The organism is Streptomyces malaysiense (assembly GCF_000980885.2).
In the GTDB taxonomy this organism is placed as follows: Bacteria; Actinomycetota; Actinomycetes; order Streptomycetales; family Streptomycetaceae; genus Streptomyces; species Streptomyces malaysiense.
The window spans coordinates 55,917-112,498 of sequence record NZ_LBDA02000053.1; the positions used below are offsets into that span (position 1 = coordinate 55,917).

Annotated in this window: 52 protein-coding genes (2 of these 52 cut by a window edge); 23 read left to right on the forward strand and 29 right to left on the reverse strand. The window is 73.4% G+C overall.

Features of this window, described 5'->3' with window-relative positions; genetic code table 11:
• From VT52_RS22185 to VT52_RS22195, 3 genes are all read right to left on the reverse strand, one after another.
• A protein-coding gene (locus VT52_RS22185; protein ID WP_046424072.1) for a TetR/AcrR family transcriptional regulator crosses the window boundary here: on the reverse strand, positions 1-460 show its 5' portion. The gene continues 164 nt to the left of window position 1, outside the view; the window shows 460 of its 624 coding nt (coding positions 1-460); its start codon is at positions 458-460; its stop codon lies beyond the left edge, outside the window.
• 92 nt (positions 461-552) lie between these two features.
• On the reverse strand, positions 553-843 hold the full coding sequence (locus VT52_RS22190) for a YiaA/YiaB family inner membrane protein (RefSeq protein WP_046424246.1): 291 nt from the start codon (positions 841-843) through the stop codon (positions 553-555).
• Positions 844-902: 59 nt separating this feature from the next.
• The gene (locus tag VT52_RS22195; protein WP_046424248.1) at positions 903-2,054 is read right to left on the reverse strand and encodes an acyl-CoA dehydrogenase family protein; all 1,152 of its coding nucleotides are present in this window, start codon (positions 2,052-2,054) and stop codon (positions 903-905) included.
• Positions 2,055-2,120: 66 nt separating this feature from the next.
• Between VT52_RS22195 and VT52_RS22200 the strand changes: the two genes are divergently transcribed.
• Both VT52_RS22200 and VT52_RS22205 read left to right on the forward strand, forming a co-directional pair.
• On the forward strand, positions 2,121-2,762 hold the full coding sequence (locus VT52_RS22200; RefSeq protein WP_046424074.1) for a TetR/AcrR family transcriptional regulator: 642 nt from the start codon (positions 2,121-2,123) through the stop codon (positions 2,760-2,762).
• 59 nt (positions 2,763-2,821) lie between these two features.
• Positions 2,822-3,535 carry an ArsR/SmtB family transcription factor gene (locus VT52_RS22205; protein ID WP_046424076.1) on the forward strand — a complete coding sequence of 238 codons (714 nt, stop codon included), beginning with the start codon at positions 2,822-2,824 and terminating at the stop codon, positions 3,533-3,535.
• Positions 3,536-3,657: 122 nt separating this feature from the next.
• On the opposite strand, the gene VT52_RS22210 is transcribed toward VT52_RS22205, so the two are convergent.
• From VT52_RS22210 to VT52_RS22240, 7 genes are all read right to left on the reverse strand, one after another.
• On the reverse strand, positions 3,658-4,740 hold the full coding sequence (locus VT52_RS22210) for a Zn-dependent alcohol dehydrogenase (RefSeq protein ID WP_046424078.1): 1,083 nt from the start codon (positions 4,738-4,740) through the stop codon (positions 3,658-3,660).
• A 15-nt stretch (positions 4,741-4,755) separates the two neighbouring features.
• The gene (locus VT52_RS22215; protein WP_046424079.1) at positions 4,756-6,147 is read right to left on the reverse strand and encodes an aldehyde dehydrogenase family protein; all 1,392 of its coding nucleotides are present in this window, start codon (positions 6,145-6,147) and stop codon (positions 4,756-4,758) included.
• A gap of 87 nt (positions 6,148-6,234) precedes the next feature.
• Entirely contained in the window at positions 6,235-6,882 is a 648-nt protein-coding gene (locus tag VT52_RS22220) for a class F sortase (protein ID WP_046424081.1), read from the reverse strand.
• Entirely contained in the window at positions 6,869-7,528 is a 660-nt protein-coding gene (locus tag VT52_RS22225; RefSeq protein WP_046424083.1) for a hypothetical protein, read from the reverse strand. The genes VT52_RS22220 and VT52_RS22225 overlap by 14 nt, the downstream gene beginning before the upstream one ends.
• Before the next feature lie 137 nt (positions 7,529-7,665).
• On the reverse strand, positions 7,666-9,903 hold the full coding sequence (locus VT52_RS22230) for a molybdopterin oxidoreductase family protein (protein ID WP_046424085.1): 2,238 nt from the start codon (positions 9,901-9,903) through the stop codon (positions 7,666-7,668).
• A gap of 96 nt (positions 9,904-9,999) precedes the next feature.
• A complete protein-coding gene (locus VT52_RS22235; RefSeq protein WP_046424087.1) occupies positions 10,000-10,617 on the reverse strand; it encodes a TetR/AcrR family transcriptional regulator in 618 nt (205 codons plus the stop codon).
• 64 nt (positions 10,618-10,681) lie between these two features.
• Entirely contained in the window at positions 10,682-11,263 is a 582-nt protein-coding gene (locus tag VT52_RS22240; protein ID WP_046424089.1) for a hypothetical protein, read from the reverse strand.
• A gap of 174 nt (positions 11,264-11,437) precedes the next feature.
• Between VT52_RS22240 and hmgA the strand changes: the two genes are divergently transcribed.
• Genes hmgA through VT52_RS22255 form a run of 3 tightly spaced genes read left to right on the forward strand, consistent with a single transcriptional unit; the run spans position 11,438 to position 14,727 of the window.
• Positions 11,438-12,748: a homogentisate 1,2-dioxygenase gene (gene hmgA, locus VT52_RS22245; protein ID WP_046424091.1), complete on the forward strand. Its 1,311-nt coding sequence runs from the start codon at positions 11,438-11,440 to the stop codon at positions 12,746-12,748.
• 45 nt (positions 12,749-12,793) lie between these two features.
• Complete coding sequence (locus tag VT52_RS22250) at positions 12,794-13,543, forward strand: GntR family transcriptional regulator (protein WP_046424093.1); 750 nt, start codon at positions 12,794-12,796, stop codon at positions 13,541-13,543.
• 26 nt (positions 13,544-13,569) lie between these two features.
• Complete coding sequence (locus VT52_RS22255) at positions 13,570-14,727, forward strand: type ISP restriction/modification enzyme (RefSeq protein ID WP_046424095.1); 1,158 nt, start codon at positions 13,570-13,572, stop codon at positions 14,725-14,727.
• A gap of 11 nt (positions 14,728-14,738) precedes the next feature.
• On the opposite strand, the gene VT52_RS22260 is transcribed toward VT52_RS22255, so the two are convergent.
• The gene (locus tag VT52_RS22260; RefSeq protein WP_046424097.1) at positions 14,739-15,443 is read right to left on the reverse strand and encodes a TetR/AcrR family transcriptional regulator; all 705 of its coding nucleotides are present in this window, start codon (positions 15,441-15,443) and stop codon (positions 14,739-14,741) included.
• 61 nt (positions 15,444-15,504) lie between these two features.
• Here VT52_RS22260 and VT52_RS22265 point away from each other — a divergent pair, with 61 nt between their 5' ends.
• The 3 genes from VT52_RS22265 to VT52_RS22275 are packed head-to-tail and all read left to right on the forward strand — an operon-like array spanning position 15,505 to position 18,527.
• Positions 15,505-16,482, forward strand: coding sequence for an ATP-binding cassette domain-containing protein (locus VT52_RS22265; protein ID WP_046424098.1), 978 nt, complete (start codon positions 15,505-15,507; stop codon positions 16,480-16,482).
• The gene (locus tag VT52_RS22270) at positions 16,479-17,258 is read left to right on the forward strand and encodes an ABC transporter permease (protein ID WP_046424100.1); all 780 of its coding nucleotides are present in this window, start codon (positions 16,479-16,481) and stop codon (positions 17,256-17,258) included. The genes VT52_RS22265 and VT52_RS22270 overlap by 4 nt, the downstream gene beginning before the upstream one ends.
• A gap of 48 nt (positions 17,259-17,306) precedes the next feature.
• The gene (locus VT52_RS22275; RefSeq protein WP_046424102.1) at positions 17,307-18,527 is read left to right on the forward strand and encodes a CaiB/BaiF CoA transferase family protein; all 1,221 of its coding nucleotides are present in this window, start codon (positions 17,307-17,309) and stop codon (positions 18,525-18,527) included.
• Positions 18,528-18,642: 115 nt separating this feature from the next.
• On the opposite strand, the gene VT52_RS22280 is transcribed toward VT52_RS22275, so the two are convergent.
• On the reverse strand, positions 18,643-18,912 hold the full coding sequence (locus VT52_RS22280) for a hypothetical protein (protein WP_037658345.1): 270 nt from the start codon (positions 18,910-18,912) through the stop codon (positions 18,643-18,645).
• A gap of 478 nt (positions 18,913-19,390) precedes the next feature.
• On the reverse strand, positions 19,391-20,194 hold the full coding sequence (locus VT52_RS22285) for an SGNH/GDSL hydrolase family protein (RefSeq protein ID WP_046424105.1): 804 nt from the start codon (positions 20,192-20,194) through the stop codon (positions 19,391-19,393).
• A 273-nt stretch (positions 20,195-20,467) separates the two neighbouring features.
• On the opposite strand from VT52_RS22285, the gene VT52_RS22290 reads away from it, so the two are divergent.
• The 5 genes from VT52_RS22290 (at position 20,468) to VT52_RS22310 (ending at position 27,304) form a co-directional block, all read left to right on the forward strand.
• Complete coding sequence (locus tag VT52_RS22290; RefSeq protein ID WP_046424106.1) at positions 20,468-20,851, forward strand: hypothetical protein; 384 nt, start codon at positions 20,468-20,470, stop codon at positions 20,849-20,851.
• Between the two features lie 382 nt (positions 20,852-21,233).
• Entirely contained in the window at positions 21,234-22,055 is an 822-nt protein-coding gene (locus VT52_RS22295) for a glycosyltransferase family 2 protein (protein ID WP_046424108.1), read from the forward strand.
• Complete coding sequence (locus VT52_RS22300) at positions 22,052-23,041, forward strand: glycosyltransferase family 2 protein (protein WP_046424109.1); 990 nt, start codon at positions 22,052-22,054, stop codon at positions 23,039-23,041. Before VT52_RS22295 ends, VT52_RS22300 begins: the two co-directional genes overlap by 4 nt.
• A complete protein-coding gene (locus tag VT52_RS22305; RefSeq protein ID WP_046424110.1) occupies positions 23,038-23,847 on the forward strand; it encodes a polysaccharide deacetylase family protein in 810 nt (269 codons plus the stop codon). Before VT52_RS22300 ends, VT52_RS22305 begins: the two co-directional genes overlap by 4 nt.
• Positions 23,840-27,304, forward strand: a complete 3,465-nt coding sequence (locus tag VT52_RS22310) for a lipopolysaccharide biosynthesis protein (RefSeq protein WP_046424112.1) — start codon at positions 23,840-23,842, stop codon at positions 27,302-27,304. The genes VT52_RS22305 and VT52_RS22310 overlap by 8 nt, the downstream gene beginning before the upstream one ends.
• 12 nt (positions 27,305-27,316) lie before the next feature.
• Here the strand turns inward: VT52_RS22310 and VT52_RS22315 are convergent, their stop codons facing one another.
• Positions 27,317-28,678 (reverse strand): glycoside hydrolase family protein, encoded by a 1,362-nt coding sequence (locus VT52_RS22315; protein WP_046424113.1) that lies wholly within the window; start codon positions 28,676-28,678, stop codon positions 27,317-27,319.
• Between the two features lie 119 nt (positions 28,679-28,797).
• Here VT52_RS22315 and VT52_RS22320 point away from each other — a divergent pair, with 119 nt between their 5' ends.
• A complete protein-coding gene (locus tag VT52_RS22320; RefSeq protein ID WP_046424115.1) occupies positions 28,798-29,892 on the forward strand; it encodes a DUF5925 domain-containing protein in 1,095 nt (364 codons plus the stop codon).
• 15 nt (positions 29,893-29,907) lie between these two features.
• On the forward strand, positions 29,908-30,720 hold the full coding sequence (locus tag VT52_RS22325; protein WP_046424118.1) for a DUF72 domain-containing protein: 813 nt from the start codon (positions 29,908-29,910) through the stop codon (positions 30,718-30,720).
• Between the two features lie 61 nt (positions 30,721-30,781).
• On the opposite strand, the gene VT52_RS22330 is transcribed toward VT52_RS22325, so the two are convergent.
• Positions 30,782-31,153, reverse strand: coding sequence for a GntR family transcriptional regulator (locus tag VT52_RS22330; protein WP_046424120.1), 372 nt, complete (start codon positions 31,151-31,153; stop codon positions 30,782-30,784).
• A 71-nt stretch (positions 31,154-31,224) separates the two neighbouring features.
• Here VT52_RS22330 and VT52_RS22335 point away from each other — a divergent pair, with 71 nt between their 5' ends.
• Complete coding sequence (locus VT52_RS22335) at positions 31,225-32,154, forward strand: GNAT family N-acetyltransferase (protein ID WP_046424122.1); 930 nt, start codon at positions 31,225-31,227, stop codon at positions 32,152-32,154.
• Positions 32,135-32,635: a ribonuclease FAU-1 family protein gene (locus tag VT52_RS22340; protein ID WP_046424125.1), complete on the forward strand. Its 501-nt coding sequence runs from the start codon at positions 32,135-32,137 to the stop codon at positions 32,633-32,635. Before VT52_RS22335 ends, VT52_RS22340 begins: the two co-directional genes overlap by 20 nt.
• Before the next feature lie 31 nt (positions 32,636-32,666).
• Here the strand turns inward: VT52_RS22340 and VT52_RS22345 are convergent, their stop codons facing one another.
• The 3 genes from VT52_RS22345 to VT52_RS22355 form a co-directional block, all read right to left on the reverse strand.
• Positions 32,667-33,287, reverse strand: a complete 621-nt coding sequence (locus tag VT52_RS22345; protein WP_046424126.1) for a class I SAM-dependent methyltransferase — start codon at positions 33,285-33,287, stop codon at positions 32,667-32,669.
• Between the two features lie 155 nt (positions 33,288-33,442).
• Positions 33,443-34,303 (reverse strand): esterase/lipase family protein, encoded by an 861-nt coding sequence (locus VT52_RS22350; RefSeq protein WP_046424128.1) that lies wholly within the window; start codon positions 34,301-34,303, stop codon positions 33,443-33,445.
• Between the two features lie 157 nt (positions 34,304-34,460).
• Complete coding sequence (locus VT52_RS22355; protein WP_046424131.1) at positions 34,461-34,907, reverse strand: MarR family winged helix-turn-helix transcriptional regulator; 447 nt, start codon at positions 34,905-34,907, stop codon at positions 34,461-34,463.
• Positions 34,908-35,053: 146 nt separating this feature from the next.
• Between VT52_RS22355 and VT52_RS22360 the strand changes: the two genes are divergently transcribed.
• Positions 35,054-35,428, forward strand: a complete 375-nt coding sequence (locus VT52_RS22360) for a cupin domain-containing protein (RefSeq protein ID WP_046424133.1) — start codon at positions 35,054-35,056, stop codon at positions 35,426-35,428.
• On the opposite strand, the gene VT52_RS22365 is transcribed toward VT52_RS22360, so the two are convergent.
• The 6 genes from VT52_RS22365 to VT52_RS22390 form a co-directional block, all read right to left on the reverse strand.
• Positions 35,406-36,434: a DNA polymerase Y family protein gene (locus tag VT52_RS22365; protein WP_046424136.1), complete on the reverse strand. Its 1,029-nt coding sequence runs from the start codon at positions 36,432-36,434 to the stop codon at positions 35,406-35,408. The two genes, VT52_RS22360 and VT52_RS22365, sit on opposite strands and share 23 nt — an antisense overlap.
• On the reverse strand, positions 36,431-39,889 hold the full coding sequence (locus VT52_RS22370) for a DNA polymerase III subunit alpha (protein ID WP_046424138.1): 3,459 nt from the start codon (positions 39,887-39,889) through the stop codon (positions 36,431-36,433). The genes VT52_RS22365 and VT52_RS22370 overlap by 4 nt, the downstream gene beginning before the upstream one ends.
• Before the next feature lie 214 nt (positions 39,890-40,103).
• Entirely contained in the window at positions 40,104-41,186 is a 1,083-nt protein-coding gene (locus VT52_RS22375) for a S1 family peptidase (protein WP_079175199.1), read from the reverse strand.
• Between the two features lie 352 nt (positions 41,187-41,538).
• Positions 41,539-42,438, reverse strand: coding sequence for a S1 family peptidase (locus tag VT52_RS22380; protein ID WP_046424140.1), 900 nt, complete (start codon positions 42,436-42,438; stop codon positions 41,539-41,541).
• Positions 42,439-42,864: 426 nt separating this feature from the next.
• On the reverse strand, positions 42,865-43,377 hold the full coding sequence (locus VT52_RS37615; protein WP_143070902.1) for a hypothetical protein: 513 nt from the start codon (positions 43,375-43,377) through the stop codon (positions 42,865-42,867).
• Positions 43,378-44,242: 865 nt separating this feature from the next.
• Complete coding sequence (locus VT52_RS22390; protein ID WP_046424143.1) at positions 44,243-45,421, reverse strand: DUF5685 family protein; 1,179 nt, start codon at positions 45,419-45,421, stop codon at positions 44,243-44,245.
• 271 nt (positions 45,422-45,692) lie between these two features.
• Between VT52_RS22390 and VT52_RS22395 the strand changes: the two genes are divergently transcribed.
• The gene (locus VT52_RS22395; RefSeq protein WP_046424146.1) at positions 45,693-46,130 is read left to right on the forward strand and encodes a cell division protein SepF; all 438 of its coding nucleotides are present in this window, start codon (positions 45,693-45,695) and stop codon (positions 46,128-46,130) included.
• Positions 46,131-46,166: 36 nt separating this feature from the next.
• Here the strand turns inward: VT52_RS22395 and VT52_RS22400 are convergent, their stop codons facing one another.
• Both VT52_RS22400 and VT52_RS22405 read right to left on the reverse strand, forming a co-directional pair.
• Positions 46,167-47,351 carry an acyl-CoA dehydrogenase family protein gene (locus tag VT52_RS22400; protein WP_046424148.1) on the reverse strand — a complete coding sequence of 395 codons (1,185 nt, stop codon included), beginning with the start codon at positions 47,349-47,351 and terminating at the stop codon, positions 46,167-46,169.
• 89 nt (positions 47,352-47,440) lie between these two features.
• On the reverse strand, positions 47,441-49,129 hold the full coding sequence (locus VT52_RS22405) for an MFS transporter (protein WP_046424151.1): 1,689 nt from the start codon (positions 49,127-49,129) through the stop codon (positions 47,441-47,443).
• A gap of 257 nt (positions 49,130-49,386) precedes the next feature.
• Here VT52_RS22405 and VT52_RS22410 point away from each other — a divergent pair, with 257 nt between their 5' ends.
• A complete protein-coding gene (locus tag VT52_RS22410) occupies positions 49,387-50,604 on the forward strand; it encodes a glycosyltransferase family 39 protein (RefSeq protein ID WP_046424153.1) in 1,218 nt (405 codons plus the stop codon).
• A gap of 238 nt (positions 50,605-50,842) precedes the next feature.
• On the forward strand, positions 50,843-51,868 hold the full coding sequence (locus VT52_RS22415; RefSeq protein WP_046424155.1) for a phosphatase PAP2 family protein: 1,026 nt from the start codon (positions 50,843-50,845) through the stop codon (positions 51,866-51,868).
• A 111-nt stretch (positions 51,869-51,979) separates the two neighbouring features.
• On the opposite strand, the gene VT52_RS22420 is transcribed toward VT52_RS22415, so the two are convergent.
• A complete protein-coding gene (locus VT52_RS22420) occupies positions 51,980-52,195 on the reverse strand; it encodes an I78 family peptidase inhibitor (RefSeq protein WP_046424158.1) in 216 nt (71 codons plus the stop codon).
• A 464-nt stretch (positions 52,196-52,659) separates the two neighbouring features.
• Positions 52,660-53,328 carry a LysM peptidoglycan-binding domain-containing protein gene (locus VT52_RS22425; protein WP_046424160.1) on the reverse strand — a complete coding sequence of 223 codons (669 nt, stop codon included), beginning with the start codon at positions 53,326-53,328 and terminating at the stop codon, positions 52,660-52,662.
• A gap of 540 nt (positions 53,329-53,868) precedes the next feature.
• On the opposite strand from VT52_RS22425, the gene VT52_RS22430 reads away from it, so the two are divergent.
• Together VT52_RS22430 and VT52_RS22435 are read left to right on the forward strand one after the other, a co-directional pair.
• On the forward strand, positions 53,869-54,651 hold the full coding sequence (locus VT52_RS22430) for a hypothetical protein (protein ID WP_046424162.1): 783 nt from the start codon (positions 53,869-53,871) through the stop codon (positions 54,649-54,651).
• A 64-nt stretch (positions 54,652-54,715) separates the two neighbouring features.
• On the forward strand, positions 54,716-55,114 hold the full coding sequence (locus VT52_RS22435; RefSeq protein WP_046424164.1) for a hypothetical protein: 399 nt from the start codon (positions 54,716-54,718) through the stop codon (positions 55,112-55,114).
• Positions 55,115-55,174: 60 nt separating this feature from the next.
• On the opposite strand, the gene der is transcribed toward VT52_RS22435, so the two are convergent.
• Positions 55,175-56,582: the 3' portion of a ribosome biogenesis GTPase Der gene (der, locus tag VT52_RS22440; protein ID WP_046424166.1), read on the reverse strand. 74 nt of this gene lie beyond the right edge of the window; 1,408 of the gene's 1,482 nt are visible here — the last part of the coding sequence; the start codon falls outside the window, past its right edge; its stop codon occupies positions 55,175-55,177.

The following is a 56,582-nucleotide window of genomic DNA, read 5'->3' on the forward strand; positions in this document are numbered from 1 at the left end:
CGACGCCGTCCTCGACGATCCCGCGCACCTCGGCGTCGACCTGCCGGCGCAGCCCGAGGATCTCGGCGCGGGCCTCGGGGCCGAGGGCGTCCAGCTCGTACTGCACGACCCGCGCGGTGGTGCGCCGCCCGGCGTGCCAGCGGACGAAGGAGCTGACCGCGTCGGCGAGCCGTTCCTTGGCGCTGCCCTCGCGGCGGGCCGCCGTCCGCAGGATGTCCAGGGCCTTGTCGTGACCGATGCGGCTGATCCGGTGGAGCAGCTCTTCCTTGGTCTTGTAGTGGATGTAGAGCGCGGCGGGGCTCATCCCGGCGCGGCCCGCGATGTCCCGGGTCGTCGTCGCGTGGTAGCCGCGTTCGGCGAAGGCCTCCACGGCGGCCACGAGCAGCCGCCGGGCCGCGTCAGGGGTGACCTCTTCCCACGGCTCGGCCTCGCCGCCGGTGGTCTCCGCCGCCGTACTCATCGCTCTTACGCCCCTCTCGGTGACAGGAGCACCACCATACCGCCGACGGTGAGCGAGCGCTTAGCGCGGCGGCCCGGGGGCCGCCCGGGAGATCAGAGCTTCTCGGTGAAGGGGTCGTGCTCGGCGAGGAGCCTGTCCAGCCGGGCCTGGTCGACCCGGCTGACGATCTGTCCGGCCTCCTGGCGGTCCCGGATCACCTTGGCGAGGGTGAAGGCGGAGGTGACAAGATACAGGACGGCGATCGCGAGGAACGCGCGCACCCACGCGTCGGCGTCCAGCCGGAAGATGCCGATGGACGTGGCCGCCATGGCGATGGCGAAGGACGCGACGGCCTGGCCGTAGAAGGCGGCCGTGCTCTGCTGCTTGACCGGTGTGTCGCTCATGGGGAAGAGCATCGGCGCGAGTGGCCCGCGCCACATCCGCTCAGCTACTCACTCGCTACTCAGAAGGCCGAGACCCCGGTCAGTGAGCGGCCGATGAGCAGCTTCTGGATCTGGCTGGTGCCCTCGTAGAGGGTCATCACCCGGGCGTCGCGCAGGAGTTTGCCGACCGGGTACTCGTCGATGTAGCCGTAGCCGCCGAAGACCTGGAGCGCGTTGTTGGCGGCGCGGACCGCGGCCTCGGACGCGAACAGCTTGGCCTTGGAGGACTCCACGGCGAACGGCTCGCCGCGGTCGATCAGATCGGCGACCCGCCAGGTCAGCAGCCGGGCCGCGTCCACGTCGACGGCGATGTCGCTGATCAGCTCCTGCACCAGCTGGTGGCGGGCGATCGGCTTGCCGAACTGCTCGCGTTCGCCGGCGTACGCGACGGCCGCGTCCAGGGCGGCCTGGGCTATCCCGACGCAGCCCGCCGCCACGGACATCCGCCCCTTGGCGAGCGCGGACATGGCGACGGAGAAGCCCTTGCCCTCCGCGCCCAGCATCGCGGAGGCGGGCACCCGCACGTCCTCCAGGACCAGTTCGGCGGTGGCCTGGCCGCGCAGACCGAGCTTGCCGTGGACGGGGCGACGGCTCAGGCCGGGCGTGTCGGTGGGCACCAGGAAGGCGCTCACGCCCTTGTGGCCGGGGGCGTCGGTGGAACGGGCGAAGAGCAGGACGACGTCCGCCCAGGTGCCGTTGGTGATGAACATCTTGGTGCCGTTGACGACGTACTCGTCGCCCTCGCGCACCGCCCGGGTGGTGAGGTTGCCCGCGTCGGAGCCGGTACCCGGCTCGGTGAGGCCGAAGCAGCCCACGTACTCGCCCGCGGTCAGCCCCGGCAGCCAGCGCCGCCGCTGCTCCTCGCTCCCCCAGGCGGCGACCGTCTTGGCGACCAGGCCGAGGGAGACGGACACGATGCCGCGCACGGACGAGTCCCCGCGGCCCAGCTCCTCGGTGACCAGGCAGTACGACAGATGGTCGCCGCCACAGCCGCCGTACTCCTCCGGGACCGTCAGCCCGAGGAAGCCGATCTCGCCGAGCTTCTTCACGATGCCCCGGTCGACCTCCTCGGCCCGGTCCCAGGCGATCACGTGCGGGGTGATCTCGCGGGTCACGAAGTCCCGCGCGAGCCGCCGTACGGCCGCCTGCTCCTCGCTGAGCCCCAGGTTCACCACGAGATCACCTCACCATTTAAATTAGCACTGCTAGTTTACAGGAGCAGCCCTACTATGTGCGCCATGGCCCGACCGCGCAAGCCCCTGCTCAGCACCGACCGGATCGTCCGGGCGGCCCGCGAACTCGTGGACCGGGAGGGGCTGGCGGCCGTCTCCACCCGCCGGCTCGCCGCGGAGCTGGGGGTGAGCGGGCCCTCGCTGTACAACCACTTCCGCACGAAGGACGAGATCCTGGAGGCGGTCGCGGACTCGGTGAGCGCGCTGGTCGACCTGTCGATGTTCGAGGACGGCCGGGCGTGGCGGACCGCGCTGCACGACTGGGCCGTCTCCTACCGGGCCGCGCTGCGCGCCCACCCCAACATCGTCCCCGTGCTCGCGCGCGGCCCCGGGCGCCGGCCGGCCGCGCTGCGGGTGGCGGACGCGGCGTACGGCGCGATGGTCGACGCGGGGTGGCCGCCGGCGCAGGCCACGTCCATCGGGGCGCTGATGCGGTACTTCATCATGGGCTCCGCGCTCGGCTCCTTCGCCGGCGGCTTCGTGGACGACGCGAGCGCATACGACCCGGCCGACTATCCGCACCTCGGACAGGCCCATCTCCTCGCGGAGCAGCAGGAGAAGATCGACGAGCGGGCGTTCGAGACGGGGCTGAGCGCGCTGCTGGACGGGCTGGCGCAGCAGTACGAGCGGGTACGGCAGGCGGACTAGCCAGGACCGGTCGCGGCACTTCGGTACCGGCCGAAGTGTTCCGGGCGCATGCTGGGGGCGTGACAAGGATCAAGGACCCCCGGGCCGCGGGACTCGCCGCGCTGGCCGGGCTGCTCGCGGACGAGACCCGCGCCGCGTGTCTGCTGGCCCTGCTGGACGGCCGGGCCTGGACGGCGGGCGAACTGGCGCGGCACGCCGGGGTGGCCGCGTCCACGGTGAGCGAGCACCTGGGCAGGCTGGTGGCGGGCGGGCTGCTCGCGCGGGAGCGCCAGGGACGGCACCGGTACGTGCGGCTGGCCGACGCGCGGGTGGCGACGCTGGTGGAGGATCTCGCGGCGCAGGTGCCCCCGGCGGAGCGGGGGACGGTGCGCACCCTGCGCGAGTCCAGCGCCGGATCGGCCATGGCGCGGGGGCGTACGTGTTACGACCATCTCGCCGGGCGGCTCGGGACCGCGCTCACGGACGCGCTGACCTCGCGGGGGCTGCTGCGGCAGGACACGGGGTTCTCGCTGACGGACGCGGGGGTGGAGTGGTTCGCGGCGACGGGGATCCCCCTGGCGCCGGCCGGACGGCGTCCGCTCGCCCGCGGCTGCCTGGACTGGACGGAACGCCGCCCGCACCTGGCCGGTGCGGCGGGGGCGGCGTTGTGCCGGCACGCGCTGGATTCGGGGTGGTGCGAGCGGATCGGGAGCGAGCGGGCGGTCCGGGTGACACGGGAGGGGGAGCGGGCGTTCTCCTCGCTGCTCGGCATCGCCCCGGGTGCCCTGGGCTGAAGGCGGGGCGGGGCCGTCGGTGAACCGCCGCGTCGTGGTGCGCCGCCGGTCGCGCCCACGCGGCAAAGCCGCAACCGGCACGGCCCCGCGCCCCGGAAGGGGCGCTTGGCCCTGCCCTGCCCTCAGAACACCACCAGCGCCCGTCCCCCCTTGCCCGCCTTCATGTTCTCGAAGGCGCCGGGGATGTCCTCCAGGCCGATCCGCTCCGTCACCAACGCGGACAGGTCCAGGCGGCCGGCGCGGACGTGCTCGGCCAGCAGGGGCAGATCGCGGGCGGGGTCGCTGTTGCCGTAGACGCAGCCGGAGAGGGTACGGCCCCAGTGGAAGAGTTCGAGGGCGTTGAAGGTGACCTGCTGGTCCTTGCCGCCGATGCCGACCACCGTCGTACGGCCGCCCCGCCGCGTGGACTCCCAGGCCGCGCGGATGCTGACCGCGCGGCCCACGCACTCGACGGCGACGTCGACGCCCTGTCCGCCGGTCAGGGCGCGGATCTCGCGGGGCGTGGTCGCGGAGGCGAGGAGGAAGTCCGTGGCGCCCGCGGCCCGCGCGAGGTCCTCCTTCCCGGGGGACACGTCGACGGCGACGATCCGGGACGCGCCCGCGATCCGGGCCGACTGGAGGGCGGCGAGCCCGACCCCGCCCGCGCCGAACACGGCGACGCTCTCGCCGGCCCGCACCCGCGCGGAGTGGTGGACCGCGCCGTACCCGGTGAGCACGGCGCAGCCGAGCAGCGCCGCGTCCGCGAGCGGCACGCCCGGCGGCAGCGGCAGCGCGCAGGCGGCGGGCACGACCGTCTCCTCGGCGAACGCGGCGACGTTCAGACCGGGATGCAGCGGGGTGCCGTCGGCGGCGTGGGCGTAGACGGAGGCCGCACCGTCGAGCGCCCTGGCGCACAGCCAGACCTCGCCGAGCGAACAGGCGTGGCACGTGCCGCACGCGGGCGCCCAGTTGAGGACGACGGGCGTCCCGGGCGAGACATGGGTGACGTCCGGGCCGACGGCGACGACCGTCCCCGCGCCCTCGTGGCCGAGCACCGCGGGCACCGGCACGCTCATCGTGCCGTCGGACAGGGACAGATCGGAGTGGCACACCCCGGCCGCCGCGAGCCGGACCCGGACCTGTCCGGGTCCGGGTCCGGGCAGTTCGATGCCGGTTATTTCCAGGGGTGCACCGACGGCGGGCAGGACAGCGGCTCGTACGGCCATGGCGGGCGGACTCCTCTAGAACTGGAAGGACTTGGTCTGGAGGTACTCGTCGAGGCCGTGGCCGCCGAGTTCCCGGCCGACCCCGGACTGCTTGTAGCCACCGAACGGCGCGCGCGGGTTGAAGCGGCCGCCGTTGATGTCGACCTGTCCGGTGTCCATGCGCCGGGCGAAGGCCACCGCCTCGTCCTCGTCGCCGGCCCAGACCGCGCCGGCCAGGCCGTACACCGTGCCGTTGGCGATGCGCAGGGCGTCGTCCTCGTCCTCGTAGGCGAGGACCGAGAGGACCGGGCCGAAGATCTCCTCCTGGGCGATGGTCATCTCGGGTGTGACGTCGGCGAAGACGGTCGGGCTGACGAAGTAGCCCTTCTCGCGGGGCGCCTCGGGCCCGCCCGTGACGAGGCGGGCGCCCTCCGCGACGCCCTTCTCGATGTAGCCGCGCACCCGCGCCCGCTGCGTGGCGTTGACCAGCGGTCCGATGCGGTCGCCGTACTTGGCGGCGGCGGCCGCGGCCAGTTCGACGGCCTCCTCGTACCGGTCGCGGTGGACCAGCATCCGGGTCCAGGCGCTGCAGGTCTGCCCGGAGTTGGACATCACGTTGGCGACGCCGACGTTGACCGCCTTGGCGAGGTCGGCGCTCGGCAGGACGACGTTGGCGGACTTGCCGCCGAGTTCGAGGGCGACCCGCTTCACGGCCCCGCCGGCCAGCGCGCCGATGCGGCGGCCGACGGCGGTGGAGCCGGTGAAGGAGACCAGGTCCACGTCCGGGTGCTCGGCCAGGGCCTGCCCGGCGACCGGTCCGAGGCCGGTGACGAGGTTGAACACGCCCGCCGGGACACCCGCCTCGTGCACCGCCTCGGCGAACAGCTGGGCGGTGAGGGGGGTGTCCTCGGCGGGCTTGAGGACGATCGTGCAGCCGGCGGCGAGCGCCGGGGCGACCTTGGCGACGATCTGGTGCAGCGGGTAGTTCCAGGGGGTGATCGCGCCGACCACGCCGACGGGCTCGTGCAGGACGGTGGAGTTGCCGACCTGCTCCTCGAAGGGGCGGCTCGCGGCGAGTTCGGCATAGGTGCCGGCGACCGCGATGGGCAGGCCCGCGTGCACGGCCTCCGAGAACGCGGGCGGCGAGCCGAGCTCGGCGGTGACCGTCTCGGCGATCTCCTGCCTGCGGGCCGCCAGCGTGTCCCGCAGCGCGGTCAGGCGGGCCGCGCGCTCGGCGGGGGGTGTGGCGGCCCAGCCGGGCAGGGCGGCACGGGCCGCACGCACGGCGGCGTCCACGTCCTGCGCCCCGGCGGCCGGGACCCGGGCGATGACCTGCTCGTCGGCCGGGTTCACGACCTCGATCACATCGTCCGGGCGCGCGGCGGGGCGCCAGCCGCCGTCGATGTACAGACCGTCGTGTGCCTTCATGCTGCTTCCTCCCGGCGGATGCGCGTCGTCCGCCCCACAAACTAGCGGCGATAGTTTTCCGGCGCCAGACGCTCTCGCCGAGCGGACTCACCTGGTCGCGGTGAGATGGGCGAACACCACCACGTTGCTGCTGTACCCGGTGCGCCTGCTGTACAGGCCCCCGCAGGTGAGCACGCGCAGTTCCGGGCGGCGGGAGCGACCGTACACCTCCTTGTCGGGGAAGCCTGACTTGTCGAAGACCTGCACCCGGTCCACGGTGTAGACGGCGGTACGGCCGTCCGCGCGCCGCGCCTCGATCGTCTTGCCGGGCTTGACCATCGGGAGTGCGGCGAACACGGCGGGCCCGGAGGGGGTGTCGCGGTGGCCGACGGCGATCGCGGTGCCCGCCTCGCCGGGGGTGGCGCCGCCCTCGTACCAGCCGGCCGCCTCGGGACGGTCGAACGGCGGCGTCTCCAACTGCCGGTCCCTGCCCAGCCGTACGCCGACGATCCGGGCGTCGATGCCGAGGGAGGGGATGCGCAGGGAGGTGGGCCGGGACCGGGGCAGCGGGCGGGCCGAGCCGGCGGCCCCGGCCGGGTCCACCCCGGCGGCGACGGCCTGCGCGTGGTCCGGCGGGCCGTCGTCCCCGCACCGGTTGACGAGCGTCACCAGGACGGCCGTGAGGACGGCCGTCCTGGCGAGGCGATAGGCGCGGGTCCGGTACCAGGGCCTGCGTCTGCGCCTACGCGGCGCCATGGGGGCGACGGCGGCTGCGCCGGACGTACGCGGCCCCGCCGACCGCGATCAGACCCACCGCCGCGGCGGCGCCCACCGGGGAGTACGCGGCCGCGGTGTCGACGAGACCGCCGCCACCGGCGTGCACCCCGCCCTGCGGGTCGCTGTGGTCGCCGCTCTGGCCCCAGCTGGTGTCGTTGTGCTCCTGCTGGTGGTCCTCGATCTGGCCGGGCGCTCCCTGGGCGCCGTTCTCCCGGCAGTTGACCCGGAAGACCTTCTCCTTGAGGGCCCCGGCCACGGTCCAGGTGACCCGGTACTGGCCGTCGGCGAGCCCCAGCGGGTCGGTGTGCCCGGCGCCCCCGGCCAGCTGGATGGTGCCGGTGACGGTGGCGGAGGTGGGCAGCGGGGGCTGCGGCGTGATGGTGTAGGCGATGACGGGCAGGACGTCGAAGTTGACGGCGTCCAGGTAGAACCGGCAGACCGTGGGGTCGTCCTTCGAGACGCCGAAGGGCGTGCCGACCCGGTGGACTCTGATGTCGCCGTTCTCCCCTTGGGCCATGGCGGTCGGTGCCGCCACCCACGACGCACCCGCCGCGGCGAGAGCGGTCAGGACGACGGTGGCGCCGGCGCGGGTACCGGCGGTGCGTGGGAATGTCCGGGTGGGCATGCGCATTTCCTCCGAGTCAGACGATTTTCATACAAATCGATCTCGTCTGGACTCTGCCCAATGCACACGACGGCAGGGGGCATCGACGCCCGGCGCGCCGTCAGATATCCCCCTGGCGGCGCAATGTGACGATATGACTAGCGCGGCGGCACCGCGCTCACCTCGACGGGGATCCCGTTGAGGACCGCGTTGCCCGACAGCGGATCGAGCAGGCTCCCGTCCAGGAGTTGGTTGACGTTGACGCCCGGGGTGGTGGCGGCGTGGCCGAGCCGGGTGCCGGGGCGGCCGTGACCCCAGCCGTGCGGCAGGCTGACCACGCCGGGGCGTACCGCGTCGGTGACCTCGGCCGGTGCGACCACCTCTCCCCCGGCGCCCTTGACCCGCACCTGTGCGCCGTCCCGGACGCCGAGCCGGTCCGCGTCCTCGGGGTGCAGGTGCAGGGTGCAGCGGTTGCTGCCGCCGGTCAGAGCGGGCACGTTGTGCATCCAGCTGTTGTTGGAGCGCAGATGGCGGCGGCCGACGAGGACGAGACCGGCGGGGCGTTCGTCACGGGCGGCGCGCAGCCGGGGCAGGTCGGCGGCGAGCGGGCCGGGCAGCAACTCCACTTTCCCGCTGCGGGTCTTGAGCGGTCCGGGCAGGCGCGGGCGCAGCGGTCCGAAGTCGATGCCGTGCGGCCGGGCGAGCAGCGCGGCCAGGGTCAGGCCGTCCGGCCGGGCGCCGAAGCCGTCGCCGTAGGGGCCGAGGCGCAGCATCAGGTCGAGCCGGCGCTCGGGGCCGCGGTCGCCGCTGAGCAGCCCGGCCAGTTCGCCCGGATCACGGCCGTACACGGCCGAGTCGGGGTCCCGTACGGCCTTGGCGAGGGTCTGCTCGACGACCAGGGCGTCCACCGACCCGGGGTCCGCGCCGTGCATGCCGGTGGCCGCGAGGGTGAGCCGGGCGAGGATCTCGGTCTCGGCCATCCGGCCGGGCTCCAGCGGGAGCGCGGCCCGGTTGTAGCGGACCTGGTTGCGCACGGCGAAGGCGTTGAACACGAAGTCGTGGTGCGGGCTCTGGGAGGGCGGCGGAGGGGGCAGCACGACGTGCGCGTGGCGCGAGGTCTCGTTGAGGTACGGGTCGACGCTCACCATGAAGTCGAGGGAGGCGAGGGCCTTGTCCAGGCGGTCGCCGTCGGGCGCGGAGAGCACCGGGTTGGCGGCCACGACGATCAGGGCCCGGATCGGCTCGCCCTCCCCGGTCGCGGTGTCGATCTCCTCGGCGAGCGCGGCGAGCGGCAACTCGCCCTTGGCCTCCGGCAGCCGGCGCACCCGCGAGTGCCAGCGGCCCAGCTGGAAACCGTGGCCGGGGCCCGCCCGGCGGGGGGTCCTGGCGGTGGCGGCCAGCGGGAAGAGGGCGCCGCCGGGGCGGTCCAGATTGCCGGTGAGGATGTTCAGCACGTCGACCAGCCAGCTCGCGAGGGTGCCGTGCGGGACGGTGCAGCTGCCGATGCGGGCGTAGACGGCGGCGGTCGGGGCGGCGGCGAGTTCACGGGCGAGGGCCCGGATGACGTCCGCCTCGACGTCGCAGGCGGCGGCGACGGACTCGGGGGTGAAGTCGGCGAGCGCCGCCCGGAGTTCCCCGACGCCCTCGACGTGCGGGGCGAGACCGGCGAGGTCGACCAGGTCCTCCGCGAACAGCGTCCGGGCCATCGCGGCGAGCAGCAGGGCGTCGGCACCGGGCCGGATCGCCACGTGCCGGTCGGCGAGCCGGGCGGTACGGGTGCGGCGCGGGTCCACCACGGTCAGGCGCCCGCCGCGCGCCCTGAGCGCCTTGAGGCGGCCGGGGAAGTCGGGAGCCGTGCACAGACTGCCGTTGGACTCCAGGGGGTTGGCGCCGATGAGCAGCAGATGGTCGGTGCGGTCCAGGTCCGGTACGGCGATGGCGTGGGCGTCGCCGAACAGCAGCCCGGCGGCGACGTGCTTGGGCATCTGGTCCACCGTGGACGCGGTGAACAGGCTCCGGGTGCGCAGGGCGCCGAGCAGCAGCGGCGGGTAGAGGGCACCGGCCATGGTGTGCACATTGGGGTTGCCGAGGACCACGCCGACCGCGTCGGGGCCGTACCGCTCCACCGTGGGGCGCAGCCCGGCGGCGACCCTGTCGAACGCCTCTTCCCAGCCGGCCTCGCGCAGCCGCCCGTCCTCCCGGACGAGGGGCGTGCGCAGCCGGTCGGGGTCGGCGTCGAGGGCACCGAAGGCGGCGCCCTTGGGGCAGATGAAGCCCTTGCTGAAGACGTCCTCGGCGTCGCCGCGGGCGCCGGTGACCCGGCCGCCCTCGATGGTGAGGCTCAGTCCGCACGTGGCCTCGCACAGGGGGCAGACACGCAGGGCGGTGCGGGACACGGGTCCTCCCGGAAGGTAGGCGGCGGCGCGGGAGCGCGGGCTCGACGGGAGCCTACCGACCGGTTGGCATGTCCGGGAGCCCCTGCGGCCGACCGGTCAGTCCAGCAGCCGCCCCAGGTAGGCCCGCAGCAGTTCCCGGGTCTCGTGGATGATCGCCTCGTCGCCCGCCGGATCGAGCCGGAAGGCCAGTTGGACCAAGGTGTCCGCGCTCTCCACGGCGACCAGGAAAGCCCGCCGCAGCTCGCCGTCGGGGGTGCGGCCGATATAGCCGGCGAGCAGGTCGGAAAGCCGGTCGGCGACCCGGCTGTTGGGCTCCGTCTGGCGGGCGCCGACCGGGATCTGGTTGCCGAAGTCGATCAGGGAGAAGCCGGGCGCGGTGCGCTTCATCTCCAGGTACTCGTCCAGGACGGCGTCCATCGCGGCCCGCCAGTCCCCCGCCGCCGCCCGTTCCAGGCGCTCGACGACACGCTCGGTGTACAGCGCCAGATTGCGTTGTGCGAGGGCGTCGGCCATCTGCCGTTTGTTGCCGAAGAAGCGGTAGACCGAGCCGATGGGCACGCCGGCGCGCACCGCGACGGCGCGGGTGCTCAGGCCGTCGTAGCCCATCTCGTCGAGGAGTTCGGCGCAGGCGTCGAGGATCCTGGTCAGCCTTTCGGCACTGCGCCGCTGGACGGGGGCGCGGCGGAGGGGGGTCGCGTGGGGCACGGGCTTCATGATGCCTTTCCGCAGGGGTCCGGTGAACCTGGTCCCAGGGTACGGAGAAGCGCGCGGGAAGCCCTCAGCCGTCCGACAGGCGGGCGGCGCTCGCGGGCGGGGTACCCGGCGGACGGGTGTCCGACACCGTTATGTCGGCGGTGCTCTGGACCGGCTTGCCGTGCACGGCCCACACCGTGCCGTCGTCGGCGTACAGGCGGGCGGTGACCTGGTGGGTGCCGTGCGGGACGAGCCGGCCGGGCAGCCGGTACCGGGGCGCGTACAGCCGGGCGACCCGGCGGCCGTCCACGAAGAGGCAGGCGGGCCCACGCCCGGTCACCGCGGTCGGGCGCGCGCCGCGCGTGGAGACCCGGAAGCGGTGGAACGTCAGCCGCACGTCCCAGCCGTCGGCGGAGGCCGGGGTGACCTCGACGCCGACCTCGGGGGCGTCCTTGCCGCCGACCTCGCGCAGGTGGCGGCCGCTGTCGTCGGTGTCGTCGAGGACCTTGCCGACGGGCGAGGGCGATTCCGCGCCGGCCGCCCCCGCGCTCGCGCCCCCGCCGGGACCCGGACCCCCGTGCGCCGTGCCGCAGCCGGCCACGCCGAGGGGCAGCAGGAGGCACACCGCGAGCGCGGCCAGGCGGCCTCGGGTCTTCGTCCACGACATGCCCGGGAGCGTAGAACACGGGGGCGGGCCCGGGTATCCACCTGAAGTCGGGTTCCGGCCCTACCCCGGAGGGAGGAGGCCCCGCCCTCTTGCGCCGGGCCCCGCTCATTCCTACGGTGTCCCATAGGAATGAACGGACGCAGTCAACAAGCGCAGAGGAGCGTGGGGGCGACCATGAGCGGGGACGCGCGCAAAAGGGCCGAGGATCTGTCCTATCTGTCCGGGTTCGGCAACGAGCACGCCTCGGAGGCGGTACCGGGCGCCCTGCCCGAGGGCCGCAACTCGCCGCAGCGCGCACCGTTCGGGCTGTACGCGGAGCAGCTGAGCGGCGCGGCGTTCACCGAGCCGCGGGCGCACAACCGCCGCTCCTGGCTGTACCGGATCCGCCCGTCGGCCGCGCACCCGCGGTTCACCCGCACCGCGGGCGGCTCGATCCGTACGGCGCCCTTCACCGAGACCGTGCCCGACCCGAACCGGCTGCGCTGGAACCCGCTGCCCGAGCCGGCCCCGGGCACCGACTTCCTCGCGGGCCTGTGGACGCTCGGCGGCAACGGCGACGCGACCCAGCGGGCGGGCATGGCCGTGCACCTGTACCACGCCAACGCCTCGATGGAGCGCGTCTTCTCGGACGCCGACGGCGAGTTGCTGATCGTCCCGGAGCGCGGCGGGCTGCTGCTGCACACCGAGTTCGGGCGGCTGCGCGTGGAGCCCGCGCACGTGGCGCTGGTCCCGCGCGGGGTGCGGTTCCGGGTGGAGCTGCTCGACGAGTCGGCCCGCGGCTATGTGTGCGAGAACTACGGGGCGCCGTTCCGGCTGCCCGACCTCGGCCCGATCGGCGCCAACGGGCTCGCCAACGCACGTGACTTCCGGGCGCCGGTCGCCGCGTACGAGGAGACCGAGGGCCCGGTGGAGGTGGTGAACAAGTTCTGCGGCAACCTCTGGACCGCCACGTACGACCACTCGCCGCTCGACGTGGTCGCCTGGCACGGCAACCATGTGCCGTACGTCTACGACCTGCGCCGTTTCAATGTGATCGGCACGATCTCCTACGACCACCCGGACCCGTCCGTCTTCACGGTCCTGACCTCCCCGTCGGACACCCCGGGCCTGGCCGGCGTCGACTTCGTCGTCTTCGCGCCGCGCTGGCTGGTGGGCGAGGACACCTTCCGGCCGCCGTACTTCCACCGGAACGTGATGAGCGAGTACATGGGTCTGATCGAGGGCGCCTACGACGCGAAGGCGGAGGGCTTCGTGCCGGGCGGCGGCTCGCTGCACAACATGATGTCGGCGCACGGCCCGGACCGGGAGACGTTCGACCGGGCGAGCGAGGCCGAGCTGAAGCCGCAGAAGATCGACGACGGCCTGGCCTTCATGTTCGAGACCCGCTGGCCGCTGACGCTCACCCCGGACGCGGCCGGCGCCGACCACCTCCAGCGGGGGTACGACGACGTATGGCAGGGCCTGACGCGCAACTTCCGTATCTGACAGCTCTGTTGCGCCCGTTGTTCCCGACCCGGTACGGATATCAGCGTGACCTCATTCGCCCCTGACTCGATCGTCCTGAACCGCAAGCTGCCGCTCTGGTACCAGGTGTCGCAGTCGCTGCGCGCCTCGATACTGGGCCGCTCGCCCGCGGACCCGCTGCGCCTGCCCACCGAGGAGCGCCTGGCGGAGCACTACGGCGTGAGCGTGCTGACCATGCGGCAGGCGTTGAAGGAGCTGGAGGACGAGGGCCTGATCAGCCGGCACCGGCGGCGCGGCACGTTCATCGAGCCCGACGCGCGGCGCGGCACCCCGGTGCGGCTGCTGGGCTCGGTGGACGCGATCGTGGCCCAGCAGTCCGGGATGCGCACGGAGTTGCTGGCCCACGGGCCCGCGCCGGTGCCGGGCGGGCTCACCGAGCACTTCCCGGGGCTCACCGAGGTGGCGGCGTACCACCGGCTGCGCTTCGACGAGCAGACCGGCGAGCCGACCAACCACGCCGTCAACCACGTGCGCCCCGAACTGGCCGAGCGGATCGACCTGGACGATCTGGTGCGCTGGCCGATGACGAAGGTGCTGCGGGACGTCGTCAGGGCGGACATCAGCCGGATCACGGACACGGTGGAAGCCCGGCTCGCCGACCCGGAGACCGCCCGCCTTCTCCAGGTCCCGCTGCTCAGCCCGATCCTGCACTACACCGGCGTCACCTACGACACCGAGGGCCGGGTGCTGGACGTGGCGGTGATCCACTACCGGGGCGACCGCTTCTCCTTCACGGTGACCTTGGACGCCACCTGACCCGCGCGGGCCGCCGGGACCGTACGATGCCCAGCGTGCCGTACGACGACGACGCTCCGCTGCTGGCGGACCTCATGCCGTGGTCCGTCGCACCGCCGCGGCCGGGCCGCGCCTGGCCGACGGCCCCCGATCCGGCCTGTCTGAGGGCCCGCTGGGACGCCCTGCTGAAGGCGGAACCCCCGGACCGCGAGGCCCTGTTCGAGCCGAGCAGGGCCCGCACCCTGCACTCGGCCGTGGGCCAGCTGCCGGGCCGGCCCACCGGCACGGAGCGCCTGGCGCGCGCCGCGGGCCCGTGCGCGGAGCCGGTGCGCGTGCTGGCGGCGCCCTTCGACGAGCAGTGGCTGATCCCGGACCACCGGCTGCTCGACGTGGCCCGCCCGGAGCTGTGGCGGGTGGCGGACGAGCGGCAGGTCTTCCTGGTGGAAACCCCCGACGAGCACCACCCGTTGCTGGCCACCGCCCTGCTGCCCACCCTGCGCACCGGGCGCGTCCGGCCCCTCCACCGCCGCCCGGCCGCCGCGGAACCCAACCTGGCGCCCGGCCTCCTGGACCATCTGTCGGCCCGCCTCGGCGTCGAGGTCACCCCCCTCGACCTGGCGGCCTGGTTCCTGGCCACGGGCCGCCCCGACCACACGGTCCCGCTGACCGACGACGCCCGGCTGTGGTCGTCCGGTGTGTCGTCCGGCCACCGGCTGCTCTGGCTGCTGCGCCGCGACGGCGACCGCCCCCGGCTCCCCGGCGGCCGCCGCCCCTATGTGCGCGCCCCGCTGCCGCCCCGCCCGGCCACCCTCCGCTACGACCCCGAGGAGGAGGCCCTCCACCTGGACGAGGGCCGCGTCTCCCCCGTCCCCGCGGGGGCCTGGGACTACGAGCTGGACGGGGTCCGGGTCCTGGAGTCCTGGTTCGCCGCACGCACGGCACCCGGCGCCCCCGGCACCCTGGAGGCGATCCGGCCCGCCGCCTGGCTCCAGTCGTGGACCTCGGAGCTGCTGGAGCTGATCACGGTGCTGGCGCTGCTGGCGGAGGCCCGCTCGCGCACGGCCCGGCTGGAGGTCACCTCGTCGATCACGGCGACGGACCTCGTCCGCTCGGCCGTCCTCCCGCCCCCACGCCCCTCCCGCCTGCCCGCCTCGGTCCTGGACCACCCCGAAGAGGGCCCGGAAGGCCAGTTCGCGCTGCTGTGACGTGGCCGGGTTCACGCGTACGCGTCGAGAACCCTCCCGAGCGCCCGCTCGAAGACGGCCTCCAGATCGATCGGCCCGGGGTCCTCGGCGAACGCCGCCGCCATCCTCGGATACGCCCCGGACGCCACCTGCCGCGCGAGGTAGGCCCCCCGCACCGCGTTCTCCTCGTCCTGCGACCACGGCAGCGCCCGCACCCGCTCGGCGGTGTCCAGCTCGTTGCGCATGTACGTCGTCACCACGCCGTTGAGCATGGCGATGAGTTCGAGCTTCGTGCCGTACGGGGCCTCCAGCGGGTCCAGGCAGGCCAGGCAGTGCTCCAGATAGCGCAGGGTGTGCGGGCTGAACCCGTAGACGGGTGACATCAGGCGCGGCAGCCACGGATGCCGGCGCATCAGCGCGCGCGCCTCGTGCGCCACCCGGGTCAGGTCCGCCCGCCAGTCACCGCTCGGCGGCCACAGGGCGTGCTCCGCGCCGACGGCGTCCACCATCAGCTCGTACAGGTCCTCCTTGCGCGGCACGTAGTTGTACAGGGACATGGTCCCGCACCCCAGCTCCGCCGCGACCTGGCGCATGGACACCGCGTCGAGCCCGCGCGCGTCGGCGATCCGCACGGCGGCGGCCGCGATGTCGTCACGGGTGTACGCCGGTTTCGGCCCCCGTCCGGTGCGCTCGGGGCGCGCCCAGATCACCTCGGGTACGGCCCCTCGGACTGCCATGTCATCACCTCGGTCACCATCCTAGTTACGTACACCGTACGTAGTGCGCTATGGTCGGCGCATGCCAACTACGTACGCTGTACTTAGTGAAGGTCTGGAGAAGCGCTTCGGCGCCGTCCCCGCCCTGCGCGGGCTCGATCTGGCGATCGCCCGGGGCACGGTCTGCGGGCTGCTGGGGCCCAACGGCGCCGGGAAGACGACCGCCGTCCGCCTGTTGACCACGCTGCTGCGGCCGGACGCCGGCTCCGCGCGGATCGCCGGCCGCGATCTGGTCCGGGAGGCCGCCGCGGTACGGACCCTGATCGCGGTCACCGGACAGTACGCCTCGGTCGACGGCGATCTGACCGGCCGGGAGAACCTGCGGCTGTTCGCCCGGCTGCACCGGGTCCGGGGGCCCGCCGCACGCGCCGGCGAACTGCTGGAACGCTTCGGCCTCACGGAGTGCGCCGACCGCCGGGCCGCCACCTACTCGGGCGGCATGCGACGCCGCCTGGACCTCGCCGCGAGCCTCGTGCGCCGCCCGGAGGTGCTCTTCCTGGACGAGCCGACCACCGGCCTCGACCCGGCGGGCCGCGGCTACGTCCGGCAGGCGGTACGGGACCTCACCGCGGACGGTACGACGGTGCTGCTGACCACGCAGTACCTGGAGGAGGCCGATCAACTCGCCGACGACATCGCCCTGATGGACCGGGGCCGGATCGCGCACACCGGCTCGCCCGCCGAACTCAAGGCGCTCATAGGGTGGTACGCCGAGGCCGTGGTCGCCCACCCGGACGCGCTCGGCACGGCGGCCGCCGTGCTCGACCGGCTCACCGGACGGGAGCCGGCGCTGCACCGCGAACGCGCCGCCGCCGGCGTCCTGACCACCGACCCGACGCTGACCCTGCCCCGCCTGGTGCGCGAACTCGACGCGGCGGGCGTCCCGTTGCTGGACGCGAGCCTGCGCCCGCCCACCCTGGACGACGTCTTCCTGCGGCTCACCGGAACCGCGAGCACGCCCCGTACCGAGACCGACCCCACCGAGGAGCAGGCGGCATGAGCACGTTGGCGTACGACACGATCGCCCTGACGGGACGGCAACTGCGCCGGGTCCGCAACAGTCCGGGGCTCGCGCTCCTGACCCAGATGATGCCGGTCAACATGCTCCTGTTCTTCGGCTATGTCTTCGGCAGCGCGCTGGCCCTGCCCGGCCGCGAGTACCGCGCCTTCCTGGTGCCGGGACTGCTGGTCTCGACCGCGGCGGGCGGGCTGATGACCGGGATGTTCCAGGCCGCCGCGGACACCCACCGGGGCGTGACGGACCGGTTCCGGACGCTGCCGGTGAGCCGGGCCGCCGTCCCTCTGGCGCAGGCCGCCGCGGACCTCGTGGTCACCGCCCTCGGCATGGTGCCGCTGCTGCTGGTGGGGCTCGCGGTGGGCTGGCGGATCGAGGGATCGGTGCCCGAAGCCATGGGCGCGGTGGGGCTGTTGCTGCTCTTCCGGTTCGCCTGCACCTGCGCCGGCATCCATCTGGGCCTGCTCACCCGCAGCGAGGACGCGGCCGGGCAGCTCGGCGCCTCCTCCTTCGTGCTGCCACTGCTGTCCGACGCCTACATCCCGACCGGGAATCTGCCCGGCTGGCTGCGCACGATCGCCGAGTGGAACCCGATCAGCGCGGTGACCACCGCCCTGCGGGACCTGTTCGGCAACGCGCCCGTGCCGCGGGGCGCCGCCTGGCCGGTGGCCCATCCGGTCGCCGGGGCGCTCGTCTGGAGCCTCGCCCTGATCGCGGTGTTCCTGCCGCCGGCCGTGCGTCGCCACGGCCGCGGCGTGTGACCCGCGCGGTACTGACAGACCCGCGCGAGGGGGGAGATCATCCACCCCATGGAACACCTCGCGGAACACCCACCGGCACCCCAGCCGCCGCCCCTGGAGGGCATCACCGTCGTGGCCGTCGAACAGGCCGTGGCCGCGCCCTTCGCGACCCGGCAGCTCGCCGATCTGGGGGCCCGCGTCATCAAGGTGGAGCGGGTGGACGGGGGCGACTTCGCGCGGGGCTACGACACCGCGGCGGGCGGTCTCGCCTCGCACTTCGTGTGGTGCAACCGGGGCAAGGAGTCCCTCGCCCTGGACCTGAAGGATCCGCGCGGCCTGGAGGTCGTACGGCGACTGCTCGCGGACGCGGACGTGTTCGTGCAGAACCTGGCGCACGGGGCCGCGGCCCGGCTCGGCCTGGACGCGGCCACCCTGTGCGCGGCGTATCCGCGGCTGATCGCCGTGGACATCTCGGGCTACGGCCCCGGCGGTCCGTACGCGGACAAGCGGGCCTACGACATGCTGGTGCAGTGCGAGGCGGGCCTGGTGTCGGTCACCGGGACGCCCGAACGGCCGGTGAAGGCGGGGATCCCGGCGGCGGACATCGCGGCGGCCATGTACGCCTTCTCGGGGGTGCTCGCGGCGCTGGTGCGGCGGGGCGTCACCGGGCGCGGCGGGCCGGTGGAGGTGTCCCTGCTGGACTCGCTGGCGGAGTGGATGGGGCATCCGCTGCACCACACGATGCACGGCGGCGAGCCCCCGGCGCGCACCGGTCTCGCGCATCCCGTCATCGCGCCCTACGACGCCTACGCGACGGCGGACGGCGGGCAGGTGCTGCTGTCGGTGCAGAACGACCGGGAGTGGCGGCGCCTGGCCGAACAGGTCATGGAGCGGCCCGAGTTGGGGACGGATCCGCTGTTCGCGACGAACGCGGCGCGGGTCGCGCACCGGGCGGAGACGGACGCGTCGGTGGCGCGGGCCCTCGGCGCGCTGGACACCGACGAGGCGCTGGCCCGGCTGGAGCGGGCGGGCCTCGCCTGTGCCCGGCTGCGGGATCTGCGCGAGTTGGCGGAGCATCCGCAGCTCGCGGCGCGGGAGCGGTGGCGTCAGGTGGGTTCGCCGGTGGGGCCGTTGCGGGCGCTGCTCCCGCCCCTCACACTGCCGGGCGGGGGCGAGGCGCGGATGGGCGACGTGCCCGCACTCGGGCAGCACACCGGGGCGCTGCTGCGTGCCGTGGGGATGACGGACGGCGAGATCGCAGCGCTGCGCCGGGACGGTGTGGCGGCCTGAGCGCGGGCCCTGGACGGGGTCCGGGACCGTCGGTTCACCCGGTGAGCGCCGGACGGGCGCTCAAGGGGGATCAGTGGCCGGATCGGGGCCGGATCAGCGGCCGGTCGGGGACCGGCTAGTGACCGCCGAACAGCGAACGACGCAGTCGGCGCAGGGGCGCGAAGAGAGAGACCCGGCGGACCCGCGCGCCCCGGTCGCTGTGCGTGCGCCGGGTGTCCCGCGCCGTCAGCTCCCGCATGAGCGAGGTCGCCTCCACGGTCTTCTGCTGCGGTATGGCGGGACCGCCCAGCACCGCCAGATGCCGGTCGAGGCGCGAGCTGGTCGCGCTGCTCCCGCAGGTGATCGCAGGGACCCTGGCCCTGCTGCGCACTGTTATCTGTTCCATGTCACTCCCCACCCGTACGAGTCCACCCGGCCCCGGGCAGGGTAACCCTATCTCCCCACCGGGGCACTCGTGTATCGCGCCCTCAGGATTCACCTTCCCCGTAAGGGGGTTGACCATCCCAAGCCGGCTACTCTCCGAATCCGACCGGTTTCAGGGCGAGTTGGACAATGGGCTGGCCGACGGCTCAGGCCGGTTCGCCGCCCCGGGCGGCCGTCACGGCGCGTGACGATCGCCGGGCGCCGGCCCCCTCGTGATCAAGGGCGTGTCGCCCCGGTGGAGCCCCAGGGTGACGACGGGCCCCGGCGGCGGCGCGGAAGCGGTCACTCCGCCGCCGCGACCGCGACCGCCCGCACCGGTCGTGGCGCGGGCGGAGGAAGCCGTGCGGAGGCGGCCGGGAACGTGGTCCATCTCACGCGCCCGGCGGTTCACCCTGACGGGCGGGCCCGGTGGTGCGCCGTGAGGTGCTCACCCGTTCGGGTCAGCCGGCCGCGGTGGTGAGGGCCGGCAGGTAACCACCGGACTGGCCGGCGGCGGTGGGGTGGTAGGACTCGGTGATGTCCAGCCAGTTGAGGCTGTGGAGCCAGGAGTCGCTGGAGCAGATCTCGTGGCTGGAGAAGGCGCTGCGGACGTCACCGAAGACGAAGCCGTGGGCGGAGGCGCGGGTCTGGATGGTGCTGTCCAGGGTGTCGGCGGCACCGTTGATGGCCGACCGCTTCGTGTCGGACAGGCCGAGGCAGAGCTGGCCGAGCAGGTAGAAGCGCGGGTAACCGATCACGACCACGCGGGCGTTGGGCGCCTTGGAGTGGATCGCGTTGTACACGGTGTCGAGCTTCCCCGGCAGCGTGTTGGTGGCGTAGGACTTCGCGGTGGCGATGGCCGACAGGCAGGTGCTGTCGGAGTTGAGCACGCACGTCTCCATGACGCTCGCGAACCCGGCGTCGTTGCCGCCGATGCTGATGGACACCAGCGAGGTGGAGGAGTTGAGCGAGCCGAGCTGGCCGGCCATCACGTCGTCCGTCGTGGCGCCCGAGCAGGCGTCGAAGGCGAAGGAGGCCGGCTTGTGCGCGGCGTTCCACAGATAGGCCGCGGAGTTGGTGCTGCGGTCGCAGTCGCCGCTGGAGCTGATGTAGCTGCCGGCACCGACGCCGGAGGCGTAGGAATCGCCCAGCGCCACGTAGCCACCGCTGTTGGACGCCGCCTGCGCCGACGCCGCCTGCGTGAAGCCGAGGCCGAGAGCGAGGAGGAGTGGCGCAACGAATCCGACAAGCCGGGAACGTCTCATGGTGTGTCTCCCAGGTGAGCAGGAAGTCTGCGGCAACTTAAGTAGCAACTACGCGCGTTGACCGGAAGTGTTCATGCCAAGAATTTTTGACTCTCAACAAGACCGTCTTCAAACATTTACTGCGTATGTATTGCGCGTACATGTCAACTATGTTGACCGCCCCTCAGACGCCTGTTCCGGTGCGACCGCTGAGCACCCCCGGCCTTGACGCCCCCCTCGGGCCTGCGTCACATTGAAGCCCGGCATCCGGCACTTCGGGGGGCAAAGTCGCCAATGCGCACCTTACGGATCAACAGGGAACTGTCACCCCTGCTCGCGGGCGCCGCGGCCGCCGTCCCGACGGCCGGCGCGGTGCTCGCCCTCACCGGTTCGAACTCCCCGCTGCGCGGCCCGTGCACGCTGCTCTTCCTGTTGCTCGCGCCCGCCGCCGGGCTCGCCGCGGCCCTGCGCGGACTCGACCCCTTCGCCCGTGCGCTGTGCGCGCTCGCGGGCGCGGTGGCCGTCGACATGCTGGTGGCCCAGGTGATGCTCGCGGCGCACCACTGGTCCGTCCGGGGCGGGGTGGCCGCCGTCGCCGCGCTGAGCCTGCTCCTGCTGCTCCTCGCGCTCCTCCGGGTCCGGAACTCCGGTACGCGCGCACAGGAGCGAGGGAAGTGAACCACTGTGACGCAACGGACCAATCATGGAAAAGGTGAGACACCTTCCGGGTCTTGCGTTTCGGGCTGAACCGTCAATACGGTCATACAGCTCAACCGCAGCGGTTCGCCGGTGCGCGGTCCCTGGGGAGGGCCGGGCGCCATGACGGGTCCGCTGCGGAGCGCGGTAGGGGGGTGCCGTGCTCGGTGGCCGAGAGCGGTGACCGGGCCGGGCCGCGCGACCGGCCACCGTGCTCGCCCGGCGGCCCGGACAGCTTCGCCAAGCTCGTCCACGGGCACGGAGTTCCGCTCGCCGTGCCCCGGAGGAGAACCCTCCTTTCGAACCGGACCCTGAGCCGGGCCACCCAGGCGCGGGCGGCCCACCGGACGAGAGGGAACCAACCATGAGTCCAGCGCTGCGCCCGCCGAGTCCGGGCCGCGAACCGCTGCTCGTCACCGACTACCGGCCCATCTCCTCGTACCTGGCGATCGCTCCACCGGTGAGCGTGGTGATCCCCGCCATGAACGAGGCGAAGAACCTGCCCTACGTCTTCAAGAGCCTTCCCGACTGGATCCACGAGGTCGTCCTCGTGGACGGCAACTCCACCGACGGCACGGCCGAGGTGGCGCGGTCCCTGTGGCCACGCCTCAAGGTCGTCCCGCAGCGCGGCCGGGGCAAGGGGGACGCCCTGATCACCGGGTTCGGGGCATGCACCGGCGACATCATCGTGATGGTCGACGCGGACGGCTCGGCGGACGGCGGCGAGATCGTCAGCTATGTCTCCGCACTGGTCTCCGGCGCCGACTTCGCCAAGGGCTCCCGCTTCGCCAACGGGGGCGGCACCGACGACATGACCTTCGTCCGCAAGCTCGGCAACTGGGCGCTGTGCACCGTCGTCAACCGCAAGTTCGGGGCCCGCTACACGGATCTGTGCTACGGCTACAACGCGTTCTGGCGGCACTGCCTCGACAAGATCGACCTCGACTGCACCGGCTTCGAGGTCGAGACGCTGATGAACATCAGAGTGGTCAAGGCGGGCCTGCGGGTGCAGGAGATACCGAGCCACGAGTACCTGCGCATCCACGGCACCAGCAATCTGCGGGCGGTGCGCGACGGGCTGCGGGTGCTGCGGGTGATCCTGCGCGAGCGCTCCAACCGGCGGGCCCTGCGCCGCCGGGCGCGCCGCTCCCCGCTGCTCAAGGCCCGCCAGGGAGAGGCGTCTTGAGCGATCCCGGCATCTCCGTCGTGATCTGCGCCTACACCGAGGAGCGCTGGGAGGACGTCCGCGCGGCGGTCTCCTCGGTGCGCGCGCAGTCGTACCCGGCTCTGGAGACCCTCCTGGTGGTGGACCACAACCCGGCCCTCGGCGCCCGGCTGGAGCAGGCGTACCGGGCGGACGAGGGCGTACGGGTGCTGCCCAACTCCGGTCCGCGCGGGCTGTCCTCGGGCCGCAACACCGGCATCGCCGCCTCGCACGGCGAGGTGATCGCCTTCCTGGACGACGACGCCGTGGCCGAACGCGACTGGCTGCGCCGGTTCGCCGAGGCGTACGCCGACCCCCGGGTACTGGCGGTCGGCGGGCGCACCGAGCCCGCGTGGGCGTCCGGCCGGCGGCCCGCCTGGTTCCCGGAGGAGTTCGACTGGGTGGTGGGCTGCACCTACCGGGGCCTGCCGCCGGGCCGGGTACGGGTGCGCAACGTCCTGGGCGGCAACGCCTCGTTCCGGCGTACCGCCTTCGAGGCCGCGGGCGGCTTCGCCACCGGCATCGGGCGCGACGGCGGCCCGCGCCCGCTCGGCTGCGAGGAGACGGAGCTGTGCGTCCGCCTCGCCCGCGCCCGCCCCGACGGCGTGCTGCTCATCGACGACCGCGCGGTGATCCACCACCGGGTGCCGCACGCCCGCGAGAACTTCGCCTACTTCCGCACCCGCGCCTACGCCGAGGGACTGTCCAAGGCCCTGGTGGCCCGCAGCGTCGGCGCGGACAAGGGGCTTGAGTCCGAACGCCGTTACACCACAAGGGTGTTGCCCGCCGGTGTCGCCCGGGGGCTGCGCGACGCCCTGCTCGGCCGGCCGGGCGGCGCGGGCCGGGCCGGCGCCATCGTCGCCGGGCTGCTCACGGCCGCCGGCGGGTTCGCGATGGGGAGCCTGCGGGCGCGGCGGGGGGCGTACGCCTTCGCGGTTGAGCGGCGACCTGGCAGGGAGCCGGCATGAGTGACCCACCGGTGCCCGTCCTCATGTACCACTCCGTCGCCATCGCGCCCAACGCGGCCACCCGGACGCTGTCCGTCGCGCCCGAGGCGTTCGCCGAACAGCTGGCGCTCGTCGCCGAGTCGGGCAGCACCCCCGTCACCACCGCCGAGCTGGCGGCCCACTGGCGCGGCGGCCGGCCGCTGCCCGCCCGCCCGGTGCTGATCACCTTCGACGACGGCTACGAGGGCGTGCACCGGCACGCCCTGCCCCTGCTCGCCCGGCACGGCTTCCCGGCCACCCTGTTCGTCTCCACCGGCTGGCTCAGGGGCGCGTACGACACCGGGGGCGGCCTCGACACCATGCTCGACTGGCACCAGGTGCGCCGGCTCGCCGCCTCCGGCGTGGAGATCGGCGGGCACAGCCACACCCATCCGCAGCTGGACCAGCTCGACGAGGCGGCGCTGGCCGGGGAGCTGAGCCGGTGCACGGAGATCCTCGCCGATGAACTCGGGACGCGGCCGGTTTCGTTCGCGTACCCGTACGGCTACTCCAGCCGCCGGGTGCGCCGGGCGGTGCGCGCGGCCGGGTACGCGCAGGCGCTCGCCGTCGGCAACGGGCTCGCCCGCCGTGCCCAGGGCCCCTACGCGCTGCGCCGGGTCACGGTGCGCCGCGGCACGGACGCCGAGGAGTTCACCCGGCTGCTGCGGGGCCAGGACATCGGCCGTACGTTCGCCCGGGACCGGGCCCTCACCCGGGGGTACGCGCTCGTGCGCCGGGCACGGCGGATCGGCGCGTCGCTCCACGGGGCCGGTCGGGCCCGTGACTGACACGACCACCGCGCCCGGCACCCGGGCGGCGAGGACGCCCGGCACCGCCCGCGCACCGGGCGGGGGTCCGCTGCTGCGCAACGCGTACGCGCTGATGCTCAACACCGGGATCTCCGCCGTCCTGGGCCTCGGCTTCTGGCTGGCCGCGGCGCACTACTACTCCGACGCGGCGGTCGGCCGGGGCTCGGCCGCCATCGCGGCGATGAAGCTGCTCGCCGGGCTCACCGCGGTGACCCTGACGGGCGCGCTGGCCCGGTTCATCCCGGTGTCCGGCAAGCGCACCGGCCGTCTCGTCTTCCGTACGTACGCGGCCAGTTCACTGGTCGTGGCGCTGGCCGCCGCGGTGTTCCTGGGCACCCTGGGCGTCTGGGGGCCGTCGTACCGCTTTCTGCACGGCCCGCTCCCCGGCCTCGGCTTCGTGGCGGCCGTGGTCGCCTGGAACCTGCTCACCCTCCAGGACGGTGTGCTGACCGGACTGCGCAGCGCGCCCTGGGTGCCGGTGGGCAACACGGTGTTCTCGGCGGTGAAGCTGGTGCTGCTCGCGGCGTTCGCCGTCGCCGTGCCGGCCACCGGTGTCTTCGTGTCCTGGGCGGCCGCGATCGCCACCTCCGTGGTGCCGCTGGGCTGGCTGGTGTTCCGGCGCCTGGTGCCCCGGCACGTCGAGGCGACCGCCTCCCGGGCGAAACCGCCCGCCGCGCGGGAGATCGGTCGGTTCCTGGCCGGGGACTACACCGGCTCCCTGTTCTCGCTCGCGGTGGTCTACCTGGTGCCGGTGATCATCGCCGCGCAGGTCAGCTCCGAGGAGAACGCGTACTTCTACATCACCACCACCATCGGCGGCACCTGCAATCTGCTCGCCGTCAACATGGGCGCGTCGCTGACCGTCGAGGGTTCGCACGACCCGGAGCGGCTGGCCGCCGACGCCCGCGCGGCGCTGTGGCGCATGTTCCGGATCATGCTGCCGATCAGCGCCGTGCTGTTCCTCGGCGCCCCCTGGATCCTCGGCGTCTTCGGCGCGGGTTACGCGGACGCGGCGACCCCGCTGCTGCGCTGGTTCGCCGTCGGCACCCTGCTCCGGGTCGTCATGGAGACCTACTTCGCCGTCCTGCGCGCCCGGAGCCGCACGGGCACGCTCGCCTGGCTCCAGGGCCTGCTGTGCGTCCTGGTCCTCGGGCTCACCCTGCTGCTCCTGCCGCGGATGGGGCTCACGGGGGCGGGGGTCGCCGAGATCTCCAGCCTGACCGTGATCATCTCGATCGCCGCGCCCCGGTTGTGGCGGACGGTGCGGGCGCAGGGCGGCTCCGCGCCGGGGACCGGGGGTGTGCCGGACGCGGTGGCGCCGGACGGGGATCTGGCGGACCTGGGGATGAGGGAGGTACCGGTGCGGCGCGGGGTGCCGGCCTGGGCGCGGGAGCGGGCCGCCGAGGAGGCCGTGCCCCCGGCGGAACCCGGACCCCCCACCCGCCGCCCGCGTCCGGTGCTCCTCCTCACCGCCCTCCTGATCACCGCCTTCCTCCTCTACTGGCTCCCCGTCCTGCGTCTTAAAGAGGGCGACCTGGACCGGATGGGCGGGCTGGGTCTGGTCTCGGTGCTGCCGCCGCCGACACTCGCCGGGGCGGCGCTGCTGGTCGTGGTGTTCGCCGGGCTGCTGTGGCAACGCCGGGAGCACCGCGGCCTGTTGCTGGTGACGCTGCTCGTCACGGTCGTGTCGCTGCACGCGCTGCCGGCCGTGGTCGAGAGCGAGCCGCGGTTCGCGACGGCCTGGCAGCACCTGGGCTTCCTCGACTACATCGACCGCACCGGGTCCGCCGTCCCCTACCTGGACGCCCGCTGGAGCTGGCCGGGCTTCTTCGCGGTGGCCGCGTTCGCCGGCCGGGCCTGCGGGGTCACCGACTTCACGGAGGTCATCCGCTGGTGGCCGACGGCGATCCAGCTCGCCTACCTGGCGCCGGTGTGGCTGCTGGCCAGGTCGGTGCGGGCGGACTGGCGGGCGAGGTGGACCGGCGTCTGGCTGTTCGTGCTGTGCGGCTGGGTCGGCCAGGACTACTTCTCCCCACAGGGCTTCACCTTCCTGCTGTATCTGCTCTTCGCGGCGATCCTGCTGGTCTGGTTCCGCCCGCCCCGGGCGCTGACGGCGCGGCTGCGGCCGGGCGAGACGGAACCGCCGCCCGTCGGCCGCGGCACGCGGACCGTTCTCCTCCTGCTGTTGCTGGGCCTGTACGCCGCGACCGTGCCCGCGCACCAGCTGACCCCGTTCGTGATGCTGGGCGTGCTCGCGGCCCTCGTCCTGCTGCGCCGCTGCGAACTGCGCGGTCTGCCCCTGCTGTGCGCGGTGGTCGTGGCCGTCTGGCTCGGTTTCATGGCGGAGCCGTACTGGTCGGGGCACTTCGACGACCTCTTCGGCGGCATCGGCGGGATCGGCGGCAACGTCTCCACCTCCGTCTCCGGCCGCATCCAGGGCGGCGACCCGACCCACAAGCTGGTCCTGTACACCCGGGTGCTGCTGGCCGGTGCCGTGCTGGCCCTCGCCTGCTGGGGCTGGTGGCGCCGGCGCCGCGCCGGGTACCGCGAACGGTCCCTGCCGGTGCTCGCCCTCGTCCCGTTCCTGGGCTTCGGCATGCAGTCGTACGGCGGTGAGATGGCGCTGCGCGTCTTCATGTTCGCGGTGCCCGGCGCGGCCCTGCTCGGCGCCCTCGCGCTCTTCCCCCGCCCCGCGGGACCGCGGCGTCCGGTCCTGGCCCCGGGGGCCGCGCTGCTCGCCGGGCTGCTGCTGATGGGCGGCTTCCTGGTGGCCCGGTGGGGCAACGAGCCCTTCGAGCGCACCCGGCCCGGCGAGGTCACGGCGATGAACTGGGTGTACGCCCATGACCGGCCGACCGTACGGCTGTTGTGGCTGAGCAACGACACGGTGAACGACGTGACCCCCTCGCTGCCGTGGGGAGCGAAGGACATGGAGCGGGTGGACTACGTCCCGACGCTCGCACCGGTCGACCCCGCCCGGGTGTCCGGGCTGGTCGGGGCGCTGAAGGACGCGGGGCCGCACTCGTATCTGATGGTCGGCGAGAGCCAGTCGGCGTATCTGCGCCTGGACGCGGGCTACCCGGCGAGCTGGCAGACCCGGCTCACCCGGAGCCTGGACGCCCGGCCGGAGCTGACGAAGGTCCTGGCCGACCCCGACGCCACGGTGTACGCCCTGCGCACGCCGCCCCCGGGCCCCGTCCCCGGACCGCGCCCCGGGCCGGTCGGGCCCCGGGTGACCTGGACCCGCTGGTCGGTGGTCGGCGCGTCGGCCGCCGTGATCCTGATGCTGTCGCTGGCGGCACGAGAGGTGGTGCGGGTGGCGGCGCGGCCGGGGACGCGCCGGCTGCGCCTGCTCCAGGGCGGTTTCTGGTTCTCCATGCCGCTCCTGGTGGTGGTGACGGCGGTACTGGTGCAGCGGTTCCTGACGTTGAAATGAGGGGAGCGGGTGTCAGCGGGCGAGCCACCTCACCTCGTACGGCCCCAGCGTGAGCCGGCCGCCGTCCACCCGCGCGCCGATCGTACGGTCGCGGGTGTTGACGACGAGGACGGTCCGGTCGCTCGCGAGGACGCGCAGGCCGGGCGCGGCGGCCGGGTCGACCGGGACCGTGCGGTAACGGGTGCCCGGCGGGAAGGCGGTGGCGAACCGGGACAGCAGGTCGTACATGGGCAGCGCCCGCCCCCCGTCGGCGCGGTCGGTCGGGGTCCACAGGCAGCCGGGGCAGCCGGGGCCGGTCCGCTTCTCCGGGTTCCAGTAGAAGCCGGTGTCGGCGCCGCCCACGACCAGGGCGATCATGCCGGTTGCCTGGACGGCGACCCGGTGCGGCTCGGACCAGCCGGCATCGCCGTCACCGGGCTCCACGTAGTACTCGGCCCACCACAGCGGGAGGCCGGGGGCCTGCCGTCGAACCCAGGCGCTGACGGCGGTCAGCTTGTCGGTGGCGGTGAACTCGTCGGGGCGCGGGGTGCCGCCGTGCGGGTAGCTGGCGCCGTCGACGACGGTGAAGTCGGCGCCGGCCTTGTGCGCGTTCCAGTAGGAGAAGGCGTCGAGCACCCGCTGGTCCATCGCGCCCCAGTCGCCCCGCAGCCGCGGGGAGGCGTGGGGGTCGGTCCGGGCGACGCTGTCCATCGCCAGGTAGGGGCCGCCGACCAGGACGTCCTCGCCGGTCTTCTTCAGCGCGCGGTACACGAGGTTGTACAGGCGGGTGTACCCCTCGTAGTCCCAGCGGTCGGCGGCCTCGTCCCAGAAACCCTTGAACTCGTTCCAGACCAGGAAGTGGTGCACGTCCGGATAGCGCCGGGCCACCGTCGCGGCGAGGTCGGCGAAGTCCTGGTAGTGGGCGGGAGCGGGCGCGCTCTCCAGCGCGGGCAGGCTCCAGTCGGTGTTGTCCGCGCCGGACCTGCCGCCCTTCATCCAGTCGGGGGCGCAGCACAGGGTGATCACCGGGGTACCGCCGGAGGCGCGGACGAAGCCGATCCGGCGGTCCAGGGCGGCGAAGTCGTAGCGCCCCGGGGACGGTTCGGGGTTGTCCGCGCCCCAGCCCATGATCGCCTGGTCCTGCGCCATCCCGCCGTTCCCTTCGAGGAGCCGCCGCACCCGGGCGGTGGCGGCGGGCGCTCCCTCGTCGGCGCTGAACTGGGTGTGGGTGAAGCCCCAGCCGGCGTAGGGCTTCGCGGCGCCGCGCGGCGCGGCCGGGGTGCCCGGCAAGCCGCCGAGCAGGCTCACCAGCAGGGCGAGCGCCGCGGCGATCCCCCCGAGCAGGACGCCCAGCCGCCGGTGCCGGCCATCCGATTCCCACCCACGACGTGCCATCGGAGGCAACAGTAACGGCGCGCGCCGGGACTTGGGCAGAGCCGGGGCACCCCCGGGACACCCGGAACAAGCGGTGGAAACGCCGTGCGCGGAGGGGATCGGTGACGGATCATGGCGGCATGCCTGCGAACCCGCACGACGCTCTGCCGATCCGGCTCCACGTCGACGATTCCGACTCGCCGTCCGACGTCGTCGACGCGCTGTTCCTCGGCCGTTTCGCGACGGGCGAGCAGCCGTACTCGCACGCGGTGAACATCGACCGCGTGCGCTCCGGCGCGACCCTGCTGCCCGAGGGCGCCCAGGTGCTCCGGGTCGCCCGGGACGACGACCGCAGCGCCACCCTCGCCGAGGGCGACGGCTGGACCCTGCTGGTCTCCCGCTGGAGCCGGGGCGCGGACGTCACCGTGACCGCGACCAGCGCCGAACTGGCCCAGGAGGTCCTCGGCAGGGCCACGGACGGCGCGGCCGACGAACCCGAACCCCAGCCGGAGAACGTGACGATGGGGTTCTGGTACGTGTCCCCGCGCCGCGGCCCGCACCGCACCACCCGGCAGATCTCGGCCGGCACCTGGTCGGAGGTCCGCTCCAACTACACCGCACCGGTGGCCGAGGCGATGGACCGGCTGATGAGCACCACGCCGGAGGACATCGCGGGCCGGCTGCTCCTGCTGCACGGCCCGCCGGGCACCGGCAAGACCTCGGCCCTGCGCACCCTGGCCCGCTCCTGGCGCGACTGGTGCCAGGTGGACTGCGTCCTCGACCCCGAGCGGCTCTTCTCCGACGTCGGCTATCTGATGGACATCGCGATCGGCGAGGAGGACGGCGCGGGCAAGGGCCGCTGGCGGCTGCTGCTCCTGGAGGACTGCGACGAGCTGATCCGCGGCGAGGCCCGGCACACCGCGGGCCAGGCGCTGTCCCGGCTGCTGAATCTCACCGACGGGCTGCTCGGCCAGGGCCGCAACGTCCTGGTGGGCGTCACCACGAACGAGGACCTGGAGCGCCTGCACCCCGCCGTGGTCCGCCCCGGCCGCTGCCTGGCCCGCATCGAGGTGGGCGCGCTCACCCGCGACGAGGCGGTGCGCTGGCTCGGCGCGGAGGAGGGCGTCGGCCGCGAGGGCGCCACCCTGGCCGAGCTGTACGCGCTGCGCCGGGGCACCACGCCGACATCGGTGCCGGGGGCGCGCAACGGCGCGGACGCGGGACTGTACCTGTAGTGCTTTCATGAAGAGGTGACCTTGTCGGTCGGCACCTCCGGGTGGCAGTACAAGGACTGGCGGGACCTCGTCTATCCGGCCGGGGTCCCGGCACGGCTGTGGCTGGAGGAGTACACCCGGCTGTTCGCCACGGTGGAGATCAACAACGCGTTCTACCGGCTGCCGTCGTACGACAATTTCGCCGCCTGGCGGTCCCGGGTGCCGCCGGATTTCGTGGTCGCGGTCAAGGCCAGCCGCTATCTGACCCACATCAGGCGGCTGAAGGAGCCCGCCGAGCCGGTGCACCGCCTGATGACCCATGCCGCGGGCCTCGGCGACCGGCTCGGGCCGGTGCTGCTCCAGCTCCCGCCCACACTGCGCGCCGACCCGTCGCTGCTGGACGCCTGCCTGGCCTGCTTCCCGCGCGGTACCCGGGTCGCGGTGGAGCCGCGCCATGACTCCTGGTGGACGCCGGAGGTGCGCGAGGTCCTCGTCGCCCGCGGCGCGGCCCTGTGCTGGGCCGACGTCCTGTCCCGCCCGGTCACCCCGCTGTGGCGCACCACCGACTGGGGCTACGTCCGCTTCCACCAGGGCCGCGCCCGTCCCTGGCCCCGCTACGGCCGCCGCGCCCTGGAAACCTGGGTGGACCGCGTCGCCACGGCCTTCCCCGACGGCGAGACCGTGCACGCCTACTTCAACAACGACCCGGGCGGCGCGGCGGTGGCGGACGCGGTGGCCTTCGGGAGGGCGGCGAGGAGGGCGGGCCTGGCGGTGACGCGTCTCCCCGAGCCGGCCCGGCAGCGCCGACACGCGGCAGCCGCCGCCGGGGGGCCGGCCCCGGACCGCTGACGCCCCGCCGCGGACGCCGCCGAGCCGTCCCCGGCCCGCGCCCGGCGTCCTCCCGCCCCGTTCACCCGACCCCGTAGACCGCCCGCAGGGCGTCACGCACCGCCGCCAGCGCCTCCTCCTCCCCCAGGCCCAGCCTGCGCACCCGGTCGGCATACGCCTGCGCCGCCGCGGACGCCTCACGCTCCGCGGCCGAGCCGGCGGCGGCCACATAGGTGCCAAGGCGCCCGCGCGTCTCGATCACCCCGTCGCCCTCCAGCGCCCGGTACGCCTTGGCCACCGTGTTCACCGCGAGCCCCAGGGACTCGGCCAGCCCCCGTACGGTCGGCAGCCGGTACCCCACGGGCAGCACCCCGGACCGTGCCTGCGCGGAGATCTGCGCCCGTACCTGCTCGTAGGGGGGCGCACTGTCATCGATGCGGATCTTCAGGCTCACAGCCCGATTCTGACGCACGCGCGCGAAAATGAGAGGCACCCCCGGGACAACTCCCCGTACGGTCCCTCCACATGACATTGACCGTCCGCGACGTGCGCCCCGACGTACCGGCCGACACCGAGGGTTTCGCCCGGGTGCGCCGGCTCGCCCTGCCGTACATCCTGTTCACCTCGGACTCGGTCCGGCACAACACGCTGCACACGCATCCCGACGCCCGCTACCGCCCGCTGGTCGCGGAGGAGGACGGCGAGATCGTCGGCACCGCCCAGGTCCTCATGGCGTACGACAGCAGCGCGCCGGACCAGGGCCTGCTGAACATCTACGTCCGGCCGGACCGGGCGGGCCGCGGCGCGGGCACGCTGCTGCTGCGCACGGCCGAGGAGTACCTCGCCTCGCTGGACGCGACCAAGGTGTTCAGCTGGGTCCTGGACGAGCCGGCCCACCGCGCCTTCGCCGAGCGGCACGGCTATCGGGCCGGCCGGTCCGCGCACTTCCTCCGCCTGGACCTGGCCGGTGGCGGCCTTCCGCCGCTCGCGCCCACCCCGCCGGGCGTCGAGTTGCGCGCGGCCGTCGAGTTCGCGGACGACCCGCGCCCGCTGTTCGAGCTGGACGCGGAGACCCTCCAGGACGAGCCGGGCGACCTGGATCTGGAGCCCCGGGACTACGACGACTGGCTGACGAGCACCTGGAACCACCCGCTGCTGAACCGCGAGCTGACCATGGCCGCGTGTGTCGACGGCCGCCCGGTCGCCTTCACCGTCGCCTACACCGACGGCGACGGCCGGTACTCCACCGCGATGACCGGTACCGCCCGCGCCCACCGCGGCCGCGGCCTGGCCAAGCTCGCCAAGCTGCACTCCCTGCACCGGGCCCGCGCCGCCGGCGTCACGGACGCCTTCACGGGCAACGACACCGGCAACGATCCCATGATCGCGATCAACAAGTGGCTCGGCTACGAGTTCTGTGCGACGGAGGTCCGCCATGCCCGCGAACTCGGCTGAGCCGACGACCGACCTGACCGTCAGTCTGGTCAAGGGCGGCCGTACGAAGATCCGTTACCCGGCCGGGCTGCTCGGGGACGACGGCACCCGGGTCGTGGTCCGGGCGCCCTGGGCGGGCGACGGCACCCGTGACTTCGGGTTCGTGCGCTTCGAGCCGGGCGATGTGTTCACCGAGTACTACTGGCGCGACCGGTGGTACGCGGTGAAGGAGGTCCGCGCCGCGGACGGCCGGGTCAAGGGCTGGTACTGCGACATCACCCGGCCCGCGGTCCGCACCGGCGCGGAACTGGTGGTGGAGGACCTCGACCTGGACCTGTGGCGCTCGGGCGACGGTGGGGACGTACGCCGTCTGGACGAGGACGAGTTCGCCGCGAGCGGGCTGGCCGAGAGGGATCCGGCGGCCGCCGCGGCCGCGGTGGCCGCCCTCGACGAGCTGGAGCGGCTGGCCCGCGCGGGCGGTTTCGGCGAGCTGCTGGCCTGAGTGTCCGGGGCCCGCTCGGCGGTCCCGGCGCTCAGACGCCCGCCACCACCGCGTACCGCTCGTCCGTCACCGCCTTGCCCCACAGCAGCGGGTCACCGGAGAGCCGCTCCACACGTGCCCCAACCGTCAGCGGCCCCAGCAGCGCGGTGAGCCGGTGCGCGGGGACGCCGACGGGGTACGGATCGCCCCAGACGCCCTCGACCAGCACGAACCGGCCGCCGGGGCGCAGCAGGTCCCGCCAGTGCCGCAGTACTCGGGCCTGGTCGGGCAGCGTCCACAGCACATGGCGTACGAGGACCACGTCGAAGCGGCGCTCCGCCACCGGCGGGTCCTCGGCCGGACCGCACAGCACCTCGGCCGTGTGCCCGGCGAGCTTGGCGCGGGCCCGCTCGGTCATGGCGGGTGACAGGTCGACGGCCGTCACCCGGTGTCCCTGCTCGGCGGCGAGCAGGGACAGGCTGCCGGTGCCACAGCCGAGGTCGAGCACATCGGCGGGGTCCCCGGGCAGCCAGGAGCGGAGCCTGGCCGCCCAGGCGGCCCGCACGACGGGATCGCGCAGGCCGTGGTCCGGCTCCTCGTCGAAGCAGGCGGCCTGCGCGTCCCAGTCCGGCGGTCGGACGGTCCTGTCCCTGTGCTCACGTTCATCGGCCATGACCGGAGAGTGGCACACGCCACTGACAGGGCCGGCCGAGGAGGACGGGTGTCCGCCGGATCCGCGAAGAGGCGGAGCGGCGTGCGGCGGGACGTCCTGAGGTGCGCGAGGGCGTCGGCACCCCTGGTGGCCCGAAGGCCGACCGCACCCGGCCGTCAGCTGAAGGCGGAGGCGCAGGTGGTGGCGCGGGCGTGGGCCGGGTCGAGGGCGTTGGCGACCTCGTGGAAGACGATGCGGTCGCTCAGGCCGACCAGCACGTGCTCGGAGAAGTCCAGCGGGCACAGGTCCTGGAGCAGGACGTTGTGCACGTCGGAACCGCTGAGGTACTGGCTGCGCCAGGGGGTGGCGACCTCGTCGTACTTGGTCGCGATGACCGTGTAGTGCACGCCGGGCACGGTGTCGCCGCCCGCGTTGAGCTTGGTGAGGAAGGCGGACCCGGGTATCTGGTCGGCGAGCCCCGGGGTGGTGGCCTTGACCAGGTCCGTGGCGCCGGGGAAGTACGGCAGCAGCTTGGTGAGTCCGCTGATGGTGGCGCCGTGGTTGTCGGGGGCGATGCCGACGAGCGCGCCGACCTTGGCCGCGCCGCCGAGGAACTTCAGGTAGTAGCGGGGCATCATGCCGCCCTGCGAGTGCCCGACCAGGTCGACCTTGGCGACGCCGGTGGCGGAGCGCACCCGGTCCACGAAGGAGGCGAGTTGCGCGGCCGACCGGTCGATGGGGCCGAGGCCGAAGAAGACGGGGACGCCGGGGAGCTGTCCGTAGTCCAGGGAGAAGACGCAGTACCCGCGGGCCTTCAGGTACGGGGCGAGGCCGAGCCAGTTGTCCACCGAGTTGCCGAGGGTGCCGTGGACCAGGACGACGGGGCGGGGGTGGGCGGCGGACGGCTTGCAGGAGTAGTCGTTCCAGCCGCTGTGGGGGGCGGTGTCGGCGTGCGCGGCCGTGGCGGGCAGGGTGACCGCGGCGGCGGACAGCAGCAGCGCGGTGAGCGGTCTGAGCACTCTCTTCCAGGGCAGCATCGGGTGATCTCCTCGCGGCTCAAGGGGGATACGACGGCCTAGCCCTGTGATCCGGATCACGGGATGCTGTTCATCCGTCAAGTTACGAGCGAGTAGCCTCCGAGGGAAGTTACGCGCAAGTAAAACTTCCGGCCCCGGCCGCCCCGCCGACGCGCCGTCACCACGCGGGCCGCACCGGCCCGCAGGGCGCGACCTTCGCCAGACTCTCCCAAAGCGCCATCACCTGCGCCTCGCCCAGCACCTCGCACCACCCGCCGACCACCTCGGCGGCCGCCTCCTCCGCGGCCCGGGTGCAGGCCCACCCTCGCTCGGTCAGCACGATCAGCCGCGCCCGCGCGTCCCCCGGATGCGGCCGCCGCTCGGCGTATCCCCTGCGCACCACCTCGTCCACCAGCTGGCTCGCCGCCTGCTTGGTCACCCCGAGATGTGCGGCGAGTTCGGTGACGGTGGCCCCGTCCGGCGCGAGGCGCGCGAAGGCGAACCCGTGCGCGGGCCGCAGATCGGCGAAGCCGCGCGCCACGACCCCCTCGTGGACGCGCTGCGTGAGCTCACCCGCGGCGGCGAGCAGGGCGGCGGACAGGGCCATGGCTTTGGAGTTCTGCACGGGGGCATTGAAACACCCTTGACGAATTGGTCAAGCAGCCTGACCATATAGTCAAGTTGCTTGATCATATGGACCGAAGGCCCGCGTTCCCGAAGTCCGCGCGCCCCAGGCCCGCCTGACCGCCCGTCCGAACGGAGAGCCCAGCCATGCCCGTCGTCCGCTCGCCCGAGGCCGTGACCCATGAGATCCACGGCGCCCGCTTCGTCTCCTACGCCACCCCGCTCACCGGCAGCGGCGAACTGTGCGCCTGGCGCGGGGAGATACCGGCCGGCACCCGGGCCCCGGCCCACACCGTCAGCCGCGAGGAGATCTTCCACCTGCTCGTCGGCGAGCTGCTGATCACGCTCGACGGCCGCACGGAGCGCGTGCGCGCGGGCGACACCGTGATCGTCAACGCCGGTTCGAACCTGGGCGTGGAGAACCCGACCGAGCACACGGCGATCTCCTGGGTCACCACCTCCGTCGGGCTCACGGCCGAACTGGCGGACGGCAGCCGGATCACCCCGCCATGGGCCAACTGACCCCGCGGCCACGGGAGTCACGAACCGGGCGCGCCGTGGCCGCGGGCCGCACCGCGTCCGGCCCGAAGCGCCGGCGGGCCCGGTCGGCGGCGGCCTCGGCGGCGCGGGCGCGGGTGTCGGCGGAGTCCAGGGAGAGCTGCCGGCAGGCGTCGGCGGCCGGGCGCAGCCGGTCGGCGCGGAGCGTGAAGGCGCGCACCCGGGCCCGTTGCAGACCCAGGGATGACAGCACACCGAGGGCCGCCGCGGCGAGGACGGGTGAGTGATCGGTGGGTTCCGGCAATGTGCGGGTGCGCGTGGTGGAACTGTGGTCGGCGTACCGCGCCGTCAGGGTGAGCCGGCCGGTGATCCGGGCTTCGCCGCGCAGGCGTTGACCGACCTGGTCGGCAAGCCCCAGAACGGCTCGGTGCTGTTGCGCCGGGTCGAGACAGTCCCGGTCGAACACGAGGTCGGCGACCAGGTGCGCTGCCGGTTCCGACGGGGTGACCAGACGGGGGTCGCGCCCACGGGCACGTTCGGACAGCAGTCGTGCCTGGCCGACGCCGAGGAGGCGTTGCAGGGTCACCGGTGGCAGGTCGGCCACCTGGCCGATGGTGTGCAGACCGTACCTGCCGAGGGTGGTCGCCGTGACGCGTCCGATCCCGGGCAGCGCGGCGACCGGCCGGGGGTACAGCCATTCGGCGGCCCGTTCGGCGGGGACCCAGGTGGTTTCTCCCGGCGTGGACGCGTCGGCCGCCATGGCCGCCACCATGCGGTTGCCCGCCAGCCCGGCGCTGCTGTCGATGCCATACAGAGCCTTCAGCCTGAGCTTCGCCAACTGCACGGCGTCGTAGGGAGACAGGCCGAAGTATCTGAGCGCCGACGTCAGGTCGAGTTGAACAGCGTTGGGCGGCACCGCTTGGACATGAGGCGTGATACCGGACATCAGTTCGATTATGTCGCCGTACTGATCCTCTGTCAGTGAGGTGTGCAGATGGAGGTGGGCGATGTGCCGCCGGCGTGTGGTCATCCCGCGCTCCCGGGGCTGGTGTGGCCGAACTTCTTCAGGTCGGCCGAACGGGTGCCGGCGGGCTGGAGGTCGGCGTAGGGGTGGAGGCGGGCACCGGTGGTGCCGTTGACCAGGGTGCGCCGCGGTTGGGCGGGGGTCGGGTGCGGGCGGTCGGCGCCGAGGAGGGCGAGGGCGGCCCCGGGGCCGTTGTCGCGGCGGGCGGCGGCGATCTCGTCCAGGTCCCAGGCCATGGTGCCGACGACGGTGCGGCGGGTGCCGCGCACTTGGACCGTGCCGCGAACCAGCAGCAGGCCGCTGTGGAAGACGGTGTGCGCGCAGGCCGGGTGGGAGTCCTCGAAGAAGGCCAGGTCGACCAGGCCGGAGCCGTCCTCGAGGGTGACGAAGATGATGCGCCGGCCGCTGGCGATCGGCGGCGTCTGGGTCGAGGCCCGTACACCGGCGACGAGAACCTGCTGACCTGGGCGCATACCGGCCAGGTGTGCCGCGTCGGTCGCACCGATCTCGCGCAGGAGTCGGTGGTGGTGCTCCATCAGATGCTTGGAGACGTCGATGCCGAGAGTGCTCAGTTCGGCGCTCAGAGCCTCGCGTCCGGTCATCTCCGGCAGACCACTCGGCGCCGCTCCCCCGACAGCGCCCGCGTCGATGGGCAGCTGGCCCGACCCTGCGGTCCGGTTGCGGTTGCGGGACTGCCGATGCAACTCGGCGATCTGGAGCAGCAGATCGCGTCGGGTGAGTCGGCCGTCGTGGAGACAGTTCAGGGCGCCGATCTCCGCGAGGCGTTCGGCGACCGGGCGGCTGGGCCGGGCCCGCTGCCAGAAGTCGGACAGCGATCCGTACGGCTGCCCCGCCTCGGTCCGTGCGCACTCCTGCTCCCCCATGCCGTGCACGGCGGACAGGGCGAGGCGCACGCCCCACCGGTCCCCGTCGGTCTTCTCCACGGTGTGCCGCGCCCCGGACCGGTTGACGTCGACGGGCAGCACCGGCACCCCGCGCCGGCGCGCGTCGGCGACCAGCACCCGCTTGGGCCACATCCCGGGGTCGTGTTCGAGCAGTCCGGCCAGCAGGAAGGCCGGATGGTGCGCCTTGAGCCAGGCGCTCTGCAGAGCCGGTACGGCGAAGGCGACCGCGTGCGCCCGGCAGAAGCCGTACGCCCCGAATGCCTCGATCGTCCGCCAGACCTCCTCCCGCACCGCCGTGCCGTAGCCGCGCGCACGGGAGCACCGGTGGAACCAGTCCCTGATCCCGGGCAGCCGTTCCCTGTCGCCGAGCGCCCGCCGGGTGACCTCGGCGAAGGCCGGGTCGCAGCCGGTCAGCACCACCAGCGTCTCGATGATCTGCTCGTGCCAGATGGTCACCCCGTAGGTGTCGGCGAGCACCGGCTCCAGGTCCGGGTGGGCGTAGACCGGTGTGCCGCCGTGGCGGGCGGCGATGTACCGCTCGGGCATGCCGCCCGCGACCGGGCCGGGTCGGAAGAGGCTGATGTCGGCGATGACGTCCTGCTGGTTGCGCGGCTGGAGCCGGGACAGCAGGTCCTGCTGGCCGGGCGACTCCAGCTGGAACAGGCCGAGGGTCTGGCTCTCCTGGATGAGCTTGAACGCGAACACGTCGTCCAGCGGCACCTGTTCGGGGTCGTCCAGGTCGATGCGCTCACCGGTGGTCCGTTCGATCTCCATGACGGCGTGGGCCATCGCGGACTGCATCCGCACGCCCAGGACGTCGAGTTTGATGTTGCCGAGCGCCTCGATCTCCTCCTTCGCGGCCATGGCCATCGGGTAGTCGCCCTGCGGGGTGGGCTGCACCGGCAGCCGGTCCAGGAGGGTGGCATCGCCGATGACCACACCGCAGGGGTGCATGGCCATGCCGTGGACCAGCGAGTCGAGTCCCTCGGCCAGCTCCCACAGGGGCCCGAACCGGCCCGCCTCGGCGGCCAGTCGGCGCAGTTCGGGCAGTTCGGCGAGGGCGCCGGTGATGTCCGAGGCGCGCAGGTGCGGGAAGCTCTTGGCGATCCGGTCGACCTCCGCGGGCGCGATACCGAGGGCCAGGCCGGTGTCGCGCAGGGCCCGGCGTGCCCGGTAGGTCTCGGGCATCGCGGTGACCGCGACCCGCTCCCTGCCGAACCGTTCGAAGATCGCGTCGTAGCACTCCAGGCGCCGCGCGGACTCCACGTCGATGTCGATGTCGGGCAGCGAGGCCCGGCGGACGCTGAGGAACCGTTCGAACAGCAGGCGGTGGTCGAGCGGGTTGGCGGTGGCGATGCCCAGCGCGTGGCAGACCAGCGAGCCGGCGCCCGAGCCGCGGGCCGCGACCCGGATGCCCTTGGCGCGGATGTCGGCGACGACCTGGCCTACGGCCAGGAAGTACGAGTCGTAACGCAGCCGGGAGATCACGGCGAGTTCCTCGTCGAGGCGGGCGAGCGCCGCCGGGTCGCGGTCGAGGCCCCGGCGGGCCAGTCCCTCCGCGCAGCGCAGACGCAGCAGCCGGGCGGCGCCGTCCGCCCCGGGGCCGGCGCCGAAGAGCGCGGGCTCGGGGAAGTGCGGGGTGCCCAGGCCCAGGTCGGCGCGGGGGTCGAGGGCGCACTCGGCGGCCGTGGCGGCAGTGTCCGCGAGCAGCCGGCGGGCCCGCCGCCCATCGGTTCCGGCGCACTCGGCGATCATGCGCGCGAGGACCTCCATCGCCCGCTCGTCCTTGAGCCAGCGCTGTCCGCTGTCCAGGCGGCGCCGGTCGATCGGCCGCAGCAGCCGGGCGGCGTCCAGCACGTCGGCGAGGCGGTGCTGGGCGGGGTCGGCGTAGCGGACGGCGTTGGTGAGGACGGCGGTCGTACCGGTGCGGTCGGCCAGCGCCAGGGTGCGGGCGGCGAGGCGGAGGGAGCCGGGACCGGCGCCGAAACGATTCTGCGCGACCGTCTCCAGCCGGACCTCCCGCCCGAACACCTCGCGCCACGGTGCCAGCAGCCGTACCGCGACATCCTCCCGGCCCGCCGACAGTGCCCGCGCCGGCTCCGAGAGGGGGCCGAGCAGGACCAGCAGCCCGGGGCCGCCGTGCTCCCGCAGCGCCGACCACGGCACCACGGGCGCCCGGCCGCCGAGGGCGTCCGCGTGGGCGGCCGAGGTGATACGGCACAGCCGCGCCCAGCCCTCCCGGTTCCGGGCGAGCAGCACGACGCGCAGCGGCGGCTCGATCACATGGGCGCCGCCGCGCGCCGGGGCACGGCGGCGCCGGCCGGGGGGCGGCGGGGCGACGGCCTCCACCGCGAGGTCGACGCCGAAGACCGGGCGCACCCCCTCCCTCGCACAGGCCCGCGCGAATCGGACCGCGCCGGTGACCGTGTCCCGGTCGGTCAGCGCGAGCGCCGTCATGCCCCGCTCGGCCGCGCGGCGCACCAGCTGTTCCGGGTGGGCGGCGCCGTAGCGGGCGGAGTAGCCGGACGCGACATGCAGATGAGCGAAGCCCGCCATGCCCACACCTCCCTCGATCCACCCCTTTTCAGCCATACGCCCGATACGTTCATCGTACGCCCGTTCGAATACTCTAGCTCCATCGACGCAGGTCGACGAGTTCATTCGAACGAGTGAGTGATTCTTCACCGAGAGCAGGAGGGAGTGAGGAGTGGCCAGAACCACGACGTCCCGCCCCGAGGATTCGGGGCGGGACGTCCGGGTGGTGTCCGGGTCAGCCGATGGTGGTGCCCGTCGCGGAGAGGGCGGCGGTGACCGGCTGGAAGAAGGTCTCCCCGCCGGAGGTGCAGTCGCCGCTGCCGCCGGAGGTCAGACCGATCGCCTTGTCACCGGAGAACAGCGAGCCGCCGCTGTCGCCCGGCTCGGCGCAGACATCGGTCTGGATGAGCCCGCTGACCGTGCCCTCCTGGTAGTTCACGGTGGCGTTCAGACCGGTGACCGTGCCGTCGTGCACATGGGTGGTGGACCCGCTGCGCGTGACCTTCATGCCCACCGTGGCCTCGGCGGCGCCGGTGATCTTCTGGGTCGAGCCGTCGTAGAGGTCGACCTCGCTCGGGTGGGCGGCGTCAGAGGTGTACTTGACCAGGCCGAAGTCGGTGCCCGGGAAGTGGGACTCCGCGTTCTGCCCGATCTCGTCGCCGTCCGCGTCCGACCAGGTGGAGATGTCCGCGGTGCAGTGCCCGGCGGTCAGGAAGTACGGCTGCCCGTCCTTGACCACGTTGAAGCCGAGCGAGCAGCGCCCGCCCGAGCCGTTGATGGCGTCGCCGCCGGCGACGAAGGGCTTGTACTCGCCCTGGAACCGCTTGAGTTCGGCCGTGCCGCCGAGCCCGTCGACCACCTTGCTCAGCCTGTCCCACCGGGCACCGGTGACGGACTTGTCGGCCGTGACGACGACCTTGTCCGACACCGGGTCGACGGACCAGGACGTGCCCGGGATGGTCGCGTCCTTCTTCAGCGTCGTACGGGCGCCGTCGAGCTGGGCGAGGGTGCGGGTGACGATCCTGGCCTTGGCTCCCTTGGCTTCCACGGCCTTCGCGGCGGTCCTGTCGAGCACGTTCACGACAAGGCTTCGGGCCTTGGCGTCGTAGTAGCTGCCCGCCGTGTCAGCACCGAGGCGCGCGGTCAGGTCGGAGGCCAGCGTCGCGGCCGCCGGAGCGGACAGCGGCCGGAGCTGGACAGTGGGCTTCGCGGGCTCACTGGCGTTCGCATTCTGCAAGGTGACACCCGCGGCGGCCAGCGCGGCGACACTCGCGCCGGCCATCACGAGCCGGCGCCTGGGTATGCGTCGGTGCTTCAACTCATGTCCTCCTGTGGGGGGACGGCCGTCCGGGTTGTGGGGACCCGACGACCGGAAGGCTGGTTGACGGGCGCCCACTCTTCCGAAACCCACAGCGGACACACAAGGCCGAGTTCCGGACGCGCCGGAGAAGGGTATCCGCACACCCGTTCACAGATGACTCACCGTCACCACCGAGGAAATTTCGGGGCGCAAACACTACGGGCGAGTGACCCTCATCGGAACGTGACGGCGACGCATGGCTTGTTTCATTCGCCGCCGTCGCCCTTCCTTCACAAGCCGGGCATGAAGAAGCCCCCGCACACACGCACATGTGCGGGGGCTCACAGCGGCCGGCCGAAGCCGGCTCCGGTCAGGGGAGCGTGACGCCGTAGTAGCTGAGCGCCTCGGTCACCGGCTGGAAGAAGGTCGTACCGCCGGAGGTGCAGTTACCGCTGCCACCGGAGGTCAGGCCGTAGGCGACGGACCCGTTGTACAGCGGGCCGCCGCTGTCGCCGCCCTCGGCGCAGACCGTGGTCTGGATCAGGCCGGAGACGATGTCGCCACCGCCGTAGTTGACGGTGGCGTTGAGCGCGGTGACCTTGCCGCTGTGCGTACCGGTGGTCGAGCCGCGCCGGTAGACGGTCTGGCCCACGCTCGGGGTGGCCGCGCTGGAGATGGTCTGGCTGCCGACCGCGCTCGGGTGCGCGATCGAGGAGTTGGTGTACCTGACCAGAGCGAAGTCATTGCCCGGGAAGCTGTAGCCCACGTTGGTGCCCAGCACGGTGGTGTGCCCGGAGTTGCTGTACCAGGTGGAGGCGACCTGCCCGCAGTGCCCGGCGGTCAGGAAGTAGTAGGTGCTTCCGCTGCGCACGTTGAAGCCGAGCGAACAGCGGTACTGCCCGCCGTAGATGGCGTCGCCGCCGCTGATCAGCTTGTTGAACGTACCGGGCGTGCGCTTGACGGTGAGCGCGCCCGCGTCGGCGCCGGCCTGCTTCCTGATCTTGGCGATCTCGGCCTTGGAGACCGTGTTGTCGACGGTGACGACGACGTGGTTGTTCTTGGCGTCGACGGCCCAGGCGGTGCCGGGGATGTCCGCCTTCATCACCGAGTCGCTCGCCCGGGTGAGCTGCGCGGCGCTGAAGGGGCGGGCATCGCTGGCGTTCGCCGTGGGGGCGGCGAACGCCGCTGCGGCCAGGAAGCCCGCGGCCACGGCGATCAGCCGGGTACGTCTCGCCGGGCCACTCGGGGCGGTGGTGCGCTTGATCCTCACTTTTCGTTCCCTCCAAGGGGAGTCGGGGGCCCGCGTGGGGTCGGGGCCCGGTGAGGCGCAGTCAGGGGTGCGGCCGGGTTCCGGTTATGCATGTCCCTGACAATCGCTGAGGGGGAGTATTCGGCCGACCGCCCGGTACGCACAAGGGTGCCTTTCGGCCGTCGGACTTTAGCCCTCCTTTGCCCAACGGCCGGTGCTTTGACTTTCGTTGGTGTGGACATGGCCTTCGAGGCGCGGGACGGCGGCCGGACGCGGTTGAATCCGACGGCCGTACGGCCCCGCGCGTCCGGCGCCCGCGGGTGACGGAAGCGGAACCGGACGCCGGTGTCGCCGCTGGTGGCGTCGGCGAACACCGCCCACGGCGGGCCCTCGTCGCGCCGCGCCGGGGCCGGCGTCCGCTCCCGGCCGGCCGGAGTGGAGGCGAGTTCACCGGGCGAGGGCGAATGCGCGGGCCCGGCCGAGCGTGTCACCGAGCCGCGGGACGCGCCGCGCTTCGTACGGCGTGAAGCGGCCCGGCACCACCCGGCGGGGACCGCGGGCGGCGGCCTCGATGCCCCGCGAGGCCCGGCGGGCCTCGGTGCCGGGGTCGTGGCCCCGCGCCCCCGGGACTCCCTCGCGCACCGGGACGACCAGCCGTTTCTCGCCGAGCGGGACACGGGCGGCGGTCTCCGTACCGGTACCGGCGGCCGGCCGGACCTCCCCGGCGAAGGGACGGCGGCCCACCTGGAATCCGCCGGTCTCGGCGACCGTCAGCACAATGCCTTTACCATCCACCGTCCAATTCCCGGGAATGTCCGGAAGTCGTTCCTCCGGCTGGTCCTCGATCCCGTGGGTGCCGGTCGACGCGGGCGGCCCGCACGGCGCGGTGACCGACTCCTCCCGCTTCTCCCGCCATCGCCATCGCCATCGCCACCATGCGCCGAACACGTCGGTCGCCATGCGTTTCCCTCCCTTCGCGGCCTCGTCTCCCCCGGCCGCGCACCTCCGCCGCCGAGGCCGGGCCCGCCCGCGGACTCAGCAGGACCAGCGGCGCACCGGCCCCCGCGCCGGCTCCGCCGCCCGGTGCCGCGCATCCCCGCGCACGGCGTTGGCCCGCGCCGGGACGGCGGCGCGGGCCAGGGCCGCGTCCGCGTACCGGAGCGGCGAGGGTCCGGACACCCCGGGTGCTCGCATCGACGGGCTGGAGGGGGTGAGGCGGCGGGGCGGACCGACCGACGCCGGCCCCCGCACCCCGGCGGCAGCCACCGGGCGGTCCGGCGCCACCACCCGAACGGGAACTTCACGGGCGGTGCCGCCGCGGCACGCCTGCTGTTCCGTCCGCATCGCCCTCCGGGCTGCGGGTACTCGGAGACCGCGTCCATCCCCACGGCGCCCGAGCCACCGGCCCGGGGCCGCTCCTCGCGGGGCGCGTCCGGCAACAGGCCGGGCGGCGCGGACTCGCCGGAGCCGGAGGGGCCGAGCGCGGCGGCGGCCCCGGAGAGCGGTGTCCCGGAAGGCGGTGTCCCGGAGAGCGGTGTCCCGGAAGGCGGTGTCCCGGGGAGGCGGTGTCCCGGGGAGGGCGCCGGCGCTCCTGCGCGCCGGCCGGACGCGGACCATGACGGTCAGGAGCCGATCCTCTTATAGCCGATCCTCTTATATAGGAGCGACGTTCACGCGGCGGCCGGGCCGGACGTCCACGGACGCGTCCCACCCCCCGGACGCCGGCCTCGCCTCCGGAGGGGCACGACCGGCTCGGCGACCACCACATCGGGAATCCCCCCTCCGAGGACCCGGGGCCGAGCCGGGTCAGCCGCCCGTGCCCGGGTCAGCAGTCGCAGGCACAGCACTCGCAGCACTCGCAGCACTCCAGCGCCTCGCAGCACGACCAGTCGCAGTCGCAGTCGCAGGAGGCGCAGCAGCCCTCACGACGCTTGCGCGACCACGGGCCCTCGAACTCGTCGGCGCAGCACACCTTGCAGGTGCAGCACACGGCGAGGGCGGCGGCGCAACCGGCCCAGAGACCCCGCTTGTCCGGGCCCTGCGGCCCGCCGCCGTAGGGGTTGCCGTGCGGGTGCCCCGGCACGTACGGCCCCCGCGGCCCCGGGCCGCCCGGCGTGTACGCGCCCTCCGCGCCCGTGTGCCCGCAGGCCGTCGCACCGAACGCCCGGTCCACCGAGCGCCGCAGCTCGTGCACGAGCAGCAGATGGACCAGCGCGCCGTCGCTGAACTCGGCTTCCCGCAAGGCGAGTCGGATGCCGTGCACCGCGTCGTCGGCGAGCCTGCGGGCCTCGGTGCGGGAGGTGCCGGTGGCGGTGAGCGGGTTCCAGGCGCCGCCGGCCGCGTCGGCCTCCTGGTCCTCCACCGCGTCCAGCAGATGCGCGAGCCGGCCGAAGAGCCGCCCGGCCTCGGCGAGCGGGGCCACGTTGCCGGGGCGGCCGGAAAGCCGCGCGGTGTGCGCGAACGCGGCGGCGGTGGCCGTCTCCGTGGGTTCGGTGACGGTCAGCAGCGGGGTGCCGGGCCCGGCCAGCGTCTCGATGCCGAGCTGCCGGTCGACGGCGTCCACCAGGATGCCGGTGTCGAAGCCGACCGCCGCCCCGCCGGCCGCCCCGGCCCGGCCCCAGCCCGCCGCGACCTTGCGGGCGGCGGCGGCCACGGGCCTGCGGGCCAGCAGCCCGTCCCGGTCGGCGACATGGTCGCGGACCTTCGCCGCGGCGAGCACCAGGGAGACGGCGGCCGCGAGCCGCGCGCCCTCGCCCTGCGCGACGGACGCCGTCCGCATCCCGCGCAGCGCGCACGGCCCCGCCGTGCGCCGGCCGCCCTCGCTCGGGCCGAGCTGAGCCTCCGTCAACACGGAGATCAGCAAACCGTCATAGTTGGTGACGACACGTGCGAGCTGCCCGTGATCGCGGCGCAACGCGAGGCAGAGACCGCACAGATGCGCCATCCACTCGGTCTTGAAGCGGTCACCCAGCCGATGTGAGCAGGGCCTGACTATTCCGAACACAGCGATTCCCCCGTGTGTTGAGGTGGCGTCGGCTTCACCCGGACGCACCGAGCGTCACCCATCCGCCGCCGACCATCATATTTCACTCACAGTCAGCAGCCGTACGTGTCACAACCCTTGGGGGACAAGGAGTCTCGACGGATCGGCTGTGCACCAGTACCGTCACAAACCCCCCGTGCGGCGACTATCCACTTGGCGCGTTGTCAGCATCATGGATGACCATAGGGGAAGGTGCGGAAAGCACGAGAGACCGCTGTGAGAGGAGGCGTCCATGGGATCGGTACGCAAGGCGAGTGCGTGGCTCGGCCTCGTCGACGACAACGATGACGAGCGCTACTACGACGACGACTACTCCGAGGGCACCACGTCCGGGGACGCCTGGGTCACCGACCCCCGGGTCCAGGTGGCCGCGGACAAGGCCGAGGAGAAGAGCCGGCGGATCGCCACGGTCACCCCGGACAGCTTCCGGGACGCCCGTGCCATCGGCGAGCTGTTCCGGGACGGGGTCCCGGTCATCATGAACCTCACCGGCATGGAGCCCGGCGACGCCAAGCGCGTCGTGGACTTCGCGGCGGGGCTGATCTTCGGTCTGCGCGGCTCCATCGACCGGGTCTCCACGCGGGTGTTCCTGCTGACCCCGGCCGACACCGAGATCGTCAGTGGTGACGCGTCCGCGCACCGCACGGACGGATTCTTCAACCAGAGCTGAGGCGGGGCCGCTCACCGGCCCCGCCCATCCGGTGGCTCACCGGAACGCGTCGAGCCCGGTGAGCGCCTTGCCCAGCACCAGCTGGTGCATCTCGACGGTGCCCTCGTAGGTGAGCACCGATTCGAGGTTGGTCGCGTGCCGCATCACGGGGTATTCGAGGGAGATCCCGTTGGCGCCGAGGATCGTCCGCGCCGTACGGCAGATCTCGATGGCCTCGCGGACGTTGTTCAGCTTGCCGAAGCTGACCTGCTCCGGGCGCAGCCGGCCGGCGTCCATCCGCCGCCCCAGATGGTGGGCGAGCAGGATCCCCTTGTGCAGTTCCACCGCCATGTCGGCGAGCTTGGCCTGGGTGAGCTGGAAGCCGCCGATGGGCCGCCCGAACTGCTCGCGGGTCTTCGCGTACTCCACGGCCGACTCGAAGCTGCTGCGCGCGGCGCCCATCGCGCCCCACACGATGCCGTAGCGGGCGTGCGAGAGGCAGCTCAGCGGACCGCGCAGCCCGACGACCTCCGGCAGCGCCGCGCTCGCGGGCAACCGCACGTCGTCCAGGACGAGTTCACTGGTGACGGAGGCGCGCAGGGACCACTTGTGCTTGATCTCGGGCGCCGAGAAACCTGGCGTGCCGGTCGGTACGACGAAGCCGCGGACGCCCTCCTCGGTCTGCGCCCAGACGACGGCCACCCCGGCGACCGACCCGTTGGTGATCCACATCTTGCGCCCGTTGAGCACCCAGTCCCCGCCGTCGCGCTCGGCACGGGTACGCATCGAGGCGGGGTCGGAGCCGTGGTCCGGCTCGGTCAGGCCGAAGCAGCCGATCACCTCGCCCGCGGCCATCCGGGGCAGCCACTCCTGCTTCTGCTCCTCGCTGCCGAAGCGGTGGATGGCGTACATGGCGAGGGAGCCCTGCACGGAGACCAGCGAGCGGATACCGGAGTCGGCCGCCTCCAGTTCCAGACAGGCCAGTCCGTACTGCACGGCCGACGCGCCCGCGCAGCCGTACCCGGTGAGGGACATCCCGAGGGCGCCGATCCCGCCCAGCTCCAGGGCGAGCTCGCGGATTCGGGGCAGCTCGCCCTTCTCGTACCAGTCGGCGACGTACGGCAGCACGCGGTCGGCCGCCCAGCCGCGGACGGTGTCCCGGACCGCCAGGTCCTCCGGCTCCAGCAGATCGTCGATCCCGAGCGGGTCGGCGGCGTCGAACGGGGGCAGCTTCGCGGACATGGGACACCCTCCGGATACTGAAAACTAGCAGCGCTAGTTACGGCTGTGCGGCCGACGTTACGGCGCAGTGTCCCGCACGTCCAGAGGGGTCAGGCGGAGACCCGCGGCTTCCCGGGGACCTGCGGCTTCGCGGAGGTGCGCGGCTTCTCGGAGACACGCGGGGAGGGCACCCCGGCGACACCCGGCTCCGCGGCGGGCGGCACGGCGTCCGCCGCCGGGCCGGTCTCCGTCCGCGCGGCGCACTGCATGATCCGCGGCAGCCGCAGCGCCATCACCGCGCCCAGCAGCAACAGGCCCGCGCTCACCAGCAGGGTCAGGTGCAGCCCGTGCACGAAGGAGTCGCGTGCCACCCGGCGCAGCACCGCGCCGGTTTGGCCGCCGAGGCGGTCGGCGACGTCGTAGGCCTCGCCCAGCGAGTGCCCGGCGGCGGTCGCGTCGGGTGCCGAGACCCCGGGGACCGAATGCAGCCGGGGCGTATAGGCGGCGTTCATCACACTGCCGAGCAGCGCGATGCCGATGCCGGCGCCCAGCTGGTACGACGTCTCGCCGATCGCCGCCGCCCCGCCGGCCCGGTCCGCGGGGGCCTCGCTGAGCATCGACTCGTAGGCGCCGAACAGCGTGGTCTCCAGGCCGAAGCCGAGGAGCACGAAGCCGGACAGCATGAGCGGCGGGTCGTCGGTGCCGCCCATCGCGGTCAGGGTCAGCACGGCGGCCGCCGTCAGGCAGAAGCCGGTGCACACCATCCGGCGCGGCCCGAACCGGCGCAGCACGCGCGCGCCCAGCAGGCCGGCCGCCATCGCCGCCACGGTCAGGGGCAGCAGCCGCAGCCCGGTGGCGAGCGGGGACAGGCCGAGCACCAGTTGCAGGTACTGCGCGGCGATCAGCTCCAGGCCGACCAGCGCGAGCATGGCCAGCACGATGCAGCCCACCGAGGTGCTGAAGGCCTGCCTGCGGAACATGCGCAGGTCCACCAGCGGATACGGCAGCCGCCGCTGGCGTCGTACGAAGAGGACCAGGAGGGCCGCGCCGACCAGCAGCGGCAGCAGGGTGAAGGGGCTCACGGGGTTCTCGCCGCCGCCGAGCCGCTTCACCCCGAGGACGACGCCGAACAGGCCGGCGGCCGCCATCAGCGCGCCGGCCACGTCCCAGGGGCCGTCGGCCCCGCCCCGGGACTCGGGCAGCAGGAGCCGTCCGACGGGGAGGCTGATCAGCATCAGCGGGATGTTGATCAGGAAGACCGAGCCCCACCAGAAGTGCTCCAGCAGGAAGCCGCCGAGCAGCGGCCCGACCGCCGCGCCGACCGCGGCGACCGCGCTCCACACGCCGATGGCGAGGGCGCGCTCGCGCCGGTCCGGGAAGACCTGGCGCAGGATCGACAGGGTCGCGGGCATGATCATGGCGCCGCCGACGCCGAGCAGGGCGCGGGCGAGGATCAGCACCTCGGCGGTGTGCGCGCAGGCGGCCACCGCCGAGGCCACGCCGAACAGGCCGTAGCCGAGCAGGAGCACGCGTCTGCGTCCGACGCGGTCACCGAGGGTGCCGAAGAGGATCAGCAGTGAGGCGCAGACCAGCGGGTAGACGTCGACGATCCAGAGCAGCTGGACGGCGCCGGGCCGCAGGTCCTCGCTGACCGCGGGGACGGCCACGTGCAGCACGGTCGCGTCGAGGGCGACGAGCAGCAGGCTGGCGCAGAGGACGACGAGGACGACCCAGCGGTTGGCACCGGGCCCGGCCGTCCGACGGCTCGGCCGGAGCTCGGCCGTGGTCGTCCCGGACATGTACGTACCTCCCAGATGTTCTCTCGTGCGGGGCGGAGCGACAGGCTCTCCCTTTGTCGTACGGCCGGGAAGGAGTGGTGTTCCCGGACCCCGCTGAACCCACGGGAATGGCTCGTCAGCCTACGCGAGTCCGCCGCGCCCCCGCGTGGCGGACCTCTCACCCCGGCGCGGCAACCCTGTGGGGTGCACCACGTCGCACCGGCCGGGCCGCTCCCCGGGGACCGGCGCGTTCCCCCGTCCGGTCGATAATCGAGCCCGTGACCGATCTCAGCACCGGCGTGGCCGCGCCCCACGCCGCGCCCCACGCCCCGCCCGCCGCCCCGCTGCTGCGCAGAGCGGCCCCGGCGGTGCTGGCGTACGCGGCGGTCCGTGCCCTGGGCATGGTGGTGCTGTGGGTGTGGAGCGCGGCGCGCGGCACGAGCGCGCTGACACTGCTGACCGCGCGCTGGGACTCGCTCTGGTACACGCGGGTCGCCGAACTGGGCTACGGCTACCAGGTGCGGCTGCCGAACGGCGACGTCCACTCGAACCTGGCGTTCTTCCCGCTGCTGCCCTGGCTGGAGCGGCTGCTGCACGCGCTCACCCCGCTGTCGTACGCGTACGCGGGCCTCGTGGTGAGCCTGGTGGCCTCGGCGGCCGCGGCGGCGGGGATCTACGCGGTGGCCGAGCGGGTGTACGGCCACCGGGCCGGGGTGTGCGCCGTACTGCTGTGGGCGGTGCTGCCGGTCGCGGCCGTGCAGTCGATGGCGTACAGCGAGTCGCTGTTCACGGCGCTGGCGGCCTGGGCGCTGTACGCGCTGCTGACCGGGCGGTGGGTGGGCGCGGGACTGCTCGCGGCGCTCGCGGGGCTGACCCGGCCGGTGGGCGGCGCGGTGGTGGCGGCGGTGTGGGCCGCGGCCGCGCTCTCGTTCGTGCGGGACCGAAGCGCGGCGCGTGCGGACGGCGCTCGGTCGCGGACACGCGCCCCCTCGGATTCCACCGTCCGCCGTCTCCTCGGGGTGCTCCTCGCCCCGCTCGGCACGGCCGGTTACGTCCTGTGGGTGGGTCATCGCACCGGCGAGGGCCCGCTCGGCTATCTGGACGTCCAGGCCGGATGGCGCAACGGGTTCGACGGCGGGTACGCCTTCGCGTGCTTCGTGGCCGGGAAGTTCACGTCGTTCCCCGGCGCGCTCGCGGGCGTCGGCCTGATCGTCGGCGTCGCGCTGCTGCTTTGGCTGTACGTCACCGGCGTCCGCAGGGGCCAGCCGCTCGCACTGCTCGTGTACACCGGTGTCGTGCTCGCGCTCGCGCTGTGCGCGTCGAGCTACTTCGGCTCCAAGCCCCGGCTGCTGCTGCCCGCCTTCCCCGTGCTCTTCCCCCTCGCCACCGCGCTCGCCCGGCTGCGGACCTCACGGTCCGCCCTGGTCACGGTGGGGTTGGCGATCGTCTCCGCGGTGTACGGGGCGTTCTGGCTGAACGGCTCGGGACCTCCATGATCCACTTCGGCGGTCCGGCGACGCCCCGGAGAATGGGGACCCTGGGCCGGGTCAACGCATTTATAAGTGCCATATAAACAACAACCGGCATGATCAAAGGAATTACAGAGGGCGGCCTCGCCGGATTGCGGAATCCGGCGGAATTCGGCCGCCCTTGAGAGGTTTCCCACATCACATCGTCATCACAAAGACGCTGTTTCGACCAGTACCACAGCTCACTCGCTGTAACGTCGATTGGGTGCGTACCGAACGGAACCTCACCCGGCGTCTGGACCGGGTGTTCGCCAGGCTGGACCGCGAGCCGGAACGGCCGGCCCATATCGATGTGCCGGTGATGAGCCGGCACCGGGTCGTGCTGTTCTCCGCGACCCTCGCCTTCTACCTGGCGATCGTGTGGGCCGTGGTGACCACCTCCTGGCTCGTCCGGCTCGACTGGCAGGTCATGTTCTTCCGGCCGTACCAGCAGTGGCCGCAGATCCACGCCTTCCTCGACTACTACGTGGTGCTCGGCCAGCGCGGCCCCACCGCGGTGATGGTCGCGTCCTGGCTCGGCTGGCGCTCCTGGCGGCAGCACACGCTCCGCCCGCTGCTCACCCTGGCCACCTCGCTGCTGCTGCTGAACATCACGGTCGGCGCCGCCAAGTACGGCATGGGGCGGCTCGGTCCGCACTACGCGACCGTGATCGGCTCGAACGAGATGGTCAGGGGCGGCGATATATTTCCCAGCGGGCACACCGCCAACGCGGTGGTCACCTGGGGCATCCTGGCCTACCTGGCCTCCACCCCCCGTGCCCGCCGCTGGCTCTCGGCCGCCTCCGCGATCACCTCGCTCGGCGTCGGCCTCACCACCGTCTACCTCGGTACGCACTGGCTCAGCGACGTGCTCCTCGGCTGGGCCGCCGGCCTGCTGATCCTGCTCGCCCTGCCGTGGTTCGAGCCGCTGATCGCCCGCACCGAGACGTGGCTGTTCGACCTGCGCGACCGCTGGCGCGCCCGGCGCATCCGGCCCGTGCCCGAACCGGCCGTCACCGTCGCCCCGGTGGTGCTCACCGGGCCGCGCGGCTCCTCGGCCGAGCAGCCCGCGCCGGCCCGCGAGCCGGTCTCCTCGACCCGCGCCTCCCGCGGCCTGGTGCACCTGGCGCCCGGCCCGCACACGGCCCGTTCGGAACGCAGCCCGGTCACCCCGGCGGGCCCCCGCCGCCCGCCCGGTGCCGACCGGGCACCGCGCGGCACGTCCCCGGCCCGCCCCCTGACGGGCGGCTGAGGATCCGGCAGGGGGCACCGGTACGCACCACCGGCCCCACGCCACGGCGAAGGCCCCGCTCCCCGGAAGGGAGCGGGGCCTTCGCGCCGTCCACGCTCGCGGCGGTGCCGGTCAGCCCTTCCAGGCGCGCACCACCCGGCCGTCGCGCACCTCGAAGTTGAGCCGCCCCACGCGGTACTCCATGGTGATGATCGTGCCCGGCGGCAGCGCGCGCACGGTCGACCAGCCACGCTCCCGGGCGCGTCGCTCGGCCTGCTCGGCGTCGAGGCCGACGTACCCGTCCGGGCTGTCCTGGGGCTCCGCCGGCGGAGTCGGAATCGGTGTCATACGGCCACGCTAGGACGACACACGCGGTGACGGAAGCCGGGCGCGGCAGGGTAAGAGCAGCATCAGACTCCCGTCACACTTCTGTCACAGATTCCGGGTCTCGTTTCGGTCGAACTTCCTCACACGATCGGGGGTTTCCGTACCGCCCGCCGGGGGATTCGAACTGAATTCCCGCATACCGCGCCACCCCGGCGAATTACCTGGCGGAAAGTGCCGGGGCGAGGATCGGGACGGGCCCCGGAGCATGATTCCCGGACGGAATCCGGCGCTATGGCACCCGAGCTGACACCGCATAGGAAATTTCACGGATTCCGCACATGCCGGTGCCCGATGTGTGCGGACCGCGGGGGCGGTGCCGGGGACCGGTGCGCGGCCGGCGAGGATCCGGTTCCGCCGTCCGGCGCACGCGGCAGGGGCCCCTCGGCCGGAGCCGAGGGGCCTTCGGGCGCGGGAGGCGCCTTCGCTCAGAGGGTCAGGCGGGTTCCGGGGACGATGAGGTCGGGGTCGCCGCCGATCACGGACCGGTTGGCTCCGTACAGGCGGTGCCAGTCCATGCCGTGCCGCGCGGCGATCCCGGAGAGGGTGTCGCCCTCACGGACGGTGTAGCCGCCGGTGCCCGGGGATGCGGTGCGGCCGGACGGGTGCCGCGACGCGCTCGGCGCCTTCGAGGTCTTCGGCGTCCTGGACGGCGCCGGCTTCTTCGTCGCGCCGCCCTTGTCGAGGCTCACCTGCGAGGGGGCCGAACCCATCGCTCCCGCGCGGCCGGAGCAGACCGGCCAGGCGCCCCAGCCCTGGGCCCGCTGGACCCGCGTCGCGACGGCGATCTGCGCGCCCCTGGAGGCCCGGTCGGCCGTCGGGGCGTAGGCGCCGCCGCCGTACGCGCTCCAGGTGTGGGCGGAGAACTGGAGTCCTCCGTAGTAGCCGTTGCCGGTGTTGATGTGCCAGTTGCCGCCGCTCTCGCACTGGGCGATGCGGTCCCACACCCCGTTGTCCGCGGCGGCGGCGTCGCCGGTCGCGGCCAGCAGCCCCAGCGGGGCCAGCAGCGCGGCACCGGCGAGTACGGCCGTCGTACGGCCCCTGCGCGCGCTGTCGCCACGGGTGGTGGTACGGCCGGTATCGGCACACTCGGACATATGACTCCCTCTCCGACGACCCGGATTCCCCCGGGCGGAGCGCGCCTCGCCGCGCAGGACCGCGGTTCCTCGCGCCCGCCCCGTCCGCTCCCCCGGTGCCGGCGGTGACGCGTTGCCGGTGCCGGGTGGCGGACGAATCCGAGCGGTGCTCGTTGCACACGGCGGAGGAATGTAGGGAAGGCGCGTGCCGGACATCAACCAAATACCCGTCGCGCCAGGCCAGTTGGCAGTTACCTCCGGTATCGTCGATTTCCGGACACCCACTACATGCACTGATCTGATGATTTTTCGACCATGCCCGACGACTCTCTGTGATCCACCCCACTCGTTCAAGTAGGCCGATCCGGGGTGGAGTTGACGATGAGTGTCCGGTTCCGCACCCAGAGTGATCGCTTACGGCGGTTGATTCGAACCGGTGCTCCGTCATGCCGTGACCCCCACCACAGGACGTCCGTTGTCTTCTTCATGAGCCCGGAACCCTGGGGCTCATCGGCCGGGAGCCACCCGACCGGTCCCGCACGCATCCCAAGGGAGCCACCCGTGCCGCGCATGCTCGACGTCAGTGACGCCGTACGCGCCGAGATCGGCGACGAAGAAGCCGACCGGCTGCTCGCCGGAGAGAACGCCCCGGGCAGTTACGACTGCACGTCCTGCCGCACCCCGGGCGACTCCGAGCAGGAGCGCACCAGCACCGTTCTCTTCGTCGGCGAGGAGACCGCGGTCCTCGCCTTCGCCCACGCCAGCTGTCTGCCCTCGCAGGTCGTCCAGGTCACCGAGGAGCAACTGCAGGGCGCCGTCCGCTCCATCGGCGCACAGGCCGGGGGCGGCGAGCCGCAGCGGCCCGCGCCCGAGCAGGCGGTGCTCGGCGTGACCAGCGGACTCGTCCTGGTCGAGGGCGAGTTGCACCCCGCCCTGGTGGTCGAGCCCACCTCGCCCATCGTGCGCCCCGGCACCCTCGGGGCCGGGGACGACTTCCTGACGCTCCTCGTCGAGCAGGGCTTCATGCCGGTGACCGAACTGGTCGCGGTCCCCCCGGTGCTGCACGGCTGGTCGGTGCTGCTGGCGGTGGGCCAGCTGCACGCGGTCCTCCAGCCGGGGCCGCCCGGCGGCCACCCGATCGCCTGGTGGCAGGCCCACCAGCCGCTCCAGGTCACCGACGGCTGGCGGGCGGCGGCCAACAAGCACCAGCAGGTCCTGATGTTCGCCGCGCCGGTGGGCTCCATCGGCCGCCAGCCGCGCGAGGACCTGCTGCGGGACTCGCTCGACAAGGCGGCGGCCAACGGCAGGCTGGTCGCGGCGGCCCTCCCCCTCGCCGGGACCTGAGCCGCGCGCCCAAAGGAAGGTTGCGAAACCGCATCTCTTCCCGCGCGCTGTCGTTTGGACATACGTGCACGCATACGACACTTCGCCCCGACGGTCCTCGTTCTCCTCCGTTCCGTCCGCCCGGACGGGGCTCGAAGGGGTGGGTGGTGCCTCGGCCACGCCGATCTTCGACATGCTCGCCGCGGAGTGGGTCAAGGCCTTTCGCACGCTGCCGGGCGACCGCAGCGGCGAGGAGGGGATGAGGTTCGTCCCCTTCGGCCTGCCGGACCGCACCGGGTGGTCGTACGGCGGCCATCGGGCGGGCTCGTTCAGCAGCTCGTACAGCGCCTACAGCGCGGGGGCCTACAGCGCCCGCCAGCAGTCGCAGTGGCAGCGCGTCGGCACCCTCGGGCGGCCGCAGCAGGACACCGGGATGCACCATGTGCCGGCGGCGCTGCCTCCCGGACCGCGCCGCGGCGTGTGACACCCGCGCGGAAAGGGCGGCCCCTGTCCGACAGGGGCCGCCCTTCACGTCGTGGCGCGGTTACTTCTTCTTGGCGCCGCGCTTCTCGCGCACCCGCACCGAGATGTGGATCGGGGTGCCCTCGAAGCCGAACTCCTCGCGCAGACGGCGCTCGATGAAGCGCCGGTAGCCCGCCTCGATGAAGCCGGAGGCGAAGAGCACGAAGCGCGGGGGCTTGGTGCCGGCCTGGGTGCCGAAGAGGATGCGGGGCTGCTTGCCGCCGCGGACCGGGTGCGGGTGGGCCGCGACCAGCTCGCCGAGGAAGGCGTTGAGCCTGCCGGTGGGGACGCGGGTCTCCCAGCCGGCGAGGGCGGTCTCGATGGCCGGGACCAGCTTCTCCATGTGGCGGCCGGTGCGCGCCGACACGTTCACCCGGGGCGCCCAGGCGACCTGGGCCAGCTCGGTCTCGATCTCCCGCTCCAGGTAGTAGCGGCGCTCCTCGTCCAGCGTGTCCCACTTGTTGTAGGCGATGACCATCGCACGGCCCGCCTCCACGGCCATGGTGACGATCCGCTGGTCCTGCACGGAGATGTTCTCCGAGGCGTCGATCAGCACGACCGCGACCTCGGCCTTCTCCACCGCGGCCGCGGTGCGCAGCGAGGCGTAGTAGTCGGCGCCCTGCTGGAGGTGGACGCGCTTGCGGATGCCCGCGGTGTCCACGAACTTCCAGGTGACGCCGCCGAGTTCGATCATCTCGTCGACCGGGTCGCGAGTGGTGCCCGCCATCTCGTTGACGACGACGCGCTCCTCGCCCGCGACCTTGTTCAGCAGGGAGGACTTGCCCACGTTCGGGCGGCCGATCAGCGCGATGCGGCGGGGGCCGCCGACGGCGGCGCCGAAGGACTGCGCGGGCGCCTCGGGCAGCGCCTCCAGGACGGCGTCCAGCATGTCGCCGGTGCCGCGGCCGTGCAGCGCGGAGACGGGGTGGGGCTCGCCGAGGCCCAGGCTCCACAGGTAGGAGGCGTCGGCCTCGCCGCTCGGGCCGTCGACCTTGTTGGCGCACAGCACGACCGGCTTGCCGGCCTTGCGCAGCAGCCGTACGACCGCCTCGTCGGTGTCGGTGGCGCCGACCTTGGCGTCGACCACGAAGACCACCGCGTCGGCGGCCTCGATCGCGTACTCGGCCTGGGCGGCCACGGAGGCGTCGATGCCGAGGACGTCCTGCTCCCAGCCACCGGTGTCGACCACCTTGAAGCGGCGGCCCGCCCACTCGGCCTCGTAGGTGACGCGGTCGCGGGTGACGCCGGGCTTGTCCTCGACGACCGCCTCGCGGCGGCCGATGATCCGGTTGACCAGCGTCGACTTGCCGACGTTCGGGCGGCCGACGACGGCGAGCACGGGCAGCGGGCCGTGGCCCGCCGCCTCGATGGCGCCCTCGACGTCCTCGACGTCGAAGCCCTCGACCGCGGCGAGCTCCATGAACTCCGCG

Coding starts and splice junctions, on each gene's coding strand:
- VT52_RS22190 (WP_046424246.1), bottom strand. CDS start 843: ATGAGCGACACACCGGTCAAGCAGCAGAGCACGGCCGCCTTCTACGGC.
- VT52_RS22200 (WP_046424074.1), top strand. CDS start 2,121: ATGGCCCGACCGCGCAAGCCCCTGCTCAGCACCGACCGGATCGTCCGG.
- VT52_RS22210 (WP_046424078.1), bottom strand. CDS start 4,740: ATGGCCGTACGAGCCGCTGTCCTGCCCGCCGTCGGTGCACCCCTGGAA.
- VT52_RS22215 (WP_046424079.1), bottom strand. CDS start 6,147: ATGAAGGCACACGACGGTCTGTACATCGACGGCGGCTGGCGCCCCGCC.
- VT52_RS22220 (WP_046424081.1), bottom strand. CDS start 6,882: ATGGCGCCGCGTAGGCGCAGACGCAGGCCCTGGTACCGGACCCGCGCC.
- VT52_RS22225 (WP_046424083.1), bottom strand. CDS start 7,528: ATGCCCACCCGGACATTCCCACGCACCGCCGGTACCCGCGCCGGCGCC.
- VT52_RS22235 (WP_046424087.1), bottom strand. CDS start 10,617: ATGAAGCCCGTGCCCCACGCGACCCCCCTCCGCCGCGCCCCCGTCCAG.
- VT52_RS22240 (WP_046424089.1), bottom strand. CDS start 11,263: ATGTCGTGGACGAAGACCCGAGGCCGCCTGGCCGCGCTCGCGGTGTGC.
- hmgA (WP_046424091.1), top strand. CDS start 11,438: ATGAGCGGGGACGCGCGCAAAAGGGCCGAGGATCTGTCCTATCTGTCC.
- VT52_RS22255 (WP_046424095.1), top strand. CDS start 13,570: ATGCCCAGCGTGCCGTACGACGACGACGCTCCGCTGCTGGCGGACCTC.
- VT52_RS22260 (WP_046424097.1), bottom strand. CDS start 15,443: ATGGCAGTCCGAGGGGCCGTACCCGAGGTGATCTGGGCGCGCCCCGAG.
- VT52_RS22265 (WP_046424098.1), top strand. CDS start 15,505: ATGCCAACTACGTACGCTGTACTTAGTGAAGGTCTGGAGAAGCGCTTC.
- VT52_RS22270 (WP_046424100.1), top strand. CDS start 16,479: ATGAGCACGTTGGCGTACGACACGATCGCCCTGACGGGACGGCAACTG.
- VT52_RS22275 (WP_046424102.1), top strand. CDS start 17,307: ATGGAACACCTCGCGGAACACCCACCGGCACCCCAGCCGCCGCCCCTG.
- VT52_RS22280 (WP_037658345.1), bottom strand. CDS start 18,912: ATGGAACAGATAACAGTGCGCAGCAGGGCCAGGGTCCCTGCGATCACC.
- VT52_RS22285 (WP_046424105.1), bottom strand. CDS start 20,194: ATGAGACGTTCCCGGCTTGTCGGATTCGTTGCGCCACTCCTCCTCGCT.
- VT52_RS22290 (WP_046424106.1), top strand. CDS start 20,468: ATGCGCACCTTACGGATCAACAGGGAACTGTCACCCCTGCTCGCGGGC.
- VT52_RS22295 (WP_046424108.1), top strand. CDS start 21,234: ATGAGTCCAGCGCTGCGCCCGCCGAGTCCGGGCCGCGAACCGCTGCTC.
- VT52_RS22305 (WP_046424110.1), top strand. CDS start 23,038: ATGAGTGACCCACCGGTGCCCGTCCTCATGTACCACTCCGTCGCCATC.
- VT52_RS22315 (WP_046424113.1), bottom strand. CDS start 28,678: ATGGCACGTCGTGGGTGGGAATCGGATGGCCGGCACCGGCGGCTGGGC.
- VT52_RS22320 (WP_046424115.1), top strand. CDS start 28,798: ATGCCTGCGAACCCGCACGACGCTCTGCCGATCCGGCTCCACGTCGAC.
- VT52_RS22335 (WP_046424122.1), top strand. CDS start 31,225: ATGACATTGACCGTCCGCGACGTGCGCCCCGACGTACCGGCCGACACC.
- VT52_RS22340 (WP_046424125.1), top strand. CDS start 32,135: ATGCCCGCGAACTCGGCTGAGCCGACGACCGACCTGACCGTCAGTCTG.
- VT52_RS22345 (WP_046424126.1), bottom strand. CDS start 33,287: ATGGCCGATGAACGTGAGCACAGGGACAGGACCGTCCGACCGCCGGAC.
- VT52_RS22350 (WP_046424128.1), bottom strand. CDS start 34,303: ATGCTGCCCTGGAAGAGAGTGCTCAGACCGCTCACCGCGCTGCTGCTG.
- VT52_RS22360 (WP_046424133.1), top strand. CDS start 35,054: ATGCCCGTCGTCCGCTCGCCCGAGGCCGTGACCCATGAGATCCACGGC.
- VT52_RS22365 (WP_046424136.1), bottom strand. CDS start 36,434: ATGACCACACGCCGGCGGCACATCGCCCACCTCCATCTGCACACCTCA.
- VT52_RS22370 (WP_046424138.1), bottom strand. CDS start 39,889: ATGGCGGGCTTCGCTCATCTGCATGTCGCGTCCGGCTACTCCGCCCGC.
- VT52_RS37615 (WP_143070902.1), bottom strand. CDS start 43,377: ATGGCGACCGACGTGTTCGGCGCATGGTGGCGATGGCGATGGCGATGG.
- VT52_RS22395 (WP_046424146.1), top strand. CDS start 45,693: ATGGGATCGGTACGCAAGGCGAGTGCGTGGCTCGGCCTCGTCGACGAC.
- VT52_RS22400 (WP_046424148.1), bottom strand. CDS start 47,351: ATGTCCGCGAAGCTGCCCCCGTTCGACGCCGCCGACCCGCTCGGGATC.
- VT52_RS22405 (WP_046424151.1), bottom strand. CDS start 49,129: ATGTCCGGGACGACCACGGCCGAGCTCCGGCCGAGCCGTCGGACGGCC.
- VT52_RS22420 (WP_046424158.1), bottom strand. CDS start 52,195: ATGACACCGATTCCGACTCCGCCGGCGGAGCCCCAGGACAGCCCGGAC.
- VT52_RS22425 (WP_046424160.1), bottom strand. CDS start 53,328: ATGTCCGAGTGTGCCGATACCGGCCGTACCACCACCCGTGGCGACAGC.